We start from the raw sequence: 43,106 nt of genomic DNA, 5'->3' as shown, positions 1-43,106 counted from the left end.
GATCTAGATGTGAACATAGAGTGAAAGAGCGAGGGAGTTTTAAATAAAAGATAGAAAAAACAAAAAATAAGACCATCACATATAGGATGGTCAAGGAAGGGGACAATTTATGTCAATTTAATTAGGGATGGAAGCTATTCAAAGACACTGGGGAATGTCTTATAAATTAGGGAGGAATAGCTCCGATACGTATACTATAAAAGGTGGATGTGACCTAGATGTGAACATGGAGTGAAAGAGCGAGGGAGTTTCAAATAAAAGATAGAAAGAACAAAAAAATAAGACCATCACATATAGGATGGTCAAGGAAGGGGACAATTTATGTCAATTTAATTAGGGATGGAAGCTATTCAAAGACACTGGGAAATGTCTTATAAATTAGGGAGGAATAGCTCCGATACGTATACTATAAAAGGTAGATGTGACCCTCGTGTGAACTTGGAGTGAAAGATATAGGAATTTGAAAAGGGATAAAATAGTTGTTGTTGTAAGAGTTATAGTATAAGTGGAGATATAATAGAGAATATTCTTTTGTAAAATGATAGGAATCTGAATATAAATAAAAGTTGAAATCTATAAAAAAAAGGATTATGCTCAACTATATTATAAGAATATAAGGTTTATCCCGCTACTTGTAGGCTCTTAAAGAGTCTTTATTTATGAGGGGATAAAAGCTTCACTTGATAAAGGGAGTTAGTGATATGGAAGTAGCAAAAAAACAAGGGTTGTATAATCGCCTTGTACGATTAAATCCACCACAAATTTTAGCATTAGGCTTTTTTTGTTTAATTGTGGTCGGAGGATTGTTATTAAAGTTACCGTTTGCAACGAAAGTACATATTAGTTGGGTAGATGCTTTCTTTACAGCTACGTCGGCAGCGACTGTAACGGGTTTAGGTGTTGTAGATACTGCAAGTACGTTTACGATGTTTGGTGAAATTGTTATTATGTTTTTAATTCAAACGGGTGGTCTCGGCCTTATGACGATTGCCATTTTAATTGTTTGGGTATTAGGTAAAAAGATCGGTTTACGCCACCGATTATTAATTGGAGAAGCATTTAATCAAACAAATATTGGTGGTCTTGTGAAATTAGTGAAACGAGTTTTTATTTTTTCTATTTGTATCGAGCTAATTGGAGTTATCTTTTTATCGATTCGCTTTATTCCAGAGTTTGGTTTTGGAAAAGGTTTATACTATAGTATTTTTCACGTTATTGCGTCATATAATAATGCCGGCTTTGCGCTTTGGCCAGATAATTTAACAAGATATGTAGGGATCCTATTATTAATATTGGGATTTGTTCTTTAATTGTAATAGGAGGGTTAGGGTTTACTGTATTAATTGATATATGGTATAGCCGTAGTTTCCGAAAATTATCACTGCACTCCAAAATCATGATTGTTGGAACGATAGCACTTAATGTTATTGCGATGATTGTGATTTTTGTATTGGAATATAATAATGTGAAGACTTTGGGACACTTATCTTTAAATGAAAAGTTATGGGCTTCATTCTTCCAAGGAATTACACCTCGTACAGCCGGTTTTAACACGGTAGATTATGGGGGGATGGAAGAGTCATCGATACTATTTACGATGGTATTAATGTTTATTGGTGCGGGAAGTGTATCGACAGGCGGTGGAATTAAGTTAACGACATTCGTTATTTTAATTACATCAGTTCTTTCTTTCTTTAGAAAGAAAGAGGATTTTGTTTTATTTCAGCGTACTATTAAAATGTCGACAGTAACGAGAGCATTAGCAATTGTCGTTGCTAGTCAAATACTTATTTTAACAGCGGTATTTGTATTAATGCTTACAGAAGACTTCAGTTTTATTCAGTTATTATTTGAGACAATTTCAGCGTTTGGCACAGTAGGGTTAACAATGGGGATTACTGCAAAGCTATCGGCGTTTGGAAAATGTATTATTATGTTTGTTATGTTTTGTGGATTAATCGGACCGTTAACACTTGTGTTCTCTTTGGCACGACCAGCGAAACAAAAAATTAAATATCCATCAGAAGATGTATTTACAGGATAAGGTATCCCGCATAAAGCGAGATACCTTTTTCTTTTTAAAAAAGAGAGAACAATAAACCAATAATCGCCGCTCGGAATAATATCGCAATGAGTGCAGCGATACCACCCACAATCGCTGCGGTACCACCAGTTACTGTAGCTCCGCGATTATAAGCGTAAATGCCTAGTAGTACAGAAACAAGACCAAATAGTGTCGGAAATGTAAAGAGTGATAATATTGCTAAAGCAAGAGCAATAAAACCAGCAGTCGATCCAGCTGCAGATGATCTTACATCATCGTTATCTTTATCATCATAATCAATGCGCTGTGGTGCAACTTCAGCTGCGTATTCTTCTTTATAGTCACTATAATCACTATCTATTCGATCTCTTTTTTTATATTCATCAAATTTCTCAGTCAAAGTAAAGACTCCTTTCATAACAAGGTTCAATAGTAGTATGTTTCTCTTTACTGTTTTTATCCGAACGTGTACAGGGAGTAATATCCAATTGGAAAGTGAAAAATATTTTTTCAAAATAGGAAAACTTAGTATGACTTCCTCTATTTTGGAAAGTATAAAAAAGAATAATGAGGAAAGGGTGTAGTACATAATGGAACATCCAATTGAAAATTTAATGAAAACAGCAATGACAAATTTAAAAGAGATGGTAGATGTAAATACGATTGTTGGAAGTCCGGTTTCAACAGCTGACGGAAATGTAGTATTAACAGTGTCTCAAGTGGCTTTTGGTTTTGGAGCTGGTGGAAGTGATTTTAAAGGGGATTTTATTTCTGAAAAACATAATGGCGGACAAGGGCAGCATAAAGAGAACAAGCAAGTGCATCCATTTGGAGGCGGGAGTGGGGCTGGGGTTTCCATTAGTCCGGTGGCTTTTTTAGTTGTAGGTTCTAATGGGGTGCAAGTATTACATTTAAATAGTAGCACCCATTTAATCGAAAAAGCTTTAAATGCTGTACCAAGCACTGTAGATAAATTTGTGAACGGTCGCTAAAGGTGAACTTGCATTTTTTAGGAATTGTGATATATTAGAAAAAGTGCGCTTAAGGACGATTGAAATAATTGAAATGTAAATATATATGATGTGCGAAATAAGGGAGAGGAATTTATGATTAATATCAAAAATTTGGTAGTCGGCTTATTTATGCTAGTAAGCGGATTTGTTGTATATATAATAAAAGAAAAAGCTCCATTTTAAACAGACAAACCGTTAATGTCTGTTTTAAATTTGTGAAAAATGTTGACAAGTTATTGTATTGATGTTAAAATTTTAATTCGTGTCTCGGTTAAAGCTAGTGTAAAGTAAATAAATCTTATGAATATAATACGAAAAGTTTGCGAAAGATCGGGTAGTCTTACCAACAACTTTTGTGAACAAACCCTATAAATTGTATATGTAAGCTTTATATGTATACTAGTGAATCAAGGAGCGGTCAGTGGAACCGTAATGATGAGAGAGAGGTAGGGCTTTCATCCAGTATATGTTACTTTCCCGTTAGGTGAATATAAAAAAGAGGGCTCCTTTTGAAAAGGAGCCCTCTTTCTATAGATAAATTGAAACTATAATCAGTGAGACCATTCCCGTTAAATGTTAGCTCACAAATAATGGGATAAAAATGATTAAGTGCGGTTTTCAACTTGTTGACAAATTTCATCTGTTGTTAAACCATGTGCTTTAATTACAGATCCTTTTATCGATGCATCTGCAATACCCATCATATTAGAATCTTGCCCGGTTACAACGCAACAATCACATCCATGTGCATCATTTTCAGAGTTAAGTGAAACGACTTCATGTCCTTGTTGCTGAAGAGCTTGTTGAACATCTGTTAAAGAGTTCTCAACGCCAATTCTAGCCATAATTTTCACCTCCTACCATCTAGTTGCTAGTATGCTCAAGTCCATAGCATATATTTATGAAAAGATGGTAGGAAGAGATTATTTGTTTAGTCGTTATATACACCAGTAAGCATTTGACTAACGAATTGATCATTTAATGTATCTTGTGCTGAACCGTTATTAGATTGAATATCGATTGAAGCTGTATAGTTGTTATGTTTCCTGCCATTTGGTTCTACTTCAACGTAATTATCGAATTTACAAAACCCTTTCGTATCCATTAGATCGAATAGTTGTAGCATTTCTACTACCTCTTGTCTCGTTCCTTTAATTTGTACACACGCCATTTTAATTTCCTCCTTCAATTTGACAAATTGTTTTTTAAAAATAGGATTATGATTACTAAATGAAAAATATGAATGTTATTTTTAGACAGCGTTATTTTTGTTATTTTCCCCCTTTTTCACCAAAAGTCGTTGTATATTCCCGAATTTATAAAATCGGACGTCCGTTTATTGAATACAATAGATTCGTATCAATTGGCGAAAACCCTTCTTTTAAACAAATATTTTTTTAGTAGAATTTAGCGAAAAAAAATTTTTATTTTTTTTGTAAACGTTAACAATGTTGTTAAATCAATATAATCAAAGATGTATGTACGATTAAAAATTAGAAATTTTCTAAAAATTCACTTGATTTATTTGAAAAGGAGAGTAAACTAGGAAACAATAAAAAACTCATAGAACATAGGGGGCGCTTTCAAGTGAACGAGCAGTGGATTTTCTTAAATGGAGAATTTGTTCCAAAAGACGAAGCAAAGGTTTCAGTATATGATCATGGCTATTTATATGGCGATGGAGTGTTCGAAGGAATTAGGGTATATAGCGGTAATGTTTTCCGTTTGAGAGAGCATCTTGTCCGGTTATATGAATCAGCGAAATCCATCATGTTAGAAATTCCATATACGTTAGAAGAAGCAATGAAAATTGTTGTTGAAACGATTCGACAAAACAAACTATCTAATGGATATATCCGCCTCGTTGTATCAAGGGGACCTGGGAATTTGGGATTAGATCCCGATTCTTGTACGAAACCAAATGTAGTAGTAATTGCAGAGCAATTATCTTTATTCCCACAAGAATATTATGAAAAAGGGATTCCGATTATAACAGTTGCAACGCGTCGTAATCGCCCGGATGTTTTATCGCCTCAAGTAAAATCTTTAAATTACTTAAATAATATTTTAGTTCGCATTGAGGCGAAACTAGCTGGAGTACAAGAAGCACTTATGTTAAATGACCAAGGATACGTAGCTGAAGGCTCTGGAGATAACGTATTTATTGTGAAGGGAAATAAATTGATTACACCACCAAGTTCTGCTGGAGCGTTAGAAGGTATTACACGAAACGCGATTTTAGAAATCGGCGAAAAACTTGGATATGACGTAAGAGAAGAATTATTTACAAGGCACGATGTATATGTAGCTGATGAAGTATTTTTAACAGGAACAGCTGCTGAAGTAATTGCTGTTACGACAGTAGATGGAAGAACGATTGGTTTAGGTAGAACAGGGCCACATACGAATCGTTTATTAGAAGAATTCCGTAAATTAGTTGTAGAAGATGGAGAGAAAATTTACGAAGAAAATAAAGTTGGATAATAGCTCTTTATGACATGATAAAGCGTTGATAGGGAGGAGTAGTTGACTGTGAAGCCTCACAGAGAGTCGGTGGTTGCTGGAAACCGATGGTTCACGTCGACGAACATCACCCTTGAGTGCTAAGCTGAAGCGTTTGTTTAGGCTTAGACGGTAGCTCCGTTATTAGCTAGACTCATCCCGAGTCACTGAGGCAAGAGTATTCTTGCGAAGAAGGGTGGTACCGCGAAATCTTTCGTCCCTTCAGCACATAGCTGGAGTGTGGACGTAGGATTTTTTTATTTTATAAATGGTTTAAAAAAGGGGGCTTATAAGAAAAATGTCTTCAAAAACGGAAGAGAAACTGGCAACTGGTGCACAGCTATTGTTAGAAGCGCTAGAAAAGGAAGAAGTAGAAGTGATTTTCGGGTATCCAGGTGGTGCGGTTTTACCTCTATATGATGCGCTTTATGATTGTGAAATTCCGCATATTTTAACGAGGCATGAGCAAGGTGCAATTCATGCTGCTGAAGGATATGCAAGAATTACAGGAAATCCAGGAGTGGTAATTGCAACAAGTGGACCGGGTGCTACAAATGTTATTACTGGTCTAGCTGACGCGATGATTGATTCATTACCGCTTGTTGTATTTACAGGGCAAGTAGCAACAACGTTAATCGGAAGTGATGCTTTCCAAGAAGCAGATATTATGGGGCTTACGATGCCGGTGACAAAACATAATTATCAAGTGCGAAAGGCATCGGATTTACCCCGAATTATTAAAGAAGCATTTCATATCGCTAGAACAGGAAGACCGGGCCCAGTCGTAATTGACCTTCCGAAAGATATGGTAGTAGAGCAAGGCGAGAGATGTAGCGACGTACAAATGGATTTACCAGGATACCAGCCTAATTATGAACCGAATCTACTACAAATAAACAAATTATTACAAGCGATTGAGGTCTCAAAAAAGCCATTAATTTTAGCTGGAGCAGGTGTATTGCATGCTAAAGCATCGAAAGAATTAACAAGCTTTGCTCGCAAATATCATATTCCAGTTGTTCATACATTACTTGGTCTTGGTGGGTTTCCGCCAGATGATGAACTATTTCTAGGGATGGGAGGAATGCACGGTTCATACACCGCAAATATGGCTTTATATGAATGTGACTTACTTATTAATATAGGCGCGAGATTTGATGATCGTCTTACTGGAAATTTAGCTTATTTTGCTAAAGAAGCGATTGTCGCACATATAGATATTGATCCAGCGGAAATTGGGAAAAATGTGCCGACTGAAATCCCTATTGTTGCGAGTGCGAAGCAAGCATTAGAAGCTATACTCACTTTTAAAGAAGGGGAAGTAGATCACAATGATTGGCTTTCGTTATTGAATAGTAGAAAAGAAAAATACCCTCTTTCTTACAAAGAACATGCAGAGCGTATTAAACCTCAATATGCAATTGATATGCTATACGAAATTACGAAAGGAGAAGCGATTGTAACAACAGATGTTGGGCAACATCAAATGTGGGCAGCTCAATATTATCCATTGAAAAACCCAGATAGATGGGTAACTTCTGGGGGATTGGGAACAATGGGCTTCGGGTTTCCAGCAGCAATAGGTGCACAAATCGCAAAGCCTGAAGAACTAGTTATTGCAATTGTCGGTGATGCTGGATTTCAAATGACCTTGCAAGAACTTAGTGTGTTGAAAGAGCATTCTTTACCGGTTAAAGTTTTTATTTTAAATAATGAAGCTTTAGGGATGGTAAGACAATGGCAAGAGGAATTTTATAATAGGCGATATTCGCACTCCTTACTTTCATGCCAACCAGATTTTGTCGCACTTGCCAATGCATATGGCATAAAAGGTGTTCGTATTGAAGACCCACTTCTTGCAAAGCAACAATTACAGTATGCAATTGAATTAAGAGAGCCAGTCGTAATTGATTGCCGCGTACTTCAATCTGAAAAGGTTATGCCGATGGTTGCACCAGGGAAAGGGGTTCACCAAATGGAGGGGGTGGAGAAAAGGTGAAGAGAATTGTAACAGCGACAGTTCGAAATCAAAGCGGTGTGTTAAATCGAATTACAGGTGTTATGACACGTAGACATTTTAATATTGAAAGTATTTCAGTAGGTCATACGGAATCATCGGATATTTCGAGAATGACGATTGTTGTACACGTTGAAAATGAACAGCAAGTTGAGCAGTTAATTAAACAACTTCATAAGCAAATCGATGTACTGAAAGTATCAGATATTACAGAAGAAGCGATGATCGCTAGAGAACTTGCACTTATTAAAGTAGCAACGTCTGTAGCAAGAGCAGAATTATATAGTTTAATTGAACCGTTCCGAGCCGCTGTAATAGATGTTGGGAAGGATTCCATAGTGGTGCAAGTAACAGGTACCCAGGAAAAAGTAGAAGCGTTAATTGAATTACTTCGTCCATACGGTTTGAAAGAAATTGCTAGAACAGGTGTAACAGCATTTACACGTAGTATGAAAAAACAAGATAAACAAGTTATGTTAATTCAATAATTATTTAAAAAATAGGGGGAAATGAAAATGGCGAAAGTTTATTATGAAAAAGACGTAACGGTAAATGTATTAAAGGAAAAGAAAGTAGCAATCATCGGATATGGATCGCAAGGCCATGCACATGCACAAAACTTACGTGATAACGGATTTGATGTAGTAGTTGGACTGAGGAAAGGGAAGTCATGGGATAAAGCGAAAGAAGATGGATTTTCCGTATATACAGTAGCGGAAGCAGCAGAAAAAGCGGATGTAGTAATGATTCTACTACCTGATGAACTGCAGCCGGAAGTATATGAAGCTGAAATTGCACCAAACTTACAGGCAGGTAATTCTCTTGTGTTCGCACATGGCTTTAATGTTCACTTTGATCAAGTAAAACCGCCAGCTAATGTAGATGTATTTCTAGTAGCACCGAAAGGTCCAGGACATCTAGTACGTCGTACATTTGCGGAAGGAGGAGCTGTTCCTGCATTATTTGCAGTATATCAAGATGCAACAGGAGTTGCGACTGAAAAGGCACTTTCATATGCAGATGGAATTGGGGCGACGAGAGCAGGTGTATTAGAAACAACGTTTAAAGAAGAAACAGAAACAGATTTATTCGGAGAGCAAGCTGTACTTTGCGGCGGAGTGACTGCACTTGTAAAAGCGGGATTTGAAACGCTAGTTGATGCTGGCTATCAACCTGAACTTGCATATTTTGAATGTTTACATGAACTGAAACTAATTGTTGACCTTATGTATGAAGGTGGACTTGAAAATATGAGATACTCAGTTTCAGATACAGCGCAGTGGGGTGACTTCGTATCAGGACCACGCGTTGTTACTGAAGATACAAAGAAAGCGATGGGGGAAGTATTAGCAGAAATTCAAGACGGTACATTTGCAAGAGGCTGGATTGCAGAGCATAAAGCAGGAAGACCAAATTTCCAGGCGACAAATGAGAAAGAAAATGAACATGAAATCGAAGTAGTTGGACGTAAATTACGTGAAATGATGCCTTTTGTACAGCCCCGAGTAAAGGTAGGGATTAAATAATATGAAGCAGATTTTGTTCATGGATACGACGCTTCGTGATGGCGAACAATCACCAGGAGTTAATTTAAATGAACAAGAGAAATTACAAATTGCGAGGCAACTAGAGAGACTTGGTATTAATGTAATGGAAGCTGGATTCGCAGCGGCTTCTGAAGGTGATTTTCAATCGGTAAAACGTATCGCAAATACCATTCAAAATGCAACGGTTATGAGTTTAGCTAGAGCAAAGGAAAGCGATATTCGAAGAGCATATGACGCAGTGAAAGGTGCTGTATCTCCTCGTTTACACGTATTTTTAGCTACGAGTGACATTCATATGAAATATAAGCTTTGTATGTCGAAAGAAGATGTATTAGATAGCATTCAGCGCTCGGTTACACTCGGAAAATCATTATTTCCAACAGTACAATTTTCAGCAGAAGATGCGACAAGAACATCGAGAGCATTTTTAGCTGAAGCAGTAGAAGTAGCGATTCGTGCAGGAGCGAATGTAATCAATATTCCTGATACAGTTGGATATACGAATCCGGAAGAATATTATTCTCTTTTTAAATACTTAAAAGAATCCGTTCCTTCGTATGAAAAAGCAATTTTCTCTTGTCATTGTCACGATGATCTTGGGATGGCAGTAGCGAATTCGTTAGCTGCAGTTGAAGGCGGAGCGTTACAAGTAGAAGGAACGATTAATGGAATTGGAGAAAGAGCAGGAAATGCAGCCTTAGAAGAAGTCGCAGTTGCTCTCCATATTAGAAAAGATTTCTATGAAGCAGAGTCCTCTATGACGTTAAAAGAGATTAAAGCGACAAGTACATTAGTAAGTCGTTTAACAGGTATGGTTGTACCAAAAAATAAAGCGATTGTTGGAGCAAATGCGTTCGCTCATGAATCAGGTATTCATCAAGATGGTGTTTTAAAAGAAGTGACGACATATGAAATTATTGAACCGGCGCTTATAGGTGAATCTCAAAATCTATTTGTACTTGGAAAACATTCTGGACGTCACGCATTTACGGAAAAAATGAAAGAATTAGGCTACGAATTTACAAACGAAGAACGAGATGCGGTGTTTGCAGCATTTAAAAAATTAGCTGATCGAAAAAAGGAAATTACAGAAGAAGATTTACGTGCGCTTATGCTTGGTGAAGCAGCATTTTCGGCACAACAATATAGCATTACGCAATTGCAAGTACACTTCGTATCAAATAGTACACAGTGTGCAACGGTTGTACTAAAAGATGAGGAAGGGAATATGTACGAAGATGCAGCAACTGGTTCTGGAAGTATTGAAGCGATCTATAATGCAATTCAAAGAATTTTAGGATTAGAATGTGACTTAGCGGATTATCGCATACAATCTATAACGCAAGGTCAAGATGCACTTGCACATGTTCATGTTGAATTAAAAGAAGGAACTCATCAAGTATCAGGTTTTGGTGTTGCGCAAGACGTATTAGAAGCATCGGCGAGAGCGTATGTTCATGCGGCCGGAAAATTAAAATCTTTCATTACTCTTGTGAAGTAACTGTTTGATAAGTGAGGGGATCGTCCCTTACTTATCAAAATATATTTCTGAAAATTCAGATAAAAAGGAGTGTTTTACTTGGAAAAACGTATCGTTTGTCTAGCGGGTGATGGTGTTGGTCCGGAAGTTATGGAAAGCGCGAAGGAAGTATTGCATATGGTAGAGAGGCTATATGGACATCATTTTTATTTGCAAGATGAGTACTTTGGCGGAGCTGCTATCGATTTAACTGGGCAACCATTACCACAGCGAACACTTGCCGCTTGTTTAGCGAGTGATGCGGTTTTACTTGGAGCGGTTGGTGGACCACGGTGGGATGATGCGAAAGAAAGGCCAGAGAAAGGATTATTAGCTTTAAGAAAAGGACTTGGTGTATTTGCGAACGTTCGCCCTGTAACAGTAGAAAGCGCAACTGCACATTTATCGCCATTAAAAAACGTAGATGAAATTGACTTCGTTGTCGTTCGTGAACTAACAGGCGGTATTTATTTCTCTTATCCAAAAGAAAGAACGGAAGAATCGGCAACTGATACACTTACGTACCATCGTCATGAAATTGAACGTATCGTGTCGTATGCTTTTCAATTAGCGAGTAAGAGAGAGAAACAAGTAACCTCTATTGATAAAGCGAATGTTTTAGAATCTAGTAAATTGTGGAGAGCTGTTACGGAAGAAGTAGCTCTTCGTTATCCTGATGTTGAATTAGAGCACATTTTAGTAGATGCAGCTGCTATGGAGTTAATTCGGAATCCAGAACGTTTTGATGTAATTGTAACCGAAAATTTATTCGGTGACATTTTAAGTGACGAGGCTTCTGTATTAGCAGGGTCATTAGGAATGCTTCCATCAGCGAGTCATGCGGAAAACGGGCCGTCTTTATATGAGCCTATTCACGGATCAGCACCAGATATTGCAGGGAAAAATAAAGTGAATCCAATTGCGATGATGCGTTCAGTTGCGATGATGCTCGGACAATCATTTGGATTAACGAGAGAAGGGTATGCAATTGAATCCGCAATTTCTGCAGTTCTTAAATTTGGAAAAGGTACAGCTGATATTGGGGGAGATGCGACGACAACTTCATTTACAAAAGCGGTTATTCAAGAAATGGAAGAGCAAGCGCTAGTAGGGAGAGGACGATAATGGGTAAAAGATTACTAGATAAGCTTTGGGAAAGACATGTAGTTGCAACGAATGAAAATGGATTGGATTTATTATATATCGATCTTCATCTCGTTCATGAAGTAACGTCACCGCAAGCCTTTGAAGGCTTGCGGCTTGCAAATCGAACTGTACGGAGACCGGAATTAACGTTTGCAACGATGGATCATAATATTCCAACGATAGATGTTTGGAATATTACCGATCGTATTGCGAAGCAGCAATTGGATACACTTCGTGAGAACTGTAAACAATTTCAGGTGTCATTAGCTGATATTGGTGATGAAGAGCAAGGAATCGTTCACGTTATAGGACCAGAACTTGGACTCACGCAACCAGGGAAAACGATTGTTTGTGGTGATAGTCATACAGCAACCCACGGTGCTTTCGGTGCTTTAGCGTTTGGTATTGGTACGAGTGAAGTAGAACATGTATTAGCAACTCAAACGTTGTGGCAACGAAAACCGAAAGCGATGGGGATTGAATTAAAAGGAAAGTTACCGAAAGGCGTTTATGCAAAGGATATTATTTTGCATCTTCTCTCAAAGTACGGTGTAGCGGTTGGAACGGGGCATGTAATGGAATTCTACGGAGAGACGATTCGTGATATGGGTATGGAAGAGAGAATGACACTTTGCAATATGGCAATTGAAGGGGGAGCGAAAGCTGGCATCATTGCACCAGATGAGAAAACATTTTCTTATGTAAAAGGGCGTGAATATGCACCGAAAGACTATGAAACGTTTACGGGAAAATGGTCGGAGCTTTATACAGATTCAGATGCAATTTATGATTTACATATTTCGGTAAATGTTACGGATTTAGCACCGTATGTCACTTGGGGAACAAATCCTAGTATGGGTGTTCCTATTGATGAAAAATTACCAGAGAAGCATAACGAAAATGATGAAAGAGCATATTCGTATATGGGATTGAGTCCTGGACAAAGTACTTTTGAAATTCCAGTTCAGCATGTCTTCATTGGGTCTTGTACAAATTCTCGATTATCTGATTTAGAAATTGCAGCATCTGTTGTAAAAGGGAAAAAAGTGAAAGACGGTGTGCGAGCCCTCGTTGTGCCAGGTTCTAAAAGGATAAGAGAAGCAGCGATGCAAAAAGGATTGCATCGTATATTTGAAGAAGCGGGGTTTGAATGGAGAGAGCCTGGATGCTCAATGTGTCTTGGAATGAATCCGGATCAAGTGCCTGAAGGAGAACATTGTGCATCTACTTCAAATCGTAATTTTGAAGGAAGACAAGGAAAAGGGGCAAGAACACACTTAGTAAGCCCAGCTATGGCTGCAGCAGCTGCGTTATATGGTCATTTTGTTGATATTAGAAAGGAGAGTTACGATGGAACCATTTCATATTCATAAAGGTACTGTCGCAGTACTTATGAATGATAACATTGATACAGATCAAATTATTCCGAAGCAATATTTGAAGAGAATTGAAAGGACGGGATTTGGAAAATATTTATTTGATGAGTGGCGTTACGATAATGAGCGCCATGAAAATCCTAATTTCTCCCTTAATGCACAAGAACGAAAAGGAGCAAGTATATTAATTACAGGTGATAATTTTGGATGTGGTTCTTCAAGAGAACATGCTCCTTGGGCGCTTGCTGACTATGGTTTCCGCGTTATTATCGCTGGTGGATTTGCAGATATTTTTTATATGAATTGTATGAAAAATGGTATGTTACCGATTGTAATGGATAAAGAGATGCGTGAACAACTTGCCAAAACGGATGCGAGAGGTCAAATAGAAGTTGATTTAGAGAATGAAGTAATTACAACGAATACGCACAGGTTCCATTTTACAATCGAGAAAATGTGGAAAGAGAAATTATTAAATGGTTTAGATGAAATTAGCGTTACGATGCAATACGAACGAGAAATTGGAAAGTATGAAAGAGAGATAGCCTTATATTAAGAAATAACGGAATATTAAAAATCTATTTACATTCAGAATTAACTGTTATATACTATGTAAAAAATCAGAGGAGAAAGGGAGTAAGTATTATGAATACAATGCAATCTATTAAAATGCTTACACAACTACATCATCATACATGAAACCCTTGAACCTAACGTGAAAACGTGTAGGCACAAGGGTTATTCCCGTTGTACCTACACTCTACTAAAGAGCCTTGTAGGTATTTTTTCTACAAGGCTCTTTTTATTTTCGGTTTAGGTGAATGGAATGAGCATACATTAGAGAGGGAAAGGTGTGTGAAATGAGATGGCAAAGTGGAAGCGTGCAAATCCGAATGGAACGAGGGATTACTTATTCGAAGAATGTACGTTAATTGAAGAAGTGGAACAAAAATTAAGACGGACCTTTTTAGGTAGAGGTTATGAAGAAATAAGGACACCTACAATTGAATTTTACGATGTTTTTGCATTTCAAAATAGGCCGATAGATGAAGAAAAGATGTATAAATTTTTTGATGAAAAAGGGCGGATTATCGTTTTACGTCCAGATATGACAATTCCTTTAGCAAGAGTAATTGGAACGCAGAGATGGGACACTCCTCTTAAAGTGACATATAGTGGAAATGTATTTCGGGCGAACGAGTCCCTTTCTGGAAAATATAATGAAATGGTACAAAGTGGTATTGAAATTATCGGGATTGATAATGTAAGAGCGGAAATTGAGTGTGTCATAAGCGTAATTCAAGCACTTCAAAAATTGAAGGTACAATCTTTTACAATTGAGATTGGGCAAGTGCAGTTATATAAATGTATTGCAAAAAAACTCTCCATTCATGATGAAGAAGAGAAGTTACTTAGAACATATATTGAGAGTAAAAATTATGCCGGTCTCTCAAATTTTATCGAAGAAAAAAAATTAGATCGGTGTGATGAAACAGTAAGATTACTTGAGAAACTACCAAGGTTATTCGGGAGTTTAGATGTTATTGAGGAAGCAGAAAAACTCGCCTCAAGTAATGAAATGAAAATGGCCATTGCAAGAGTGAAAGAAATATATGAAACAATTGAACAGTTAGGATATGGCTCTTACATATCAATTGATTTAGGCATGGTTCAACATTTGGATTATTATACGGGTGTTATTTTCAAAGGGTATATATATGAAATTGGAGAAGAGATTGTTAGTGGCGGAAGATATGATGAGTTAATTGGAAATTTTGGAGAGATGATGCCAGCTGTTGGGCTCGCGGTGCAAGTAAATCAAATAGTTAAGGCACTTCAAGAGCAGCAAGAACCATATAAACGAAAGAGAATAGATATTATGATTCATTATGAGTTAAATAGATTAGCAGAAGCGGAAAGGTTACGAAATTTACTTCAAAAGGACGGGAAGAATGCCCAGTTATCTTTATTCTCTAATTTAAACGATACTTTTCAATTTGCAAACAAGAATAAAATAATGACAGTCGTTGAGGCGAAGAGTGAGTCACTAGTGGAATATGTATGGAGAGAGAAATGGATCATCCAGAAAGAAGGAGAGGCTTCATGCGTAACATTCAAATTGCGTTAACGAAAGGAAGATTAGAAAAGCATGTTATTCCACTGTTTGAGAAAATTGGAATTGATTGTTCAGAGCTCAAAGATAAAGGAAGAAAACTTGTGTTTAAAAGTAAAAACACAAACATTTCATTTATTTTAGTGAAAGCGGTGGACGTTGCTACTTATGTAGAACATGGCGTGGCTGATATCGGTGTCGTTGGTAAAGATATTTTAATGGAATATGAGAAAGATATATATGAAATGGTGGATTTAGGAGTGGGTGTGTGTAAATTTTGTATTGCTTCTATTCCTACGTATAATCCGAAGAGTTACCGAAAGAAACGAATTGCTACGAAATACCCGCACATTACTTCTACGTATTTTCATGATAAAGGGGAGGATGTAGAAATTATTAAAATAGAAGGATCCGTAGAGATTGCTCCTCTTCTCGGATTAGCGGATGCAATCGTTGATATTGTTGAAACGGGAAAAACATTGCAAGAGAATGGATTAATTGTATTTGAGGAAATGTGCTCGATATCAGCTCGGATGATTGTAAATAAGGCAGCTTTAAAAACTAAAAAAGACGAAATATTCGGTGTTATAAATATGATGGAACAAGAAATTTTGTCAGGGAAATAGGGGGACTGTAAATGGAGATAGTTTGTGAAGATTTCCAAGAGGCTTTATCGAAAATAAAATTGCTACGAGAAAGCGCTAATATAATAGAAGAAACTGTTCAAAGAAGTGTAAGCGAAATTGTTCAAAACGTAAGGGAGAGTAAAGATGAAGCTGTATCGTTCTATACAAAAAAGTTTGATGGTGTAGAGATGAAAAATTTTCGTGTAAGTGCAGAAGAAATAAAACAAGCAAGTAAGTTTGTAGAGCAAGCTTTTTTAGAAGCGTTAGAAGAGGCAAAGAAAAACATTGTCTCGTATCACGAAAAGCAAAAAAGACAATCTATGTTTGATTGCGTGAGTGAAGGGGTAATTAGAGGACAGCTCATTCGGCCGTTAGAAAATGTAGGTGTATATGTGCCAGGTGGGACTGCTTCGTATCCTTCATCAGTATTAATGAATGTATTGCCAGCAAAACTCGCAGGAGTGAAAAAAATTGTAATGGTAACACCGCCGAGGCAAGGAGGAATTGATCCGCATATTTTAGCTGCTGCAAGTCTTGCAGGTGTAGATGAAATTTATATGGTCGGTGGTGCTCAATCAATTGCTGCTCTAGCATATGGAACGGAATCGATTCCTAAAGTAGATAAAATAGTTGGACCCGGAAATTTGTATGTTGCTCTAGCGAAGCGAGAAGTATATGGGATAGTCAATATCGATATGATTGCTGGACCATCAGAAATTGTAGTTATCGCAGATGAAACAGGAAATGCCGAATATATTGCTGCTGATTTATTATCACAAGCAGAGCATGACGTGAGAGCGACTGCTATTTGTATTACAACGAATGTACAGCTTGCTAAAGAAGTAGAAAGAGAAATAAAAAGACAGCTAGAGACGCTACCAAGAAGTGAAATAGCTCGTGAGTCAATAAAAAGAAATGGAGCAATTTTTATTGTCCCTTCTTTAGAAGAGGCGTTTCATTTATCAAATGAAATCGCTCCAGAACATTTAGAGTTACACATTAAAGAGCCAATGAATGCTCTAGCTTATGTAAAGCATGTTGGATCAATTTTTCTTGGTCCATATGCACCTGAACCGCTTGGAGATTATTTGGCGGGGCCGAATCACGTATTACCGACAAGTGGAACGGCAAGGTTTTTCTCTCCGTTATCTGTTGATGATTTCGTGAAAAAATCAAGCTTCGTTTCGTATACGGAAGAAGCGTTAAGAAGTGTACAGCATCATATTGTAGAACTTGCAAATAAAGAAGGTTTACATGCACACGCAAGAGCGATCCAAATTAGGTTTAAGGAGGAAGAATAATGCGCGAGTCTAGTCAAGTACGTGAGACGACGGAAACAAAAATTAAATTAAGTTTGCAACTTGATGAAAGTACGAACGTTTCTGTGCAAACAGGAGTTGGATTTTTTGACCATATGCTAACTTTATTTGCTAGACACGGAAGATTTGGTTTGCAAATTGAAGCTGAAGGTGATGTATTCATTGATGCTCATCATACGGTTGAAGATGTTGGAATTGTACTCGGAACTTGCTTGAAAGAATCATTGCAAAATAAAGAGGGGATTAACCGTTACGGCTCAGCGTATGTACCGATGGATGAATCTTTAGGATTTGTCGCGATTGATATAAGCGGGCGCTCATATATTGTATTTCAAGGTGAATTAACAAATCCGAAGCTAGGGGATTTTGACACAGAATTAACGGAAGAATTTTTTAGAGCAGTTGCTCATGCTGCAAATATTACGTTACATGCTCGCATTTTATACGGAAGCAATACACATCACAAAATTGAAGCTTTATTTAAAGCGTTCGGTCGAGCGCTTAGAGAGGCAGTCGATAAAAATGCCAACATTACTGGTGTAAATTCAACGAAAGGGATGTTGTAATTGATTGCAATTATAGATTATGGAATGGGAAATATTCGTAGTGTGGAACAAGCATTAAAATATATTGGAACAGAGTACATCATAACGGATGATAAAAAAGAAATATTGAGAAGTGATGGAGTTATTTTACCAGGAGTAGGCACATTTCCGAAAGCGATGGGCGTTTTAGAAGAAAAAGATTTAGTATGTGTGCTAAAAGAAGTTGGGAGCTTAGGAAAACCGCTTCTGGGTATTTGCTTAGGAATGCAACTTTTATTTGAAAAAAGTGAGGAACTACAAAATTGTAATGGATTAAATTTATTGCCAGGTGTTATTCGAAAGTTAAAAGTTCCTTATAAAATTCCACATATGGGGTGGAATGAATTAAAAAAAGAAGGAGAAATATCGCTTTGGAATGGAGTAGAGGACGGTTCTTTCGTATATTACGTCCACTCTTATTATGCAGATTGTCCGAATGAAATTGTGTATGGGGCAAGTGAATATGGAGTGAAAGTACCTGGTTTTGTAGCAAAAGGAAATATATTTGGCGCACAGTTTCATCCTGAAAAAAGTGGGGAAATTGGGATGCGAATGTTAAAAAATTTCAAAGGGGTGGTAGAAGCATGGAAATCTTCCCAGCTATCGATTTAAAAGAAGGACGATGCGTCAGGCTTTATCAAGGAGAGTTTAGTAAAGAAACGGTGATGAATGAAGATCCAGTCGCACAAGCAATCATATTTGAAAAACTTGGAGCGAAAATACTACACGTTGTTGATTTAGATGGAGCAATTGTCGGGGAGTCAGTAAATTTACCTGTCATTGAAAAAATATGCAAGGCGGTACGTATTCCGGTGCAGATTGGAGGTGGAGTTCGGTCACTCGCGGCAGTGGAGAAGTTGTTGTCAGTAGGTGTAGAAAAAGTGATATTAGGAACGGCTGCCCTTTACGATAAATCATTTTTAGAAGAAGCAGTTCGTCTATATAAGGAGCAAATCATAGTTGGAATTGATGCGAAAAATGGTTTCGTAGCAACGAGGGGCTGGTTAGATGTGTCTGAAATTTCGTACATCGATTTAGCAAAGCAAATGGAAAGTGTAGGTGTTCAAACGATTGTGTTTACGGACATTTCAAAAGATGGGACACTTGCAGGACCAAACTTTGAGCAATTAGAGTTACTGCAAAAAAGCGTGGGTATTCGTGTGATTGCATCTGGAGGTGTCGCATCTATTCAAGATGTGAAAAGATTAAATGATATGAACATATATGGCGTCATTATTGGGAAGGCACTTTACGAGAAAACGATTGATTTAGAAAAAGTGTTACAGGTAACAAAACTATGTTAGCAAAACGAATTATTCCATGTCTAGATGTGAAAGAAGGGCGGGTAGTAAAGGGTGTGAATTTTATAGGGTTACAAGACGTCGGTGATCCTGTTGAAATAGCCGCATTATATAATGATGCGGGAGCAGATGAAATCGTATTTTTAGACATTACTGCGACGCATGAAGGGCGAAAAACGATTATAGATGTTGTAGAAAAAACTGCTTCAAAAGTATTCATACCCCTCACAGTTGGCGGGGGGATTTCAAGTGTTAAAGATATGTACAATTTACTAAGAGCTGGAGCAGATAAAGTTTCAATAAACTCAGCGGCAGTGAGAAATCCGAAGTTAATCCAGGAAGGTGCGGAACATTTTGGCTCACAATGTATTGTCGTAGCAATTGATGCTAGAAAAGTAGAAGAGGATAAATGGAATGTATATGTAAATGGCGGAAGACTTAATACTGGAATGGATGCAATCGAATGGGCGAAGCACGTTGTTAAGCTCGGAGCAGGAGAAATTTTACTGACGAGTATGGATGCAGATGGAACGAAAAATGGATATGATCTTCGTTTAACAGAAACAATTTCAAACAGCGTTTCCGTCCCAGTGATCGCGTCAGGAGGATGTGGCCATGCGGATCACATTATAGAAGTATTTCAAAAAACAACAGTTGATGCAGCATTAGCAGCATCAATCTTTCATTATGGTGAAGCGACTGTACAGGATGTGAAGAGGAAATTAAGAGAAGCAAACGTTGAGGTGAGGTTATGAAACCTAACTTTGCAAAAGGTTTAATACCGGTAGTTGTTATCGAGGAAGATACGAAAGAAGTTTTAATGCTAGCTTATATGAATGAAGAAGCGTATGACAAGACGCTGGAAACGAAAAGAACATGGTTTTATTCCCGTTCGAGACAATCGTTATGGAATAAAGGAGGTACATCGGGAAATGTCCAATATGTGCAATCACTTTATTTAGACTGTGATCAAGATTCAATCGTTGTTGTCGTAAAGCAAGTAGGGCCTGCTTGCCATACGGGAGAAAAAACGTGTTTTCACTACAAAATTATATAGGGGGATACATATGGAAGATATCCTTAAGTTATTATTTAAAACAATTGAAGAACGAAAGAAAAATCCACTCTCTGAATCATATACAAATTATTTATTTTCAAAAGGTGAAGATAAAATTTTAAAGAAAATTGGTGAGGAGTGCACCGAAGTAATTATCGCGTCTAAAAATAATGATAAAGAAGAACTAGTAAAAGAAATGGTTGATGTGTTTTATCACTGTTTTGTTCTATTAGCTGAAAAAAATATTTCATTAGAAGATGTCTTGCAAGAAGTGAAAGAAAGAAATGGAAAGCTTTCGAGAGTAGGGGACCGAAGAGAAATAGATACATTATGAGGGGGAATATGGATGAAAGTAGATTATCATCTTCATTTAGAGGAAGGACCATATTCAATAGGCTGGCTTGCTAAAATAAATGATGCAGTACAATATTATGAACCGCTTAAAGAAGATAAACATTCAATGGGATGGCTTATGAAAACACAAGAACGCCTGCAAAAACGTGTGAAGGAAGGTCCATTTACAGCGAAGTGGATTGATTTATATTTAGAAGAGGCTTTGCGAAAAGGTATAAAAGAAGTTGGTATTGTCGATCATTTATATCGTTTTCATGAAGCGAAAGGATATTATGAAAAGTATGTAGATATTAGTGATTCTAAGCTTGGTCGTTTACAAAAAGAATGGTTAAATCAAGTAAGAGTAACGTCTCTTTATGATTTTACAAAGGCGATTGAAGAAGCAAAAGAGCGATGGAGTAAACGAGGGGTAACGCTCAAACTTGGAATTGAAGCGGATTATTTTATCGGCGGTGAACAAGAGTTACAAGGTTTACTAGCATTAGGAGACTTCGATTATGTAATCGGTTCGGTCCATTTTATAGATGGTTGGGGATTTGATAATCCAGATACGAAAGAGTATTTTGATACGCATGAGTTACATACTTTATATCATACGTTTTTCGCTACAGTTGAAAGTGCTGTTCGTTCTGAGCTCTTTGATATAATAGCTCATCTTGATAACATAAAAGTATTTAATTACCGGTTAGATGAGAATGAACAGCTTTCTTATTATAAGGAAATTGCGCGTGCGTTAGTACAAACGAATACCGCGACAGAAGTAAATGCGGGATTGTACTATCGCTATCCTGTGCGCGAAATGTGCCCAAGTCCGCTTTATTTACAAGTATTAGCTAAGTATGGAGTTCCGATTACTCTATCCTCAGATGCTCATTATCCGAATGATTTAGGAAAATATGTGGAAGAAAATATAAAGACATTACGCAATCATGATATTTCTCACATAGCTACATTTACGAAACGAGTAAGAACGATGAGATTGCTTGAGGAAGAAGTGGGAATTTCAAAATGAAGCACGATTTTTTGATGAAAACGACCCTTTTTGTTCAAAATAAGAAAGAATGAAAAGGAGGGTGGAAAATGGCGAAACAACAAAATAAACAAAAGGTACAAGCGGCAGATCAGGCTTATACTTCTGAAACGAATAATACAGCTAACTCAGTTATCGAGGAACAAATTAGCGATACAGTTGCAGAAGGAACAATCGATGCAAAGCTTGGGCAAGAATCGCAAGAGAAAGCGTAAGAAGAGGGGAGAGATGAATCTCCTCTTTTCTTATGGGTAAAAAGTGTCGATTTTCAAAACTATAATCAAATTCCTTGGTTTTTACATGTGGATTTCTTACAATGAAATATAAGAGATATCTTATTTTGTATAGAAGAGGTGTTAGTAGTGGCGAAAATATTAGTTGCAGGGAAAATTCCAGAAATCGGATTAGAACTATTAAAGGATCATGACGTAGAAATGTACGATAAAGAAGAGTTAATTTCTTTAGATGAATTAACAGAGCGTGTAAAGGATAAAGATGCATTGTTAAGCTTACTTTCTACAAAGGTGACGAAAGAAGTTATTGATGCGGCACCTCATTTAAAGATTGTTGCAAACTATGGTGCTGGTTACGACAATATTGATTTTACGTATGCAGGAGAAAAAGGAATTGTAGTATCGAATACACCAAAAGTATCAACTGAAGCGACAGCAGAATTAACATTTGCACTTCTTTTAGCAGCGGCACGTAGAATTCCTGAAGGGGATACGTTATGTCGTACAACTGGATTTAACGGCTGGGCACCATTATTTTTCTTGGGCCGTGAAGTGCACGGTAAGACAATTGGAATTATTGGCCTTGGAGAAATCGGGAGGGCAGTTGCAAAGCGTGCGAAAGCATTTGGAATGGATATTTTATATACAGGGCCAAATCGTAAGCCTGAAGCTGAAAGTGAACTGGGAGCAACATATGTAACTTTGGAAGAATTATTACAAACAGCGGACTTTATTACAATTAACTGTGCTTATAATCCGAAATTACATCATATGATTGATGAAGAACAGTTTAAAATGATGAAGAAAACAGCATATATTATAAATGCTTCACGTGGACCAATTATGCATGAATTTGCACTTGCTCATGCACTAAAAACGAATGAAATTGAAGGTGCAGCTCTTGATGTATTTGAATTTGAACCGAAAATTACAGAAGAGCTAAAAGGATTAAAGAATGTGGTACTTGCGCCTCACGTAGGGAATGCAACATTCGAAACGCGTGATGCGATGGCTGAAATGGCAGTAAGAAATATTTTAGCTGTATTAAACGGTGAAGAACCTGTAACACCTGTAAATCAAAAAGTATTGGTTACAAAATAAAGTGAAACTTTAATGAGTGGAGGGGCATCCTCTACTGATTAGTAGCCCTCGCCAACCGGGCTACGCGTAAATAGCGAGATAAAAAGAAACCTTCCAATTTCGGAAGGTTTCTTTTATTTTTCTTTATTTGCTTTTTTAGAAGGTCTTTGTCTAAGGAATTGAGATAGCATATACAAAATATATAGTGGAATGGCAATGAATAAGAAAACAGAAAAATTACCAAAACCTGTTTGGTACATTGTGATAATACTTCCAACTAAAAATAGTGTAATAATTATGCTATATCGTGGAATTGGTACATCTTTTAAACTTGGGATACGAACACGGCTCACCATTAAAAATGCGAACGTTACAAATACGGTAATGAGAACGATTTTTGGAATGGTATGTGAAAATAATGTTAAGAAAGCGACAAGCCCTCCTGCTGCAGTAATCGGAACTCCAGTGAAATATTTCATAGAAGTAGAAGATGGTGTTACATTAAATCGTGCTAAGCGATATGCTCCGAACAGAGGGAATAGTCCCGCTATGTATAGTCCAATGATTCCGTAGTTGGAAAAAGATGTGTAATACATTAAAACAGCAGGTGCTGCGCCAAATGTTACAACATCCGCGAGTGAATCAAGCTCTTTTCCCATTTGTGAATCAACGCGTAATAAACGAGCGACACGACCATCAAGACTGTCTAACATCATCCCGATCAGTACTAAAATAGCAGCTGATTTATAATATCCTAAAGATGCATAGCCGATTGATAAAAATCCGCTGTATAAATTTCCGAGCGTAAATAAGTTTGGAATAGCTGCTCTATACAAAATCTGATCCCTTGCTTTCTGTTATAAATTCTTAATTAGTGTATGAAAGTTTACTTATTTTATCATACCATAAATTTCTTTCTCATACGAAAAAAATTCCCAATTTGTGAAAGATTTGAAGTGTAAGTAAAAAAGAAGCAACTTTTCATAAAGTTGCTTCTTTCATTATTCAAATTTCGTTGTCATCGTTCCAGTTTTATATCGATTGTTAGGATCGAATCGTAATAAATCTCCATAAATCAGTTTGTCGGAGAGTTTTAAATCTGTTTTTGCTTTTTCAATATATGGCTGGCATAGTGCTACATCTGCCTCTTCACCTGAGCTTCTTTTGTAGCACATATTTTTTGTATAAACATAATCCTCTGTTACAAAACTACCATCGCGCATTACCATAAGAGGATCTTTTTCTTTTATAAATAAGTCAGTTCCAAATTCAACTGATTGATTCGTTTTAATACCAAGTAAATGAAGTAGTGTTGGTTTAATATCAATTTGTCCTGATACTTTAGAGACAACTTTTCCTTCTTGACCAGGTACATGAATAATGAGGGGGACGCGCTGTAATTGCATAGAATCAAATGGTGTAATAGCGTCTTTCCCAAGGAACTGAGCCATAGCTGCATTATGGTTTTCGGAAATGCCGTAGTGATCCCCATAAATGACAATAACGGAATTGTCGTATAGTCCTTCTTCTTTTAATTGGTTAATGAATAATTTGAGAGCTTCATCTGTGTAGCGAACCGTTGGGAAATAGCGGTTTAGAACACCGCTTTCCGAATTAAACTCATCAACATATTGATCTTCTGGATTTAGAAGAAATGGAAAATGGTTTGTTAAAGTAATAAATTTCGTATAGAACGGTTGCGGTAAAGATTTTAATTTTGGAATAGATTGTTCAAAGAACTCTTTATCTTTTAATCCCCAACCGACAGACATTTGTTCAGTGCCTACGTAATCATTTAAATTAAAATAACGATCATATCCAAGTGCAGGATACATTACATCACGATTCCAAAATGTTTTATCGTTTGAATGGAAGACAGCGGAAGAATATCCGTATTTCTTTAACTGTTCTGGTGTGGCAGTATATTCATTTGTTGCATGAGTAAAGAATACAGAACCACGGTCTAACGGATAAAGTGAGTTTTCAACGATAAATTCAGCATCGGAAGTTTTACCTTGTCCCGTTTGATGATAGAAGTTATCGAAGTAAAAACTATCTTTTATAAACTGATTTAAAAATGGAGTAATCTCTTTTCCATTTATTTTTTTATTAATAACAAAACTTTGTGTGGATTCCATTGAAATTAAAATTACATTTTTACCTTTTGCAGATCCGAATAAGTTTTTATCAACTTGCTTATCTTTTGCGTCAGTATAATTTTTAATTTCGGAGAATCCGTCGCCACTTGCAAATACACGTTCAGCCGAAGATTTAGATTGAAGTGTAATATCGAATAGATGATAGGTGTATAAACCTAAATTTTTCACGACAGTTTGACGATCAAATGAGCGTGAGAACATTTGTGGTTTATAAATAACTGAAACAGCAATTTGCAGTGCCAATAGCGCTGTTACACCACTAAAGAAAGTCCGTTTCTCAGAACGAGAAAGTGGCGTTGTATCACAAAATGATGGGAATTTACGTGAAATAAAAATTAAAATAATTGCATCTGCAAATAAAAGTAATGTCTTGTACGTAAAGAGCTCTTTAATGCTCGTTCCTAAGTCAGCCATATTATTTGTTTGGAATAAAACAGGGAAAGTAACAAAATCGTTATAGAACCCGTAAAACATTGCATTTCCAAATAAAATAAATGACAGTATAAAACTAATTCCAATAATAATTCGGTTACGGTACTTAGATGCAAGTAAAGCGAAACCAAAAAATAAAAGTAATGAAGCTAGTGGATTAATAAAAAGCATAAATTCTTCAAATAAATTATCAATTTTAATATCAAATGCTAGCTTGTACACAATATATGTTTTAATCCATAATAAAACGACTGCAACTAGTGCAAATCGCAGTTTTGGAAACAGATTTTGTAGCATAATATACTCCTCTCCTAAAAGCAGGACAGTTCTTGTGAGCCGGTTTGATTAGCGCCTCATTTTATATATACGAACAGTCCTTTGTTATTATGTTTATTATACTATGAGTATCATTATACGAAAATAAAAGAGAGTTGTGGGCTTTTTTATAATAATTGAGTAGAAAAAGGGCAGTGGGAGACAATAAAACGGAGTTTCTATGTATGATAATTATCGTGCGCAGAAAGAATCGAGTAATAAAACGGAGGTTATAATGCGAAAATTATTATATTTTATAGTATGCAGTAGTGTTATACTTTTTTCCTCACCGAGTATGTCAGTAGCGCAATATGATGCACCCCTTATGGAAGATGCACTTTATTCTGTTTTATTTCCAAAAATAAATAAGGCAATTGAAAAACAATATGGGAATTTGAAACCTTATCAATGTCCTAAAATCATCCGTTTAAAAAAAGTGTATAGTGGCACATATTTATTTCAAGCGGTTATTGAAGTGACGAAGTATGAACAGGTTGGTGGGAAAATTGTTCCACCATTCGAAAAAGTAACAATTACTTTTAATAACGAAGAAGGCGAATGGGAAGTGACAAATATAGTAGTAAAGCGCTTACCAAATGATACGAAATTAAACTGTAAAAAAACAATATAAAAAATTGTTTGACAAATAAAATGGTCCTTTGGTATTGTTAATAGCAACAATTAGATGTTTGAAAATTAAATAGACTTACCTCATCTACTCTCAAAGGTAGAGGCCGCAATAGGAAAGAGTAAGCTATGGGAGATTTAGTGGAATCTGTGATCATAGGTTGAAAGGGACTATTGCCGAAATATAAGAATAACCACGTTATTCTTATATTGGTACTGCATTGAATAAATGTAGTACTGTCATAAAATTTATTTTATGGAGAGCTATTTGGAGATGTTGATGCGGTTTCTTATTTTGAGAAGATAACAACTCGTTTATTTTTTCAATATATATTTTTCCTAATAAGAAACGCGTGTGAACATTGTTCCGCGCGTTTTTTGTCTATCTAAAAGCGTGCTGCAATGAATAGAAGATTGGGGTTATGAGTTTTAGAGGAAATAAGGGAGGAATTTAAATGTATTTACACGGCACAAGCCGAATCAATGGGCAAGGACACTTAGAAATTGGAGGGTGCGATACGACGCAGCTAGCAAAACAATACGGAACACCACTTTATGTATACGATGAAGAGTCAATTCGAGGGAAATGCCGTGCGTTTCATCGTGCTTTTAAAGAGAGTGGTTTCTCTTATCAAGTAGCATATGCAAGCAAGGCGTTCTTGTGCATGGAGATGTGCCGAGTAGCTCGCGAAGAGAATATGTCTTTAGATGTTGTTTCTGGAGGAGAATTATATACTGCGCTCCAAGCTGGTTTTCCGGCATCGCGTATTCATTTTCACGGAAATAATAAAACAGAAGAAGAAATGATTATGGCTCTTCAGGCGAATATCGGTTGTTTTGTAGTAGATAATTTCTTAGAATTAGAAATCTTACATGATTTAGCAATGCAACATGGGAAATTTGTGAACATATTAATCCGTGTAACGCCTGGAGTAGAGGCACATACACACGAATATATAACAACAGGTCAAGAAGATTCGAAATTTGGATTTGGTGTTTCAAATGGTCAAGCGATGCAGGCAATTGAGCTTGCCTTGCAAAAATCAAATTATAATGTGCTAGGAATTCACTCGCACATCGGATCACAAATATTTGAAACGGCTGGTTTTGTTCGAGCAATTGAAGTTCTTCGCCAATTTTTAGAAGAAGTGAGAGAGCAAATGAATTATGTAGTAAAAGTGTTAAATGTGGGCGGAGGATTCGGAATACGCTACACAGAGTCAGATACGCCATTAACTCTTGAGACATATGTGCGAGCTGTAACAAGTGCAGTGAGAGAACAATTTACAGTATGTGAATATCCGCTGCCAGAAATATGGGTTGAACCAGGTCGTAGCATTGTAGGTGATACTGGAACGACAATTTATACAGTCGGATCTGTGAAAGACATTCCTGGTATTCGGAAATATGTATCAGTGGATGGCGGAATGACAGATAATTTAAGACCTGCCTTATATAGCGCGCGTTATGAAGCGATACTAGCGAATCGAGGGAATGATGCGAATGAGGAACTCGTTTCGATTGCTGGGAAATGCTGTGAGAGTGGAGACATGCTGATTTGGGATATTAATCTACCGAAAGTTGCTTCTTCCGATTTACTAGCAGTTTCTTGTACGGGGGCATATGGGTACTCGATGGCCAATAATTATAATCGTATTCGAAGACCGGCCGTCGTCTTTGCGAAAGGCGGAACATCGCAAATTGTTGTAGAGCGTGAAACATATGAAAATATTATTGGGAACGATCGCATACGTATTAAAGAGCTTATTTAAATAGGGAAAAGGAGTTGTACGGATGGGCAATTCCTTTTTTATAAAGTGAAATAAAATAATTAAAATATATCGGAAAACTAGGATTGAAAAAAATCAGAATTGTGATAAAATACAAATACAAAGCTTATCAAGAGAAGCTGAGGGAACTGGCCCTACGAAGCTCGGCAACCTGCTTATAGAAAGCAAGGTGCTAAATCCAGCAAAATGGAATCCATTTTGAAAGATAAGGTAAAATATATTACCGAACAGTCTTTTCGAAATGGAAAAGATTTTTTTTATGAATAAAAAGGGGGGCTGTTTGCGTGAGCGTACGGGAACATTTTGATGAAGTGTCCGAAAAAATTCAAACGATGCTTGCTGATATGAAATATGGTTCAATTACAATTGTTGTGCAAGATGGAAAAGTGATTCAATTAGAGAAAAGTGAAAAGGTCCGTTTAAAGTAAAAAGCGCTGACTAGAAAAACTAGAGGCGGTTTTAATCTATTTTTAATAGGTTAAAGCCGTCTTTTTGCTTTTACAGGGGGAAAAAACATGTTGACGTACGAAACGTGGAAAGAAAATAGTGTTTCATTTTCTGAAGAAGATGAAACGAAGGGTGCGTTATCGGTATTAAGTTGGGCTTATAGAGAGTATAAAGATGAAATTGTATATGCATGTAGCTTTGGGGTGGAGGGAATGGTTTTATTGCATCTTATAAACCAAGTAAATCCATCTGCTAAAGTTGTATTTTTAGATACAAATGTTCATTTTCAAGAAACGTACGAATTAATTAAGAAGGTACGCGAGAGATTTCCTTCATTAAAGATTATAGAAAAACAGCCAGAACTTACACTTGATGAACAAGCGAAGCTTCATGGAGAGAAGTTATGGGAAAGTAATCCGAATCTTTGCTGTAAGATAAGAAAAATTTTGCCGCTAGAAAAATCATTAGCAGCCGAAAAAGCGTGGATATCAGGCCTTAGAAGGGAACAATCAGAAACGCGTAAGCATACACAGTTTATAAATCAAGATCGTCGTTTTCAATCTATTAAAGTTTGTCCGCTCATTCATTGGACTTGGAAAGAAGTTTGGCGATATGTATACAAACATAGTTTGCCATATAACCCATTGCATGATGTTGGCTATCCGAGTATTGGGTGTGAGAAATGTACATTACCTGTAGGTGATGGTGGCGACTCAAGAGATGGAAGATGGGCTGGGAAAATGAAGACAGAATGTGGACTTCACTTTCAATGAGATAGATTTTGAAATAAAGCTAAGAAGGGATATAAAAAGATGAGTACAACAAATGAATTAGTAAATCGCATTGATGAAACATATGACATATCGAACATTGTAAAGGGAATCGAGCTAGACAAAATTGCACTTAGTGATTTAGAACTTTTGGCGACAGGAGGATATAGCCCTCTTACAGGATTTTTAGGGAAGAGAGATTATGACTCAGTAGTAGAAACGCTTCGTTTAGCAAATGGTAGTGTATGGAGTATACCGATTACATTACCGGTAACAGAAGAAGTAGCAGAGAAACTGCAGGTTGGAGAGAAAGTAAAACTTGTCAACGCCGGAAATGTATATGGTGTCATTCAAATAGAAGATATTTTTGTGCCAGATAAAGAAAAAGAAGCGTTACTTGTATATAAAACGCCGGATGAGGCTCATCCAGGAGTGAAAAAATTATATGAACGATCAAATGTTTACGTTGGAGGAGCGATTACTCTGATAAAACGCTTTGAAAATAATCTATTTCCTTCTTATCATTTAGATCCAATTGAAACGAGAGAAGGATTTAAAAAACGGGGTTGGAAAACAGTAGTCGGATTTCAAACGAGAAACCCGGTACATCGTGCCCATGAGTATATTCAAAAGTCGGCACTTGAAATTGTAGATGGTCTCTTTTTAAACCCGCTCGTTGGTGAAACAAAATCAGATGACATTCCTGCTGATGTAAGGATGGAAAGTTATGAAGTATTACTACAGCATTACTATCCAAAAGATCGTGTTTTTTTAGGGGTATTTCCTGCAGCGATGCGATATGCAGGTCCAAGGGAAGCGATATTTCATGCATTGGTAAGAAAGAATTTTGGGTGTACCCACTTTATTGTAGGGCGTGATCATGCTGGGGTAGGAGACTATTACGGAACATACGAAGCACAGGAAATCTTTACGAATTTTACAGTAGAAGAGTTAGGGATTACGCCGCTATTCTTTGAACATAGTTTTTACTGTACGAGATGTGAAGCGATGGCTTCAACGAAAACGTGTCCGCACGGAAAAGAGGACCGTGTCATTTTATCAGGTACAAAAGTAAGAGAAATGTTAAGAAATGGTGAGATTCCGCCAAGTACATTTAGTCGTAAAGAAGTAGTGGAAGTGCTAATTAAAGGTTTGAAAAAAGAAGTAGTAACAGAATAGGGAGAGAACGACATGGATACGAATATTACTTGGCATACAGCTTCTGTTTCAAAAGATGAGAGAAGAGTGAAGAATGGGCATCATAGTTTTGTAATTTGGTTTACTGGTTTATCAGCTTCGGGTAAATCTACAGTAGCGAATGCGGTTGCTCGTAAACTATTTGAAAAGAATATTGGAAATTATGTGTTAGATGGGGATAATATTCGCCACGGTTTAAATAAAGACTTAGGTTTTTCTGAAAGTGATCGTATGGAAAATATAAGACGTATTGGTGAAGTGGCGAAGCTATTTGTAGAGCAAGGTACTGTTGTTCTTACAGCGTTCATTTCACCATTTCGAGTAGATCGAAAACAAGTTAGGGATCTATTAGCGGCAGATGAGTTTATTGAAGTCTTTGTGAAGTGTCCGATTGAAGAGTGTGAGAAACGTGATCCGAAAGGACTTTATAAAAAGGCGAGAAAAGGTGATATTAAAGAGTTTACGGGAATTGATTCACCGTATGAGGAACCAGAACAAGCGGAATTAATTGTAGAAACGCACAAGTATTCTATTGAAGAATGTGCAGAACAAATCGTGAAATACTTACAAGAGCGTAGTTTTATATAGGGGGATTGAAAAATGAGCTATGAAAAAGTATGGGCTAATAATGAAAAATTAAATCAGACTGAGAAAAATAAATTAGAAAAAGATGGTTTGGAAATTTTTAGTGATATTCCATACTACGCAGAAAATGGATTCGAATCTATTCCGAAAGAAGAGTGGGACGCATTTAAATGGGCAGGATTGTATTTGCAAAGACCGAAAGAAGCTGGCTATTTTATGATGCGTGTAAATATTCCTTCAGGGATTATTACAAACGTGCAGGCAGAAGTGCTTGCTTCTATCGCTGAAGATTATGGACGCGATGTAATAGATATTACGACAAGACAGGCGATTCAGTTTCATTGGTTAGAAATTCAGCAAATTCCAGATATTTTTAAAAGATTAGCAAGAGTTGGATTATCTTCAGCAGGGGCGTGTGGTGATATTACGCGTAATATTACAGGTAATCCACTTGCTGGAATTGATGCGAATGAACTGTTTGATACAACGCATATTGTGAAAGAGGTATATGACTATTTCCAACATAATGAAGAGTTTTCTAATCTACCACGTAAATTTAAAATGTCTATTAGTTCTAACATTTATAATTCAGCAAATGCAGAGATTAACTGTGTTGCATTTACACCTGCTACGAAAGAAATAGATGGTGAGAAAAAAGTTGGTTTTCATATAAAAGTAGGCGGAGGCTTATCAGCTCGTCCGTACTTAGCGGAAGAATTAGATGTATTCGTTCTACCAGAAGAAGTGAAGGCAGTATCGATTGCAATTGCTACTATATTCCGTGATTTTGGATATCGTGAAAAACGTCACTTAGCACGTTTGAAATTTCTTATCGCTGACTGGGGCGCTGAGAAATTTAAAGAGAAACTAGTAGAATACACAGGCCCATTGCAAAGTAAAGGGGAAAGTGCTCTCAAAGGCTGGAATGCAGGATATTTTTATGGTGTTCAAGATCAAAAACAAGAAGGATTAAAGTATGTCGGCTTTAATGTACCGGTAGGGCGTTTACATGCAGAGGAAATGTTTGAGATTGCAAGCATTGCAAAGAAATATGGAAACGGGCAAATTCGAACTTGTAACTCTCAAAACTTTATTGTTCCGAATATTCCGCCAGAAAATATTGAAGGACTATTAAGTGAACCGTTGTTTGAAGCAATTTCTGCAAGTCCAAAATCCTTTATCGGTCATGCGGTTTCATGTACTGGTATTGAGTATTGTAATCTTGCGTTAGTAGAAACGAAAGAAAGATTACGCAAAATCGCAGAGTACTTAGATACACAAATTGCACTTGATGTACCAGTTCGAATTCATATGGTAGGATGCCCGAATTCCTGTGGTCAACGTCAAATTGCTGATATTGGTTTGCAAGGAGTGAAACTGAAAACAAAGGAAAAGGGAATCGTTGAGGCGTTTGAAATATATGTGGGCGGAACGCTATTAGACGGAGGAGCATATAACGAAAAATTAAAAGGGAAAATAGATGGAGAAGATTTGCCGGATGTTCTCGTGTCCTTTTTAAGTTATTTCCAAAAGAATAAATTACTAGCCGAAACGTTTTATGATTTCGTCGGACGTGTTGGAGTGGAAGAATTACAAATTGTACTAAATCGTGTAGTAGAAGAAGTAATAGCGTCTTAGGAGGGACAATATGGATTTATATCGATTTGAAGCTGTATTAGCGAATAGTGTTGTTCCGATAGTCGTTGTTGCTCAAAGTGAAGAACACGCATTTAAGCTTGCGGAGATTGAGCTTGAAAAGCATTTTTTACCGTTGCCAGAAGTAAAGGAGATTTCTTTGTTTGAAAAAAAGAAGATTCGAAAAGGTGCGGCATTTGTTGTTCATGAGTAAACAACATTGTAATACGAAAGTATTCTAACTTCCATTCATATAAAAGGATGGAAGTTTCACTTTAATAGTAGAAATGAGGAGAGATGATGGGGAAGGTTTATATCGTTGGAGCGGGTCCTGGTGATCCGGATTTAATTACTGTTAAAGGGTTGAGATGCATCGAGAAGGCCGATGTTATTTTGTACGATCGTCTCGTAAATAAAGAATTGCTCTCTTATGCAAAGCCTGAAGCGGATTTAATTTATTGCGGGAAACTCCCAAATTATCACACGATGAAGCAAGAGACAATTAACACATTTCTTATTAAATATGCGAAAAAAGGAAAAGTTGTAACGAGGCTTAAGGGCGGAGATCCATTTGTATTTGGAAGAGGTGGAGAAGAAGCTGAAGCGTTAGCGAAGCAAAGTATCCCATTTGAAATTATTCCTGGTATTTCAGCTGGGATAGCTGCTCCTGCTTATGCTGGAATTCCAGTAACGCATCGCGATGCAAGTGCAAGTTTTGCTGTTGTGACAGGGCACCGGAAAGAAGGGGCTGAAGAGGAAGTGAAGTGGGAAAGTTTAGCGAAAGGTGTAGATACATTAGCGGTCTATATGGGGGTTAGTAATTTACCTTACATATGTGAACAACTAATAAAACACGGAAAAGATCAAAGTGCACCTGCCGCTATCATTGAGTGGGGAACGACATCTATGCAGCGTACTGTTACAGCGACGTTAGGAACAATTGTAGATGTTGCCAAAAAAGAACGAATTCAAAATCCGAGTATGATTGTTATTGGAGAAGTTGTCCGTTTTAGAGAAAAGATACATTGGTTTGAGAAACAAGCGGAAAATGCATATCCAGTAAGCGGAGTATTGTAAAATGAAGGCTGTCTTGTATATATGTCATGGAAGCCGTTTGAAAGCAGCAAAAGAAGAAGCGGTTGCATTTATTACGTCATGTATGAACCGTGTAGAGGCAAATATTCAAGAAGTTTGTTTTTTAGAGCTAGCGAGTCCTTCTATTGAAGAAGGATTTCGTGCATGTGTGAAGCGTGGTGCTACAGAGATTGTCGCTATTCCTGTTTTTTTATTAGCAGCAGGACATGTAAAGAAAGATATTCCGCTTGAATTACGAAAGTTAAACGAAGAATATCCGGATATCAAAATAGTGTATGGTAATCCATTTGGTGTATCAGAAGTGCTTGTAAAAGCGGTATATAACGGAAGTGGCATTAAAGACTATGAAGAAGAAGTAACACTTTTGCTTGTTGCAAGAGGGAGTAGTGATCCGGAAACTTTACAAGACATAAAGTGGATTTCTTCTTTATTTCAAAAAGAAGAGAACATTAAAGAGGTGGAAGTTTGTTATTTAGCAGCCGCGGAGCCGAAGTTTGATGAGAAGTTGAAAGAAATTGTAGAACAAAAAGAACGGAACATTGTTGTGTTACCTTACTTATTATTTACAGGTTTACTCATGAAACATGTTGAGAAAGAAGTGCGTCAATATGAGTCGGAAGAGATAAAAATAAGTCCATATTTAGGAAAGAATGTAGCGTTTCGAGAGATGTTAATTCAGAAAACAGAGGAAATATTGAAGGGGGATCAATATGTATCCACTTACAGTGCGAGTTGATAAGAAACGTGTTGTTGTCATTGGTGGAGGGAAAGTAGCAGGGTTTAAAATTATTCCTTTACTAAAACAAGGTGCGGATATAGTTGTGGTAAGTACAGAATTAGATGCGAATTTAGTGAAACTTGTAGAAGAAAAGCAAATTCGTTGGTATCAAAGAGAGTATGAGAAAAGTGATATTAAAGATGCTTTTTTAGTAGTTGCAGCGACTAGCGATTCGATACTAAATGAACAAATTGCTGAAGATGCCGCAGTGAATCAATTGGTAAATGTTATTACGAATCCGGAAAGTGGAAATGTTCATTTTCCGGCGGCAATTCATCGTGGACTACTTAATGTAGCTGTTTCTACTGGAGGGGCAAGTCCGAAACTTGCAAAAAAAATTCGTGATGATATCGCAAATAAATATGATGAGACATATGAAGCGTATCTTAATTTTTTATATGAAGTAAGAATAAAAGTGAAAGAATTACAAGTAGATAAGCGGCAGAGAAATATATTATTACAAGAAGTATTAAAGTCAGTATATGTTCTAAATGGAGAAAAAAGAGAATTGTTTTTACAAGAATTAGAGAGAAAGGTTCATATAGGATAATGAATAAATTGTGCTTTACAACTATAAGAATATAATTTATAATCACAAGTAACTTCAATAGATGAAATCGATGAGCAAGAAGAGTACGTATATTTGAGGCGTTCAGAGAGCTGGGGTAAGGTGTGAGCCCGGTACGATAAAATATACAGAATGGGCTTGCGAGAGGTATGCTGAACATTGCAGTAGGCAACCCGGGTTCCGCCGTTAAAAGGATAGAGTATCGGAATTTTCCTGTACTTGAACAAGTGGGATTTATCAATCCAATTGAGGTGGTACCACGGTATTTATATTACATATATCGTCCTCTACATGCATATTTGCGTGTAGGGGACTTTTTTATTTTCTAAAGGAGGTGTGCGAGTATGAAATGAAAGTGTATAATTGGTAAAAGTTTAAATATTCAGAAAAGGAGAAATTATAATGAAAGAAACACAGCAATGGACGTCGAAAATAGGCTTTGTACTCGCAGCAGCGGGAGCCGCAGTAGGTCTTGGGGCAATATGGAAGTTTCCATATGTTGCAGGTAATGGAGGGGGAGGCGCGTTCTTCCTTGTATTCTTACTATTAACTTTATTTATTGGTATGCCTCTTCTTGTAGCTGAATTTGTTATTGGCCGTAGTACTCAAAAAGAGGCAGTTACAGCTTATAAAGTATTAGTACCAAATAGCAAGTTATATCCTTGGATTGGTCGTATGGGGGTTGTTACTTGTTTTAGCGTACTATCTTTTTATAGTGTTGTAGGTGGATGGATTTTACTTTATTTATACTATAGTGTCACAGGTAGTTTCTGGAACGGAGTAGTCGATTATGGGCAATTGTTTGCTGAAACAATTGCAAATCCAGTAAGTGCGATTGGGGCGCAATTCATTTTTATGCTTTGTACCATTTTTGTTGTTAGTAAAGGTGTGGAAAAAGGCATAGAAAAGGCAAGTAAGTACATGATGCCGCTATTATTCATTTTATTTATTGCTATCATTATTCGTGCGTTAACACTTGATGGTGCTATGGCTGGGGTAGAGTTCTTCTTAAAACCAGATTTTTCAAAGCTTACAGCAGATACGATTTTATATGCGATGGGACAATCTTTCTTCTCACTAACGGTAGGTGCCTCGGTAATGGTAACGTATAGTTCGTATTTAAAGAAAGAAGAGCATTTAGCTAAATCAGCAACATCTATTGTAAGTTTAACTGTATTTGTTACAGTACTTGCAGGATTAGCGATTTTTCCGGCGATTTTCGCATTAGGAGTTAAACCGACAGAAGGACCAGGGCTACTGTTTATCGTTCTTCCTGCTGTCTTTGCGAAAATTCCATTTGGACAATTTTTCTTCATTATGTTTTTAGTTTTATTCTTCTTTGCGACTTTAACATCTGCGATTTCAATGCTTGAAATTGTAGTAGCATCTGTTGCGAAAGATAATGAGAAGAAGCGTCCGTCAGCTTCGTTATTAATTGGTATTCTTATTTTTGCAGTTGGAATTCCATCAGCGTTATCGTTTGGAATTATGAGTGATGTGAAAATATTTGGTAAGACATTCTTTGATTTTGTCGATTTTTCGGTAAGTAATGTGTTACTGCCACTCGGAGTACTAGCCATTTCGCTATTCGTACCAAATAAAATGAGTAAAGAGTTATTAATGAAAGAATTAGAAGTTACGGAAACGAAAGGGAAAACATTATTTAACATTTGGTTCTTCTTACTTCGTTATGTTATTCCGGTAACTGTAATTATCGTATTTTTAAATGCGGTAGGCGTATTTAAAATGTTTGCATAATAAAAAGACGGAGATTTCTCCGTCTTTTTATTATGTTGTAGAAGTATTTAATAAGCGATTATATGCTTTATAAGCTGTGACAACTGCGATAAATGATCCAATTAAAAATAACGCTGAGCCGCCGAATGTAAATAATCGGCCGATGTATGTTTCTCTAGCTTCTTCTATTTCTTCTTGTAATTGTGTATTCATATTAATCACCCCGCAAAATATAGGCATTTAGTTGTAGTTTATGTAAAATGCCTACAAAGTGTGAAATGGTAGTAAAAAAACTCGGTATGCACCGAGTTTTTTTATAATCCGATATAAGGAGACGGATCAACTGCGTTTGTCTTACCAACATTCCATTCTCCAATATGAAGTTCGAAGTGTAAATGTTGTCCGTAAGATTGACCGGTATTTCCCATAAAGCCAAGTTGGTCGCCTTGTTTTACAGTTTGTCCATTGGATACAGAGCGGCTACTCATATGTGCATACACTGTCGTATATGTTTTTCCGTTAACACGGTGAGATAAGTAAACAACGTTTCCGTAACTAGAGGATAATTCTGAACGGATAACAACGCCATCTGCAGCGGCAATAATTGGAACTGTTCCCGGAGCTGCGATATCGATTCCTTTATGGTTATCTAAAGAACGTGTGCCGAATCCAGAAGTTTTTGATCCAGCCGCTGGTTTAATAAATCCACCTTTGTTCGTATCTTGCGGTGTTGGTGCGGATTGTGTGCTTTCTTTAGCAGAAGCGGCGGCTTGTTTTTTTGCTTCCTCAGCCTTGCGTGCCTCTTCCGCTTTCCGAGCTTCTTCCGCACGTTTTTCTTCTTCAATTGCTTTTTGAACAGCTTGACGCTGGTTTTCTAAAATACCTTGTGACTCTTCTAATCCTTCAATCTCGGAATCTACTTTTGATACTTTCGTATGTAGATCTTTAATAAGAGTTTGTTGCTGTTGTTGGTTATTTTGTAACTCTTGTTGTTTTTGCTCTAATTTTTGTTCAGATTCTTTCAGTTGTTGCTCTTTTTTCTCAACAGCCTCTTTTTCTGTCGTTACAGCATGTTGATCATCTGTTTGCTTTTTCACAATATCGGTATCGTTATTTAAAATTAAACTTACAGAATACATATTATCAACAAGATCAGCGATATTTGCAGAACTTGTTAATACTTCTGTAATGATACTCGTACGAGGCTTCTCTTGCATAGATTGTAGTCGTTGTTTAATAACCTCTTGACGTGTATCTATGTTTGTTTGTAATTGCTCTATATGTTTCTTTTTTTCAGCAATTGCTTGCTGCGTTTTGCTAATTTCTTTTTTTGTATCGTTTAATTCAGCTTCGTTTTTATTAATAGAAGTAGTTAATTCGTCGATTTTTTTTTGTAATTCCTGGATTTCTTTTTCTATTTGTTCTTTCTCAGCTGATTTATTTTGTAAGTCATTTTGTTTGCCTTCTAATTCGGATTGAATATTAGATAATTTATTTTCATTCGTTTCAGCGTATACGGGTGAAAGTAACGGGGAAACGAAAATCGTTCCAGCTGCTAAAACACTAAATGCTGCAAATTTCTTTTTCATTGTTGTCTTGCTCCTTTCCCTATGAATGTATATATCATAAGAAGAAGAAGGGTGTCTATCGTTGTAATCATAATGTAAAGAAAACTTTATAAATTTGCTAAGTTTTGTCGGAATTTAGTATCTTTTCGTAGTGTTTGTCATAAAGTGAAATTTTTGCATGCATACAAAAATGCACCATTTTCTATTTTGTTCTAAAAAAAACATGGGAAATGATGGAGTTTTCGATGGTGAAACATTACTTTAAAAACCTTTAAATCACTAGTGAGGGATCGTTCTCATGTTAGGTTTTCTTACATGGGTTTTATTTTTGTCAAGAAAATTATTTGCATTCGGGCAAACTTATTTTGTTGTCAGATTTTAAATTTTGATTTATGATTTTTAACAGGGACAAAATGTAGTGAATTGTCGAATAATATGTAATACTCTTAATTTCATGTTTTATAGAAATAGAATGAGAGATAGAGTGACACATCGAAGAGGGGGTTACAACAAATATGAAAAGAATAGGACTTGCATGGCAAATTTTAATAGGACTTGCGCTTGGTATTGCAGTTGGGGCGATTTTCTTTGGCAATCCGGAAGTGGTGAGTTACTTACAACCAATTGGTGATATTTTCATCCGATTAATTAAGATGATCGTTGTACCGATTGTTGTAGCAAGTATTGTTGTTGGGGTTGCTGGTGTTGGCGATGTTAAGAAGTTAGGCCGACTAGGCGGAAAAACAATTCTTTACTTTGAAATTATTACAACGATTGCAATTGCTGTTGGTCTATTAATAGCGAACATTTTCCAACCTGGAAAAGGCGTTGATATGGATAAATTAACAAAGACTGATATTTCTAAATATACAGAAACAACAGCTCAAGTGCAAAGTCATTCGTTTGCGGATACGTTTGTAAATATTGTTCCGACGAACATTATGAAATCATTAGCTGAAGGTGATATGCTTGCTATTATCTTCTTCTCAGTATTATTTGGTTTAGGTGTAGCAGCGATTGGTGAGCGTGGTAAACCAGTTCTACAATTTTTCCAAGGTGTAGCTGACGCAATGTTTTATGTAACGAACCAAGTTATGAAATTTGCACCATTTGGTGTATTTGCATTAATTGGTGTTACAGTTTCTACATTCGGATTAGCTTCATTAATTCCATTAGGGAAATTACTCATTGTAGTATATGGGGCAATGATATTCTTCGTTGTAGTTGTATTAGGACTTACAGCGAAAATCTTTGGAATAAACATTTTCCAATTCTTTAAGATTTTAAAAGACGAGCTGATCTTAGCGTATTCTACAGCAAGTTCAGAAACGGTTTTACCGAAAATTATGGAGAAAATGGAGAAATTCGGTTGTCCGAAAGCAATTACATCTTTCGTTATTCCAACAGGTTATTCATTTAACTTAGATGGATCAACGTTATATCAAGCAATTGCGGCAATTTTCTTAGCGCAAATGTACGGTATTGAATTATCCATTACACAACAAATTACGTTATTACTTGTATTAATGGTTACATCAAAAGGTATCGCGGGTGTACCGGGCGTATCATTCGTTGTATTATTAGCAACACTTGGTACAGTAGGTATTCCAGCTGAAGGTTTAGCGTTTATTGCAGGTATTGACCGTATTCTTGATATGGCTCGTACAGCAGTTAACGTTGTAGGTAACTCTTTAGCGGCTGTAGTTATGTCTAAGTGGGAAGGTCAATATGACGCTGAAAAAGGACAAGCCTATTTAAAAGAGATATCTGAAAAGGGTCAAGCAGCTTAATTATAATATGAACAAGCTCTCACATAATATGTGGGGGCTTTTCTATATATAGAAGAGGAGCGGGCGTAATGAAACGTAAATATGGTGACGGTTCTTCGTGGAAGCGACTAATAGAGAAGGATTATAGGGTTAAGCAAGTAGAGGATGGAATGTTAGGAATACTGGACATAAAAAAGGTGAGAGAACCTAGTCATAAAGAATACAACGGTAAAAATCTTTGCATTGCAGGTGATGGGTATACATGGATGCAATATTTTATAAACGGCAAAAACTTTGCAATTACAGCTATGTTAGATGATCAGCAAAAATTAGTGCAATATTATATCGATGTGACGAAAGAATATAAAATAGACGAGCGTGGTTTACCTTATTTTGATGATTTATATTTAGATGTCGTATTGTTACCAAACGGTGAGATTTATGTATTGGATGAAGATGAGTTAGAGGATGCCTATAAAATTGGTGATGTTACAAAGGAAGAATATGAGTTAGCATGGAATACAACAAAATGGATTATCGCGACGATAAAAAACAGAAAATTTTATTGGATCTCAATATTGGATAAAGAAATCAAAAAGTTAAAATGATTGGTTTATTCATATTTTTGTATAATTACCAAAAAAATCTATACAAAAAATAATTGACTTTTGTTTTGTAAGCGAGTAAAGTTAGGAAAGAAATTATTATTAAAAAATAAATATGAAACCTTCTTATAAAGAGAGGCGGAGGGACTGGCCCTACGATGCCTCGGCAGCGGACTCGATTTCAGAGTGCTGTGCCAAATCCAGCAAGCATGTGCTTGAAAGATGAGAAGAGTGTTTCTTATAGATGTATAAGACCTCTTCTCATCGGAAGAGGTCTTTTGTTATTCACTAGAAAAGGTTGAAAACTAGGGAGAGATGATACTTTGAAAGAAACGAGAGGAAATGGTTTAGCGTTATTACCACTTGGAATATTTTTGGCGCTATTTATTGGTTCTGGAATTATTACAGGTGATTTCTATAAATTGCCGATACTTGTAGCAATTTCAATTGCTGTAGGAATTGCTTTAGTGATGAATCGTAAAGAAAGCTTTAATGTGAAAGTAGAACGATTTGCTAAAGGTGCAGGAAATCCGGATATTATGATTATGGTATTAATTTTTGTACTTGCAGGGGCGTTTTCTGAAACAGCAAAAGGAATGGGCGGAGTTGATTCAACTGTTAATTTAGCGTTATCTATTTTGCCACCAGGATTTATCGTTGCTGGAATTTTTGTTATAGGGGCATTTATTTCATTAGCGATGGGAACTTCAATGGGAACAATTGCAGCACTAGCACCAATTGCTGTAGGTATTAGTGGGCAAACTGATATCTCAATTGCACTTGCGATGGCTACTGTTGTGGGCGGAGCGATGTTTGGTGATAATTTATCATTTATTTCAGATACAACAATTGCTGCTGTTCGTTCACAAGGAACAGAAATGAAAGATAAGTTTAAAACGAACTTTTTAATTGTATTACCAGCCGCTATTATTACAATTGTGCTATTAGTAATAATTACTTTAGGAAGTGATACACAAGTTAAAGCCCATAGTTTTGACTGGATAAAGATTTTACCGTATGCAGGAGTACTTATTACCGCGCTACTTGGCTGGAATGTACTTATTGTGTTAACTGGTGGAACTGTATTATCTGGCGCTATCGGTCTTATAGATGGAAGTTACACGTTGGAGAGTTTCTTTAAAAGTGTAACGACTGGAATGGGCGGTATGATGGAGTTAGTATTACTTGCCATTTTAATCGGTGGTATGGTCGAACTGATCCAATATAATGGTGGTATTCAATATTTAATGAATCTTTTAACGCGTAATATTCGTTCGAAAAAAGGAGCAGAGTTCGGTATTGCTGGCTTAGTGAGTATGACGAATATGTGTACAGCAAATAATACAATATCTATCATTTTTACAGGTCCGCTTGCGAAAAATATTGCAGATGAATATGAAATTGATCCACGAAAATCAGCGAGTGTACTAGATTTATTCTCTTGCTGTATACAAGGATTAATTCCGTACGGTGCACAAATGTTAACAGCGGCAGGGTTCGCCGCATTATCTCCAATTGAGCTGTTACCATATGCGTTTTATCCGATTTTAGTTGGAGTATGTGGTATCATGTCGATTCTAATTGGGTTTCCAAGGTTTTCGAAGGTAACTGAAAAAAAGCAATATCATAAAACTGCATAACATAAAGAGACATTTATTATTAGCAGTTGAAAACGCTCGGAGAACATTCTCTGAGCGTTTTTTATTATTTATAAATCCTTTTTCAAATAGTAGTGCTTATAATCTCTTCCTACGTTATCGAGGATACCATACTCTTTATAACCGTATTTTTTATAGAAATCTAATGCTTGAAAGCTTAAAGTGTCAACTTTTATAAAATCACAATTTCTTTCTAAAGCGATTTTTTCTACTTCTAATAACAGTTTAGTTCCATACCCTAATGCACGTATATCTTCATCCATGATAAAAGAGTGAATCTCTAACCAATTCCAACAGACTTCACCTAATATCCCCCCGCGTATTTTACCATTTTCATCTTTAAGAAATAAATGAATCTCTAAGTATCTGTCTCTTAAATCAGATGGAAAGTGCTTTAAATTATATTCATAAAGCTGATTGTTTATATAGTTTTTAGCGGCGGTATTGATTTCTTTCGTAATGTGTAAATTCATGATATATCCCCTTTAATTTAAATATAGCTTTCTGATT

Annotated in this window: 45 protein-coding genes, 1 pseudogene, 3 riboswitches and 2 other annotated features; of the genes and pseudogenes, 38 read left to right on the top strand and 8 right to left on the bottom strand. The window is 36.6% G+C overall.

What is annotated here, in order from left to right; genetic code table 11:
- Positions 1-701: 701 nt before the first annotated feature.
- Positions 702-2,044 (top strand): annotated as a pseudogene (locus tag ACFWDE_RS05125) (TrkH family potassium uptake protein).
- A gap of 34 nt (positions 2,045-2,078) precedes the next feature.
- Here the strand turns inward: ACFWDE_RS05125 and ACFWDE_RS05120 are convergent.
- Complete coding sequence (locus ACFWDE_RS05120; protein ID WP_002149534.1) at positions 2,079-2,444, bottom strand: hypothetical protein; 366 nt, start codon at positions 2,442-2,444, stop codon at positions 2,079-2,081.
- Between the two features lie 190 nt (positions 2,445-2,634).
- Here ACFWDE_RS05120 and ytfJ point away from each other — a divergent pair, with 190 nt between their 5' ends.
- Positions 2,635-3,036: a GerW family sporulation protein gene (gene ytfJ / locus ACFWDE_RS05115; protein WP_002149533.1), complete on the top strand. Its 402-nt coding sequence runs from the start codon at positions 2,635-2,637 to the stop codon at positions 3,034-3,036.
- A gap of 114 nt (positions 3,037-3,150) precedes the next feature.
- Positions 3,151-3,240 carry a hypothetical protein gene (locus tag ACFWDE_RS05110; protein WP_033717991.1) on the top strand — a complete coding sequence of 30 codons (90 nt, stop codon included), beginning with the start codon at positions 3,151-3,153 and terminating at the stop codon, positions 3,238-3,240.
- A gap of 422 nt (positions 3,241-3,662) precedes the next feature.
- Here the strand turns inward: ACFWDE_RS05110 and ACFWDE_RS05105 are convergent, their stop codons facing one another.
- Together ACFWDE_RS05105 and ACFWDE_RS05100 are read right to left on the bottom strand one after the other, a co-directional pair.
- On the bottom strand, positions 3,663-3,902 hold the full coding sequence (locus ACFWDE_RS05105; RefSeq protein ID WP_002158681.1) for a YkuS family protein: 240 nt from the start codon (positions 3,900-3,902) through the stop codon (positions 3,663-3,665).
- An 86-nt stretch (positions 3,903-3,988) separates the two neighbouring features.
- Positions 3,989-4,228, bottom strand: a complete 240-nt coding sequence (locus ACFWDE_RS05100) for a DUF3911 family protein (protein ID WP_377890522.1) — start codon at positions 4,226-4,228, stop codon at positions 3,989-3,991.
- Positions 4,229-4,644: 416 nt separating this feature from the next.
- Between ACFWDE_RS05100 and ilvE the strand changes: the two genes are divergently transcribed.
- The 20 genes from ilvE (at position 4,645) to ACFWDE_RS05000 (ending at position 22,882) form a co-directional block, all read left to right on the top strand.
- Complete coding sequence (gene ilvE, locus ACFWDE_RS05095; protein ID WP_002030649.1) at positions 4,645-5,541, top strand: branched-chain-amino-acid transaminase; 897 nt, start codon at positions 4,645-4,647, stop codon at positions 5,539-5,541.
- Positions 5,542-5,557: 16 nt separating this feature from the next.
- Positions 5,558-5,784: a binding site (T-box leader), on the top strand.
- A 73-nt stretch (positions 5,785-5,857) separates the two neighbouring features.
- Complete coding sequence (gene ilvB, locus ACFWDE_RS05090) at positions 5,858-7,558, top strand: acetolactate synthase large subunit (RefSeq protein ID WP_377890520.1); 1,701 nt, start codon at positions 5,858-5,860, stop codon at positions 7,556-7,558.
- Positions 7,555-8,064, top strand: a complete 510-nt coding sequence (gene ilvN / locus ACFWDE_RS05085) for an acetolactate synthase small subunit (protein WP_000822948.1) — start codon at positions 7,555-7,557, stop codon at positions 8,062-8,064. The genes ilvB and ilvN overlap by 4 nt, the downstream gene beginning before the upstream one ends.
- Positions 8,065-8,091: 27 nt before the next feature.
- Positions 8,092-9,102 (top strand): ketol-acid reductoisomerase, encoded by a 1,011-nt coding sequence (gene ilvC / locus ACFWDE_RS05080; protein ID WP_002158678.1) that lies wholly within the window; start codon positions 8,092-8,094, stop codon positions 9,100-9,102.
- A gap of 1 nt (position 9,103) precedes the next feature.
- Complete coding sequence (leuA, locus tag ACFWDE_RS05075) at positions 9,104-10,624, top strand: 2-isopropylmalate synthase (RefSeq protein ID WP_219917624.1); 1,521 nt, start codon at positions 9,104-9,106, stop codon at positions 10,622-10,624.
- A gap of 78 nt (positions 10,625-10,702) precedes the next feature.
- Positions 10,703-11,767 (top strand): 3-isopropylmalate dehydrogenase, encoded by a 1,065-nt coding sequence (leuB, locus tag ACFWDE_RS05070; protein ID WP_377890516.1) that lies wholly within the window; start codon positions 10,703-10,705, stop codon positions 11,765-11,767.
- On the top strand, positions 11,767-13,161 hold the full coding sequence (gene leuC, locus ACFWDE_RS05065; RefSeq protein ID WP_377890514.1) for a 3-isopropylmalate dehydratase large subunit: 1,395 nt from the start codon (positions 11,767-11,769) through the stop codon (positions 13,159-13,161). Before leuB ends, leuC begins: the two co-directional genes overlap by 1 nt.
- Positions 13,139-13,720, top strand: a complete 582-nt coding sequence (gene leuD, locus ACFWDE_RS05060) for a 3-isopropylmalate dehydratase small subunit (protein ID WP_377890512.1) — start codon at positions 13,139-13,141, stop codon at positions 13,718-13,720. Before leuC ends, leuD begins: the two co-directional genes overlap by 23 nt.
- Before the next feature lie 309 nt (positions 13,721-14,029).
- On the top strand, positions 14,030-15,292 hold the full coding sequence (locus tag ACFWDE_RS05055) for an ATP phosphoribosyltransferase regulatory subunit (protein ID WP_002149516.1): 1,263 nt from the start codon (positions 14,030-14,032) through the stop codon (positions 15,290-15,292).
- Positions 15,268-15,903, top strand: coding sequence for an ATP phosphoribosyltransferase (gene hisG, locus ACFWDE_RS05050; protein ID WP_377890509.1), 636 nt, complete (start codon positions 15,268-15,270; stop codon positions 15,901-15,903). Before ACFWDE_RS05055 ends, hisG begins: the two co-directional genes overlap by 25 nt.
- A gap of 11 nt (positions 15,904-15,914) precedes the next feature.
- The gene (hisD, locus tag ACFWDE_RS05045) at positions 15,915-17,204 is read left to right on the top strand and encodes a histidinol dehydrogenase (RefSeq protein ID WP_377890507.1); all 1,290 of its coding nucleotides are present in this window, start codon (positions 15,915-15,917) and stop codon (positions 17,202-17,204) included.
- On the top strand, positions 17,204-17,788 hold the full coding sequence (gene hisB / locus ACFWDE_RS05040) for an imidazoleglycerol-phosphate dehydratase HisB (RefSeq protein ID WP_377890505.1): 585 nt from the start codon (positions 17,204-17,206) through the stop codon (positions 17,786-17,788). The genes hisD and hisB overlap by 1 nt, the downstream gene beginning before the upstream one ends.
- Positions 17,789-18,418, top strand: coding sequence for an imidazole glycerol phosphate synthase subunit HisH (hisH, locus tag ACFWDE_RS05035; RefSeq protein WP_002011707.1), 630 nt, complete (start codon positions 17,789-17,791; stop codon positions 18,416-18,418). It begins immediately after the preceding gene.
- A complete protein-coding gene (gene hisA, locus ACFWDE_RS05030) occupies positions 18,391-19,110 on the top strand; it encodes a 1-(5-phosphoribosyl)-5-[(5-phosphoribosylamino)methylideneamino]imidazole-4-carboxamide isomerase (RefSeq protein ID WP_002086736.1) in 720 nt (239 codons plus the stop codon). Before hisH ends, hisA begins: the two co-directional genes overlap by 28 nt.
- A complete protein-coding gene (gene hisF / locus ACFWDE_RS05025) occupies positions 19,104-19,862 on the top strand; it encodes an imidazoleglycerol phosphate synthase cyclase subunit (protein WP_377890502.1) in 759 nt (252 codons plus the stop codon). Before hisA ends, hisF begins: the two co-directional genes overlap by 7 nt.
- Entirely contained in the window at positions 19,859-20,164 is a 306-nt protein-coding gene (hisI, locus tag ACFWDE_RS05020; protein WP_377890499.1) for a phosphoribosyl-AMP cyclohydrolase, read from the top strand. Before hisF ends, hisI begins: the two co-directional genes overlap by 4 nt.
- Before the next feature lie 10 nt (positions 20,165-20,174).
- Complete coding sequence (gene hisE, locus ACFWDE_RS05015) at positions 20,175-20,498, top strand: phosphoribosyl-ATP diphosphatase (protein WP_377890497.1); 324 nt, start codon at positions 20,175-20,177, stop codon at positions 20,496-20,498.
- Positions 20,499-20,510: 12 nt separating this feature from the next.
- A complete protein-coding gene (locus ACFWDE_RS05010; protein ID WP_377890495.1) occupies positions 20,511-21,530 on the top strand; it encodes a histidinol phosphate phosphatase domain-containing protein in 1,020 nt (339 codons plus the stop codon).
- A 68-nt stretch (positions 21,531-21,598) separates the two neighbouring features.
- The gene (locus ACFWDE_RS05005) at positions 21,599-21,763 is read left to right on the top strand and encodes a YozQ family protein (RefSeq protein ID WP_002149501.1); all 165 of its coding nucleotides are present in this window, start codon (positions 21,599-21,601) and stop codon (positions 21,761-21,763) included.
- A gap of 147 nt (positions 21,764-21,910) precedes the next feature.
- Positions 21,911-22,882 carry a 2-hydroxyacid dehydrogenase family protein gene (locus tag ACFWDE_RS05000; RefSeq protein ID WP_377890493.1) on the top strand — a complete coding sequence of 324 codons (972 nt, stop codon included), beginning with the start codon at positions 21,911-21,913 and terminating at the stop codon, positions 22,880-22,882.
- Between the two features lie 113 nt (positions 22,883-22,995).
- Here the strand turns inward: ACFWDE_RS05000 and pssA are convergent, their stop codons facing one another.
- Together pssA and ACFWDE_RS04990 are read right to left on the bottom strand one after the other, a co-directional pair.
- Complete coding sequence (gene pssA, locus ACFWDE_RS04995) at positions 22,996-23,697, bottom strand: CDP-diacylglycerol--serine O-phosphatidyltransferase (protein WP_002149497.1); 702 nt, start codon at positions 23,695-23,697, stop codon at positions 22,996-22,998.
- A gap of 165 nt (positions 23,698-23,862) precedes the next feature.
- Positions 23,863-25,749: an LTA synthase family protein gene (locus ACFWDE_RS04990; RefSeq protein ID WP_377890491.1), complete on the bottom strand. Its 1,887-nt coding sequence runs from the start codon at positions 25,747-25,749 to the stop codon at positions 23,863-23,865.
- A 253-nt stretch (positions 25,750-26,002) separates the two neighbouring features.
- On the opposite strand from ACFWDE_RS04990, the gene ACFWDE_RS04985 reads away from it, so the two are divergent.
- The 12 genes from ACFWDE_RS04985 to ACFWDE_RS04930 all read left to right on the top strand — a co-directional run bounded on the left by ACFWDE_RS04985 (position 26,003) and on the right by ACFWDE_RS04930 (position 37,017).
- Positions 26,003-26,398, top strand: a complete 396-nt coding sequence (locus ACFWDE_RS04985) for a DUF3888 domain-containing protein (protein WP_199672541.1) — start codon at positions 26,003-26,005, stop codon at positions 26,396-26,398.
- An 89-nt stretch (positions 26,399-26,487) separates the two neighbouring features.
- Positions 26,488-26,669: riboswitch (Lysine riboswitch) on the top strand.
- A 180-nt stretch (positions 26,670-26,849) separates the two neighbouring features.
- Positions 26,850-28,166 (top strand): diaminopimelate decarboxylase, encoded by a 1,317-nt coding sequence (gene lysA / locus ACFWDE_RS04980; RefSeq protein WP_377890489.1) that lies wholly within the window; start codon positions 26,850-26,852, stop codon positions 28,164-28,166.
- Positions 28,167-28,287: 121 nt separating this feature from the next.
- Positions 28,288-28,396: riboswitch (SAM riboswitch) on the top strand.
- A gap of 72 nt (positions 28,397-28,468) precedes the next feature.
- Positions 28,469-28,612, top strand: a complete 144-nt coding sequence (locus ACFWDE_RS04975; RefSeq protein ID WP_002149491.1) for a YezD family protein — start codon at positions 28,469-28,471, stop codon at positions 28,610-28,612.
- An 87-nt stretch (positions 28,613-28,699) separates the two neighbouring features.
- Positions 28,700-29,404, top strand: coding sequence for a phosphoadenylyl-sulfate reductase (locus tag ACFWDE_RS04970; RefSeq protein ID WP_377890487.1), 705 nt, complete (start codon positions 28,700-28,702; stop codon positions 29,402-29,404).
- Between the two features lie 39 nt (positions 29,405-29,443).
- Positions 29,444-30,580, top strand: coding sequence for a sulfate adenylyltransferase (sat, locus tag ACFWDE_RS04965; protein WP_377890485.1), 1,137 nt, complete (start codon positions 29,444-29,446; stop codon positions 30,578-30,580).
- A 12-nt stretch (positions 30,581-30,592) separates the two neighbouring features.
- Entirely contained in the window at positions 30,593-31,186 is a 594-nt protein-coding gene (gene cysC, locus ACFWDE_RS04960; RefSeq protein WP_377890483.1) for an adenylyl-sulfate kinase, read from the top strand.
- Positions 31,187-31,198: 12 nt separating this feature from the next.
- Positions 31,199-32,821 (top strand): nitrite/sulfite reductase, encoded by a 1,623-nt coding sequence (locus ACFWDE_RS04955; RefSeq protein ID WP_377890481.1) that lies wholly within the window; start codon positions 31,199-31,201, stop codon positions 32,819-32,821.
- A gap of 10 nt (positions 32,822-32,831) precedes the next feature.
- Positions 32,832-33,032, top strand: a complete 201-nt coding sequence (locus ACFWDE_RS04950) for a DUF3906 family protein (RefSeq protein WP_002149479.1) — start codon at positions 32,832-32,834, stop codon at positions 33,030-33,032.
- Positions 33,033-33,118: 86 nt separating this feature from the next.
- The gene (gene cobA, locus ACFWDE_RS04945; RefSeq protein WP_377890479.1) at positions 33,119-33,895 is read left to right on the top strand and encodes a uroporphyrinogen-III C-methyltransferase; all 777 of its coding nucleotides are present in this window, start codon (positions 33,119-33,121) and stop codon (positions 33,893-33,895) included.
- A gap of 1 nt (position 33,896) precedes the next feature.
- Positions 33,897-34,649, top strand: coding sequence for a sirohydrochlorin chelatase (locus ACFWDE_RS04940; RefSeq protein WP_377890477.1), 753 nt, complete (start codon positions 33,897-33,899; stop codon positions 34,647-34,649).
- The gene (locus ACFWDE_RS04935) at positions 34,624-35,241 is read left to right on the top strand and encodes an NAD(P)-binding protein (RefSeq protein ID WP_377890475.1); all 618 of its coding nucleotides are present in this window, start codon (positions 34,624-34,626) and stop codon (positions 35,239-35,241) included. Before ACFWDE_RS04940 ends, ACFWDE_RS04935 begins: the two co-directional genes overlap by 26 nt.
- A 61-nt stretch (positions 35,242-35,302) precedes the next feature.
- Positions 35,303-35,550, top strand: a binding site (T-box leader).
- A gap of 111 nt (positions 35,551-35,661) precedes the next feature.
- Positions 35,662-37,017 (top strand): sodium-dependent transporter, encoded by a 1,356-nt coding sequence (locus tag ACFWDE_RS04930; RefSeq protein WP_002168809.1) that lies wholly within the window; start codon positions 35,662-35,664, stop codon positions 37,015-37,017.
- Between the two features lie 30 nt (positions 37,018-37,047).
- Here ACFWDE_RS04930 and ACFWDE_RS04925 read toward each other — a convergent pair whose 3' ends face one another.
- Entirely contained in the window at positions 37,048-37,209 is a 162-nt protein-coding gene (locus ACFWDE_RS04925) for a hypothetical protein (RefSeq protein WP_002158647.1), read from the bottom strand.
- A 101-nt stretch (positions 37,210-37,310) separates the two neighbouring features.
- On the bottom strand, positions 37,311-38,585 hold the full coding sequence (locus ACFWDE_RS04920) for a murein hydrolase activator EnvC family protein (RefSeq protein WP_377890473.1): 1,275 nt from the start codon (positions 38,583-38,585) through the stop codon (positions 37,311-37,313).
- Between the two features lie 494 nt (positions 38,586-39,079).
- Between ACFWDE_RS04920 and gltP the strand changes: the two genes are divergently transcribed.
- The 3 genes from gltP (at position 39,080) to ACFWDE_RS04905 (ending at position 42,578) form a co-directional block, all read left to right on the top strand.
- On the top strand, positions 39,080-40,354 hold the full coding sequence (gltP, locus tag ACFWDE_RS04915; protein WP_377890471.1) for a glutamate/aspartate:proton symporter GltP: 1,275 nt from the start codon (positions 39,080-39,082) through the stop codon (positions 40,352-40,354).
- Between the two features lie 68 nt (positions 40,355-40,422).
- The gene (locus tag ACFWDE_RS04910; protein ID WP_377890469.1) at positions 40,423-40,941 is read left to right on the top strand and encodes a ribonuclease FAU-1 family protein; all 519 of its coding nucleotides are present in this window, start codon (positions 40,423-40,425) and stop codon (positions 40,939-40,941) included.
- A 120-nt stretch (positions 40,942-41,061) separates the two neighbouring features.
- Positions 41,062-41,167: riboswitch (SAM riboswitch) on the top strand.
- Between the two features lie 94 nt (positions 41,168-41,261).
- Positions 41,262-42,578: a Na+/H+ antiporter NhaC family protein gene (locus ACFWDE_RS04905; RefSeq protein WP_377890467.1), complete on the top strand. Its 1,317-nt coding sequence runs from the start codon at positions 41,262-41,264 to the stop codon at positions 42,576-42,578.
- Between the two features lie 68 nt (positions 42,579-42,646).
- On the opposite strand, the gene ACFWDE_RS04900 is transcribed toward ACFWDE_RS04905, so the two are convergent.
- Positions 42,647-43,069: a GNAT family N-acetyltransferase gene (locus ACFWDE_RS04900; protein WP_002149464.1), complete on the bottom strand. Its 423-nt coding sequence runs from the start codon at positions 43,067-43,069 to the stop codon at positions 42,647-42,649.
- Positions 43,070-43,106 lie beyond the last annotated feature (37 nt).

It is taken from the genome of Bacillus sp. NPDC060175 (assembly GCF_042728695.1).
Classification (GTDB): Bacteria; Bacillota; Bacilli; order Bacillales; family Bacillaceae_G; genus Bacillus_A.
The sequence above is the reverse complement of the archived record's forward strand: the minus strand, read 5'-3'. Positions and strand labels throughout refer to the sequence as shown.

Coding starts and splice junctions, on each gene's coding strand:
- ytfJ (WP_002149533.1), top strand. CDS start 2,635: ATGGAACATCCAATTGAAAATTTAATGAAAACAGCAATGACAAATTTA.
- ACFWDE_RS05110 (WP_033717991.1), top strand. CDS start 3,151: ATGATTAATATCAAAAATTTGGTAGTCGGCTTATTTATGCTAGTAAGC.
- ACFWDE_RS05105 (WP_002158681.1), bottom strand. CDS start 3,902: ATGGCTAGAATTGGCGTTGAGAACTCTTTAACAGATGTTCAACAAGCT.
- ACFWDE_RS05100 (WP_377890522.1), bottom strand. CDS start 4,228: ATGGCGTGTGTACAAATTAAAGGAACGAGACAAGAGGTAGTAGAAATG.
- ilvB (WP_377890520.1), top strand. CDS start 5,858: ATGTCTTCAAAAACGGAAGAGAAACTGGCAACTGGTGCACAGCTATTG.
- ilvC (WP_002158678.1), top strand. CDS start 8,092: ATGGCGAAAGTTTATTATGAAAAAGACGTAACGGTAAATGTATTAAAG.
- leuA (WP_219917624.1), top strand. CDS start 9,104: ATGAAGCAGATTTTGTTCATGGATACGACGCTTCGTGATGGCGAACAA.
- leuC (WP_377890514.1), top strand. CDS start 11,767: ATGGGTAAAAGATTACTAGATAAGCTTTGGGAAAGACATGTAGTTGCA.
- leuD (WP_377890512.1), top strand. CDS start 13,139: ATGGAACCATTTCATATTCATAAAGGTACTGTCGCAGTACTTATGAAT.
- ACFWDE_RS05055 (WP_002149516.1), top strand. CDS start 14,030: ATGGCAAAGTGGAAGCGTGCAAATCCGAATGGAACGAGGGATTACTTA.
- hisG (WP_377890509.1), top strand. CDS start 15,268: ATGCGTAACATTCAAATTGCGTTAACGAAAGGAAGATTAGAAAAGCAT.
- hisD (WP_377890507.1), top strand. CDS start 15,915: ATGGAGATAGTTTGTGAAGATTTCCAAGAGGCTTTATCGAAAATAAAA.
- hisB (WP_377890505.1), top strand. CDS start 17,204: ATGCGCGAGTCTAGTCAAGTACGTGAGACGACGGAAACAAAAATTAAA.
- hisA (WP_002086736.1), top strand. CDS start 18,391: ATGGAAATCTTCCCAGCTATCGATTTAAAAGAAGGACGATGCGTCAGG.
- hisF (WP_377890502.1), top strand. CDS start 19,104: ATGTTAGCAAAACGAATTATTCCATGTCTAGATGTGAAAGAAGGGCGG.
- hisI (WP_377890499.1), top strand. CDS start 19,859: ATGAAACCTAACTTTGCAAAAGGTTTAATACCGGTAGTTGTTATCGAG.
- hisE (WP_377890497.1), top strand. CDS start 20,175: ATGGAAGATATCCTTAAGTTATTATTTAAAACAATTGAAGAACGAAAG.
- ACFWDE_RS05010 (WP_377890495.1), top strand. CDS start 20,511: ATGAAAGTAGATTATCATCTTCATTTAGAGGAAGGACCATATTCAATA.
- ACFWDE_RS05005 (WP_002149501.1), top strand. CDS start 21,599: ATGGCGAAACAACAAAATAAACAAAAGGTACAAGCGGCAGATCAGGCT.
- ACFWDE_RS04990 (WP_377890491.1), bottom strand. CDS start 25,749: ATGCTACAAAATCTGTTTCCAAAACTGCGATTTGCACTAGTTGCAGTC.
- ACFWDE_RS04985 (WP_199672541.1), top strand. CDS start 26,003: ATGCGAAAATTATTATATTTTATAGTATGCAGTAGTGTTATACTTTTT.
- lysA (WP_377890489.1), top strand. CDS start 26,850: ATGTATTTACACGGCACAAGCCGAATCAATGGGCAAGGACACTTAGAA.
- ACFWDE_RS04970 (WP_377890487.1), top strand. CDS start 28,700: ATGTTGACGTACGAAACGTGGAAAGAAAATAGTGTTTCATTTTCTGAA.
- sat (WP_377890485.1), top strand. CDS start 29,444: ATGAGTACAACAAATGAATTAGTAAATCGCATTGATGAAACATATGAC.
- cysC (WP_377890483.1), top strand. CDS start 30,593: ATGGATACGAATATTACTTGGCATACAGCTTCTGTTTCAAAAGATGAG.
- ACFWDE_RS04955 (WP_377890481.1), top strand. CDS start 31,199: ATGAGCTATGAAAAAGTATGGGCTAATAATGAAAAATTAAATCAGACT.
- ACFWDE_RS04950 (WP_002149479.1), top strand. CDS start 32,832: ATGGATTTATATCGATTTGAAGCTGTATTAGCGAATAGTGTTGTTCCG.
- cobA (WP_377890479.1), top strand. CDS start 33,119: ATGGGGAAGGTTTATATCGTTGGAGCGGGTCCTGGTGATCCGGATTTA.
- ACFWDE_RS04940 (WP_377890477.1), top strand. CDS start 33,897: ATGAAGGCTGTCTTGTATATATGTCATGGAAGCCGTTTGAAAGCAGCA.
- ACFWDE_RS04935 (WP_377890475.1), top strand. CDS start 34,624: ATGTATCCACTTACAGTGCGAGTTGATAAGAAACGTGTTGTTGTCATT.
- ACFWDE_RS04930 (WP_002168809.1), top strand. CDS start 35,662: ATGAAAGAAACACAGCAATGGACGTCGAAAATAGGCTTTGTACTCGCA.
- ACFWDE_RS04925 (WP_002158647.1), bottom strand. CDS start 37,209: ATGAATACACAATTACAAGAAGAAATAGAAGAAGCTAGAGAAACATAC.
- ACFWDE_RS04920 (WP_377890473.1), bottom strand. CDS start 38,585: ATGAAAAAGAAATTTGCAGCATTTAGTGTTTTAGCAGCTGGAACGATT.
- gltP (WP_377890471.1), top strand. CDS start 39,080: ATGAAAAGAATAGGACTTGCATGGCAAATTTTAATAGGACTTGCGCTT.
- ACFWDE_RS04910 (WP_377890469.1), top strand. CDS start 40,423: ATGAAACGTAAATATGGTGACGGTTCTTCGTGGAAGCGACTAATAGAG.
- ACFWDE_RS04900 (WP_002149464.1), bottom strand. CDS start 43,069: ATGAATTTACACATTACGAAAGAAATCAATACCGCCGCTAAAAACTAT.